General features: G+C 43.5%; 46 protein-coding genes, 2 tRNA genes and 3 rRNA genes (2 of these 51 cut by a window edge). 22 read left to right on the top strand and 29 right to left on the bottom strand.

Annotated features, from left to right (window positions below):
• Positions 1-353, top strand: partial view of a carboxypeptidase-like regulatory domain-containing protein gene (locus ABDD95_RS02605; RefSeq protein WP_345950346.1) — the 3' end only. 871 nt of this gene lie to the left of the window's left edge; only the last 353 of its 1,224 coding nucleotides appear in the window; its start codon lies off the left edge, out of view; it ends in the stop codon at positions 351-353.
• A 67-nt stretch (positions 354-420) separates the two neighbouring features.
• Here the strand turns inward: ABDD95_RS02605 and ABDD95_RS02600 are convergent, their stop codons facing one another.
• Positions 421-2,955 carry an ATP-dependent Clp protease ATP-binding subunit gene (locus ABDD95_RS02600; RefSeq protein ID WP_345950345.1) on the bottom strand — a complete coding sequence of 845 codons (2,535 nt, stop codon included), beginning with the start codon at positions 2,953-2,955 and terminating at the stop codon, positions 421-423.
• A 528-nt stretch (positions 2,956-3,483) separates the two neighbouring features.
• Here ABDD95_RS02600 and ettA point away from each other — a divergent pair.
• Entirely contained in the window at positions 3,484-5,166 is a 1,683-nt protein-coding gene (gene ettA, locus ABDD95_RS02595; protein WP_345950344.1) for an energy-dependent translational throttle protein EttA, read from the top strand.
• A gap of 347 nt (positions 5,167-5,513) precedes the next feature.
• On the opposite strand, the gene ABDD95_RS02590 is transcribed toward ettA, so the two are convergent.
• On the bottom strand, positions 5,514-6,332 hold the full coding sequence (locus ABDD95_RS02590) for an alpha/beta hydrolase (RefSeq protein WP_345950343.1): 819 nt from the start codon (positions 6,330-6,332) through the stop codon (positions 5,514-5,516).
• A 246-nt stretch (positions 6,333-6,578) separates the two neighbouring features.
• Here ABDD95_RS02590 and ABDD95_RS02585 point away from each other — a divergent pair, with 246 nt between their 5' ends.
• On the top strand, positions 6,579-7,769 hold the full coding sequence (locus tag ABDD95_RS02585) for a GAF domain-containing sensor histidine kinase (protein WP_345950342.1): 1,191 nt from the start codon (positions 6,579-6,581) through the stop codon (positions 7,767-7,769).
• A gap of 192 nt (positions 7,770-7,961) precedes the next feature.
• Here the strand turns inward: ABDD95_RS02585 and ABDD95_RS02580 are convergent, their stop codons facing one another.
• Together ABDD95_RS02580 and ABDD95_RS02575 are read right to left on the bottom strand one after the other, a co-directional pair.
• Positions 7,962-8,504 (bottom strand): DUF922 domain-containing protein, encoded by a 543-nt coding sequence (locus ABDD95_RS02580; protein WP_345950341.1) that lies wholly within the window; start codon positions 8,502-8,504, stop codon positions 7,962-7,964.
• 348 nt (positions 8,505-8,852) lie between these two features.
• Positions 8,853-10,496 (bottom strand): acyltransferase family protein, encoded by a 1,644-nt coding sequence (locus ABDD95_RS02575; protein WP_345950340.1) that lies wholly within the window; start codon positions 10,494-10,496, stop codon positions 8,853-8,855.
• Positions 10,497-10,717: 221 nt separating this feature from the next.
• Here ABDD95_RS02575 and ABDD95_RS02570 point away from each other — a divergent pair, with 221 nt between their 5' ends.
• Genes ABDD95_RS02570 through ABDD95_RS02560 form a run of 3 tightly spaced genes read left to right on the top strand, consistent with a single transcriptional unit; the run spans position 10,718 to position 12,258 of the window.
• On the top strand, positions 10,718-11,191 hold the full coding sequence (locus tag ABDD95_RS02570; protein WP_345950339.1) for a ribonuclease H-like YkuK family protein: 474 nt from the start codon (positions 10,718-10,720) through the stop codon (positions 11,189-11,191).
• A gap of 53 nt (positions 11,192-11,244) precedes the next feature.
• On the top strand, positions 11,245-11,772 hold the full coding sequence (locus tag ABDD95_RS02565) for a TlpA disulfide reductase family protein (RefSeq protein ID WP_345950338.1): 528 nt from the start codon (positions 11,245-11,247) through the stop codon (positions 11,770-11,772).
• 18 nt (positions 11,773-11,790) lie between these two features.
• The gene (locus ABDD95_RS02560; protein ID WP_345950337.1) at positions 11,791-12,258 is read left to right on the top strand and encodes an SRPBCC family protein; all 468 of its coding nucleotides are present in this window, start codon (positions 11,791-11,793) and stop codon (positions 12,256-12,258) included.
• A gap of 221 nt (positions 12,259-12,479) precedes the next feature.
• On the opposite strand, the gene ABDD95_RS02555 is transcribed toward ABDD95_RS02560, so the two are convergent.
• The 8 genes from ABDD95_RS02555 to ABDD95_RS02520 form a co-directional block, all read right to left on the bottom strand.
• A complete protein-coding gene (locus tag ABDD95_RS02555) occupies positions 12,480-13,832 on the bottom strand; it encodes an acetylxylan esterase (RefSeq protein WP_345950336.1) in 1,353 nt (450 codons plus the stop codon).
• A gap of 10 nt (positions 13,833-13,842) precedes the next feature.
• Positions 13,843-15,204 (bottom strand): acetylxylan esterase, encoded by a 1,362-nt coding sequence (locus ABDD95_RS02550; protein WP_345950335.1) that lies wholly within the window; start codon positions 15,202-15,204, stop codon positions 13,843-13,845.
• 20 nt (positions 15,205-15,224) lie between these two features.
• Positions 15,225-16,070, bottom strand: coding sequence for a hypothetical protein (locus ABDD95_RS02545; protein ID WP_345950334.1), 846 nt, complete (start codon positions 16,068-16,070; stop codon positions 15,225-15,227).
• 160 nt (positions 16,071-16,230) lie between these two features.
• On the bottom strand, positions 16,231-17,586 hold the full coding sequence (locus ABDD95_RS02540) for an acetylxylan esterase (RefSeq protein WP_345950333.1): 1,356 nt from the start codon (positions 17,584-17,586) through the stop codon (positions 16,231-16,233).
• 4 nt (positions 17,587-17,590) lie between these two features.
• On the bottom strand, positions 17,591-18,424 hold the full coding sequence (locus tag ABDD95_RS02535; protein WP_345950332.1) for a hypothetical protein: 834 nt from the start codon (positions 18,422-18,424) through the stop codon (positions 17,591-17,593).
• 27 nt (positions 18,425-18,451) lie between these two features.
• Entirely contained in the window at positions 18,452-19,690 is a 1,239-nt protein-coding gene (locus ABDD95_RS02530) for an acyltransferase (protein WP_345950331.1), read from the bottom strand.
• A 64-nt stretch (positions 19,691-19,754) separates the two neighbouring features.
• The gene (locus ABDD95_RS02525) at positions 19,755-20,708 is read right to left on the bottom strand and encodes a TIGR01212 family radical SAM protein (RefSeq protein ID WP_345950330.1); all 954 of its coding nucleotides are present in this window, start codon (positions 20,706-20,708) and stop codon (positions 19,755-19,757) included.
• Positions 20,709-20,965: 257 nt separating this feature from the next.
• Positions 20,966-21,991 carry an aldo/keto reductase gene (locus ABDD95_RS02520; protein WP_345950329.1) on the bottom strand — a complete coding sequence of 342 codons (1,026 nt, stop codon included), beginning with the start codon at positions 21,989-21,991 and terminating at the stop codon, positions 20,966-20,968.
• Between the two features lie 145 nt (positions 21,992-22,136).
• On the opposite strand from ABDD95_RS02520, the gene ABDD95_RS02515 reads away from it, so the two are divergent.
• Complete coding sequence (locus ABDD95_RS02515) at positions 22,137-22,469, top strand: hypothetical protein (RefSeq protein ID WP_345950328.1); 333 nt, start codon at positions 22,137-22,139, stop codon at positions 22,467-22,469.
• Positions 22,470-22,579: 110 nt separating this feature from the next.
• Here the strand turns inward: ABDD95_RS02515 and ABDD95_RS02510 are convergent, their stop codons facing one another.
• Positions 22,580-23,560: an acyl-ACP desaturase gene (locus ABDD95_RS02510; protein WP_345950327.1), complete on the bottom strand. Its 981-nt coding sequence runs from the start codon at positions 23,558-23,560 to the stop codon at positions 22,580-22,582.
• A 49-nt stretch (positions 23,561-23,609) separates the two neighbouring features.
• Positions 23,610-24,758, bottom strand: coding sequence for a cellulase family glycosylhydrolase (locus tag ABDD95_RS02505; RefSeq protein WP_345950326.1), 1,149 nt, complete (start codon positions 24,756-24,758; stop codon positions 23,610-23,612).
• Positions 24,759-24,821: 63 nt separating this feature from the next.
• Here ABDD95_RS02505 and ABDD95_RS02500 point away from each other — a divergent pair, with 63 nt between their 5' ends.
• The 4 genes from ABDD95_RS02500 to ABDD95_RS02485 are packed head-to-tail and all read left to right on the top strand — an operon-like array spanning position 24,822 to position 31,827.
• Positions 24,822-26,168, top strand: a complete 1,347-nt coding sequence (locus ABDD95_RS02500) for a HAMP domain-containing sensor histidine kinase (RefSeq protein WP_345950325.1) — start codon at positions 24,822-24,824, stop codon at positions 26,166-26,168.
• A 26-nt stretch (positions 26,169-26,194) separates the two neighbouring features.
• Positions 26,195-28,279, top strand: a complete 2,085-nt coding sequence (locus ABDD95_RS02495) for a cellulose biosynthesis cyclic di-GMP-binding regulatory protein BcsB (RefSeq protein ID WP_345950324.1) — start codon at positions 26,195-26,197, stop codon at positions 28,277-28,279.
• 30 nt (positions 28,280-28,309) lie between these two features.
• A complete protein-coding gene (locus tag ABDD95_RS02490; RefSeq protein ID WP_345950323.1) occupies positions 28,310-30,274 on the top strand; it encodes a glycosyltransferase in 1,965 nt (654 codons plus the stop codon).
• A complete protein-coding gene (locus ABDD95_RS02485) occupies positions 30,271-31,827 on the top strand; it encodes a hypothetical protein (RefSeq protein WP_345950322.1) in 1,557 nt (518 codons plus the stop codon). The genes ABDD95_RS02490 and ABDD95_RS02485 overlap by 4 nt, the downstream gene beginning before the upstream one ends.
• Positions 31,828-32,533: 706 nt before the next feature.
• Here the strand turns inward: ABDD95_RS02485 and rrf are convergent.
• The 5 genes from rrf to ABDD95_RS02460 form a co-directional block, all read right to left on the bottom strand.
• Positions 32,534-32,645: ribosomal RNA gene (rrf, locus tag ABDD95_RS02480) — 5S ribosomal RNA — on the bottom strand.
• 154 nt (positions 32,646-32,799) lie between these two features.
• Positions 32,800-35,684: ribosomal RNA gene (locus ABDD95_RS02475) — 23S ribosomal RNA — on the bottom strand.
• A gap of 236 nt (positions 35,685-35,920) precedes the next feature.
• Positions 35,921-35,994 (bottom strand) — tRNA-Ala (locus ABDD95_RS02470).
• 21 nt (positions 35,995-36,015) lie between these two features.
• Positions 36,016-36,090: transfer RNA gene (locus ABDD95_RS02465), tRNA-Ile, on the bottom strand.
• Positions 36,091-36,268: 178 nt separating this feature from the next.
• Positions 36,269-37,789: ribosomal RNA gene (locus tag ABDD95_RS02460) — 16S ribosomal RNA — on the bottom strand.
• The 16S, 23S and 5S rRNA genes sit together here with 2 tRNA genes alongside, the layout of an rRNA operon.
• A 753-nt stretch (positions 37,790-38,542) precedes the next feature.
• Between ABDD95_RS02460 and ABDD95_RS02455 the strand changes: the two genes are divergently transcribed.
• On the top strand, positions 38,543-39,946 hold the full coding sequence (locus ABDD95_RS02455) for an RNA methyltransferase (RefSeq protein ID WP_345950321.1): 1,404 nt from the start codon (positions 38,543-38,545) through the stop codon (positions 39,944-39,946).
• Between the two features lie 104 nt (positions 39,947-40,050).
• Here ABDD95_RS02455 and ABDD95_RS02450 read toward each other — a convergent pair whose 3' ends face one another.
• The gene (locus ABDD95_RS02450; RefSeq protein WP_345950320.1) at positions 40,051-40,422 is read right to left on the bottom strand and encodes a CoA-binding protein; all 372 of its coding nucleotides are present in this window, start codon (positions 40,420-40,422) and stop codon (positions 40,051-40,053) included.
• Positions 40,412-40,897: a DinB family protein gene (locus ABDD95_RS02445; protein WP_345950319.1), complete on the bottom strand. Its 486-nt coding sequence runs from the start codon at positions 40,895-40,897 to the stop codon at positions 40,412-40,414. Before ABDD95_RS02445 ends, ABDD95_RS02450 begins: the two co-directional genes overlap by 11 nt.
• 171 nt (positions 40,898-41,068) lie before the next feature.
• Between ABDD95_RS02445 and ABDD95_RS02440 the strand changes: the two genes are divergently transcribed.
• On the top strand, positions 41,069-41,629 hold the full coding sequence (locus ABDD95_RS02440; RefSeq protein ID WP_345950318.1) for a sigma-70 family RNA polymerase sigma factor: 561 nt from the start codon (positions 41,069-41,071) through the stop codon (positions 41,627-41,629).
• A gap of 11 nt (positions 41,630-41,640) precedes the next feature.
• A complete protein-coding gene (locus tag ABDD95_RS02435) occupies positions 41,641-42,030 on the top strand; it encodes a hypothetical protein (RefSeq protein ID WP_345950317.1) in 390 nt (129 codons plus the stop codon).
• Between the two features lie 139 nt (positions 42,031-42,169).
• Here the strand turns inward: ABDD95_RS02435 and ABDD95_RS02430 are convergent, their stop codons facing one another.
• The gene (locus ABDD95_RS02430; RefSeq protein ID WP_345950316.1) at positions 42,170-43,720 is read right to left on the bottom strand and encodes an FAD-dependent oxidoreductase; all 1,551 of its coding nucleotides are present in this window, start codon (positions 43,718-43,720) and stop codon (positions 42,170-42,172) included.
• 198 nt (positions 43,721-43,918) lie between these two features.
• Here ABDD95_RS02430 and ABDD95_RS02425 point away from each other — a divergent pair, with 198 nt between their 5' ends.
• On the top strand, positions 43,919-44,479 hold the full coding sequence (locus ABDD95_RS02425) for an RNA polymerase sigma factor (protein ID WP_345950315.1): 561 nt from the start codon (positions 43,919-43,921) through the stop codon (positions 44,477-44,479).
• 381 nt (positions 44,480-44,860) lie between these two features.
• On the opposite strand, the gene ABDD95_RS02420 is transcribed toward ABDD95_RS02425, so the two are convergent.
• Both ABDD95_RS02420 and ABDD95_RS02415 read right to left on the bottom strand, forming a co-directional pair.
• Positions 44,861-45,430, bottom strand: coding sequence for a dihydrofolate reductase family protein (locus ABDD95_RS02420; RefSeq protein WP_345950314.1), 570 nt, complete (start codon positions 45,428-45,430; stop codon positions 44,861-44,863).
• Positions 45,431-45,710: 280 nt separating this feature from the next.
• Positions 45,711-47,990, bottom strand: a complete 2,280-nt coding sequence (locus tag ABDD95_RS02415) for a GH92 family glycosyl hydrolase (RefSeq protein ID WP_345952086.1) — start codon at positions 47,988-47,990, stop codon at positions 45,711-45,713.
• A gap of 162 nt (positions 47,991-48,152) precedes the next feature.
• Between ABDD95_RS02415 and ABDD95_RS02410 the strand changes: the two genes are divergently transcribed.
• The 5 genes from ABDD95_RS02410 (at position 48,153) to ABDD95_RS02390 (ending at position 51,059) form a co-directional block, all read left to right on the top strand.
• Entirely contained in the window at positions 48,153-48,731 is a 579-nt protein-coding gene (locus tag ABDD95_RS02410) for a LemA family protein (protein ID WP_345950313.1), read from the top strand.
• 114 nt (positions 48,732-48,845) lie between these two features.
• Positions 48,846-49,280: a TPM domain-containing protein gene (locus ABDD95_RS02405; RefSeq protein WP_345950312.1), complete on the top strand. Its 435-nt coding sequence runs from the start codon at positions 48,846-48,848 to the stop codon at positions 49,278-49,280.
• Positions 49,281-49,298: 18 nt separating this feature from the next.
• Positions 49,299-50,096: a TPM domain-containing protein gene (locus ABDD95_RS02400; protein WP_345950311.1), complete on the top strand. Its 798-nt coding sequence runs from the start codon at positions 49,299-49,301 to the stop codon at positions 50,094-50,096.
• Between the two features lie 11 nt (positions 50,097-50,107).
• On the top strand, positions 50,108-50,518 hold the full coding sequence (locus tag ABDD95_RS02395; protein WP_345950310.1) for a hypothetical protein: 411 nt from the start codon (positions 50,108-50,110) through the stop codon (positions 50,516-50,518).
• On the top strand, positions 50,511-51,059 hold the full coding sequence (locus tag ABDD95_RS02390; protein ID WP_345950309.1) for an NUDIX hydrolase: 549 nt from the start codon (positions 50,511-50,513) through the stop codon (positions 51,057-51,059). Before ABDD95_RS02395 ends, ABDD95_RS02390 begins: the two co-directional genes overlap by 8 nt.
• Before the next feature lie 190 nt (positions 51,060-51,249).
• Here the strand turns inward: ABDD95_RS02390 and dnaA are convergent, their stop codons facing one another.
• Positions 51,250-52,677 carry a chromosomal replication initiator protein DnaA gene (gene dnaA, locus ABDD95_RS02385; protein ID WP_345950308.1) on the bottom strand — a complete coding sequence of 476 codons (1,428 nt, stop codon included), beginning with the start codon at positions 52,675-52,677 and terminating at the stop codon, positions 51,250-51,252.
• A 490-nt stretch (positions 52,678-53,167) separates the two neighbouring features.
• Positions 53,168-53,698, bottom strand: coding sequence for a hypothetical protein (locus ABDD95_RS02380; RefSeq protein ID WP_345950307.1), 531 nt, complete (start codon positions 53,696-53,698; stop codon positions 53,168-53,170).
• 92 nt (positions 53,699-53,790) lie between these two features.
• Here ABDD95_RS02380 and ABDD95_RS02375 point away from each other — a divergent pair, with 92 nt between their 5' ends.
• Positions 53,791-54,144 (top strand): iron-sulfur cluster assembly accessory protein, encoded by a 354-nt coding sequence (locus ABDD95_RS02375; RefSeq protein ID WP_345950306.1) that lies wholly within the window; start codon positions 53,791-53,793, stop codon positions 54,142-54,144.
• A 36-nt stretch (positions 54,145-54,180) separates the two neighbouring features.
• On the opposite strand, the gene ABDD95_RS02370 is transcribed toward ABDD95_RS02375, so the two are convergent.
• Positions 54,181-54,924, bottom strand: a complete 744-nt coding sequence (locus ABDD95_RS02370; RefSeq protein ID WP_345950305.1) for a TlpA disulfide reductase family protein — start codon at positions 54,922-54,924, stop codon at positions 54,181-54,183.
• Between the two features lie 248 nt (positions 54,925-55,172).
• Between ABDD95_RS02370 and ABDD95_RS02365 the strand changes: the two genes are divergently transcribed.
• On the top strand, positions 55,173-56,270 hold the full coding sequence (locus ABDD95_RS02365; protein ID WP_345950304.1) for a lipase family protein: 1,098 nt from the start codon (positions 55,173-55,175) through the stop codon (positions 56,268-56,270).
• Between the two features lie 193 nt (positions 56,271-56,463).
• Here the strand turns inward: ABDD95_RS02365 and rfbB are convergent, their stop codons facing one another.
• Both rfbB and galE read right to left on the bottom strand, forming a co-directional pair.
• On the bottom strand, positions 56,464-57,516 hold the full coding sequence (gene rfbB / locus ABDD95_RS02360) for a dTDP-glucose 4,6-dehydratase (RefSeq protein WP_345950303.1): 1,053 nt from the start codon (positions 57,514-57,516) through the stop codon (positions 56,464-56,466).
• Positions 57,517-57,533: 17 nt separating this feature from the next.
• Positions 57,534-57,671 carry the final stretch of a UDP-glucose 4-epimerase GalE gene (gene galE / locus ABDD95_RS02355; protein WP_345950302.1) on the bottom strand. The gene runs 885 nt beyond the window's last position, so only the last 138 of its 1,023 coding nucleotides appear in the window; its start codon lies beyond the right edge, outside the window; its stop codon occupies positions 57,534-57,536.

Below are 57,671 nucleotides of genomic sequence, written 5' to 3'. Positions count from 1 at the left end.
GGAAGCGAATGCCTAAAATAGTTGAAACCCTGGTTACTGCCCAGTTAAATGTAGACAGTTTAATAAAGAAAACTGACCAAAAAGGAATATTTGCTATAGGCTTTCAGGACGTTCTGTATATAGTTTACAATAAAAAGAAGGGGCATAGTAATTATGACAAGCGGCCGCTCAATGCACCCGATTTTCCAACCAGCTTAATGAATTTCTCTGAGCCGTATGCCTTTTTTGATACAAACGGCATTATAGTCAATCCTACATCAGTTGTTTTTGAAGGCGATTGGGGAAGCGACCGATTAGCTAAACTCCTCCCCTATGATTATGACCCGAAGGAAAAAGAAAATGGAAAGCCTTAGCCTTCAAGTCCTCAAAAACAAAAACAGCCGCTTGGTAAGCGGCTGTTTCGTTATAATTGTTCTTGGATTAACCTTGCTGTTCTGCTTCCGGTGTTTTGTTTTCACCGCTGTTTTTAGCGGTTACTTTAATTTCGTTGGCTTCTTTGTCGAAGTCAACTTCCATTATATCACCTTCGGCCAGTTCACCTTTCAGAATTTCTTCTGCAATTGGGTCTTCGAGATATTTTTGAATAGCTCGTTTTAGCGGACGAGCACCAAAGTTTTCGTCGTAACCACGCTCGGCTATTACTTCTTTAGCATTCTCAGTCAACTCAATTTTGTAACCTAATCCGTTAATACGGCCAAACAATGCGGTTAACTCGATATCAATGATCTTGTAAATATTTTCTTTGGTTAAAGAGTTAAACACAATTACATCATCAATACGATTCAGGAATTCAGGAGCGAAAGCACGTTTCAATGCGTTCTCAATCACCCCTCTTGAGTGAGCATCAGCCTGGTTCACTTTAGCCGCAGTGCTGAAACCAACACCTTGTCCAAAATCTTTTAGCTGACGGGCACCTATGTTAGAGGTCATAATGATGATGGTATTTCTAAAATCCACCTTACGACCTAACGAATCAGTTAATTGACCTTCGTCCAATACCTGCAATAGGATGTTGAATACATCAGGGTGAGCTTTCTCAATCTCATCCAGCAGCACTACTGCATATGGTTTACGACGTACTTTTTCAGTCAACTGTCCGCCTTCTTCGTAACCTACGTAACCCGGAGGCGCACCCACTAAGCGTGACACGGCAAATTTTTCCATGTACTCGCTCATGTCAATCTGGATTAAAGCATCCTCTGTATCAAACATGAAGCGGGCAAGTTCTTTGGCTAACTCAGTTTTACCAACACCAGTTGGGCCTAAGAAGATAAATGAACCAATTGGTTTTTTAGGATCTTTCAGTCCGGCACGGGTACGTTGTATAGCCCGGGTCAGTTTTTTGATAGCATCATCCTGACCAATAATTTTGCCCTGTATGCTGGTACCCATGTTTAACAGCTTTTGGCTGTCGGCCTGGCCTACCTTCTGTACCGGTATGCCTGTCATCATGGCAACCACTTCAGCCACGTTATCTTCAGTTACCGTATAACGCTTAGACTTGGTTTCGGCTTCCCAAGCAGATTTTGCTTGTTCTAGCTCTTCCAGTAAATGTTTCTCGGTATCGCGTAGTTTAGCTGCTTCTTCATATTTCTGGCTGCGTACCACGCGGTTCTTTTCAACCTTAATCTGTTCGATCTTTTGCTCAATATCCAAAATGTTCTGTGGAACATGAATATTGGTTAAGTGAACACGTGAACCCGATTCATCTAAAGCATCAATTGCTTTGTCTGGCAAGAAGCGGTCGGTAATATACCTAGCCGTCAAGCTAACGCAGGCATTAATTGCTTCAGGTGTATAAGTCACACCGTGGTGCTCTTCATACTTATCCTTAATGCGTGTTAAAATTTCGATGGTTTCATCAGGCGAAGCCGGCTCTACCATTACCTTTTGGAAACGACGGTCTAAAGCGCCATCTTTTTCAATGTACTGACGGTATTCATCCAACGTTGTAGCGCCGATGCATTGGATCTCTCCGCGAGCCAAGGCCGGTTTAAACATGTTCGATGCATCCAAAGAACCTGATGCGCCACCAGCACCTACAATAGTATGGATCTCGTCAATGAAAAGGATAACATCCGGAGATTTTTCAAGCTCGTTCATTACCGCTTTCATACGCTCCTCAAACTGCCCGCGGTATTTAGTACCGGCAACCAATGAGGCCAGGTCTAAAGTAACTACCCGCTTGTTAAACAATACGCGTGATACTTTGCGTTGCACAATGCGCAAGGCTAAACCTTCGGCAATGGCCGATTTACCTACACCCGGTTCACCAATAAGGATTGGGTTGTTCTTTTTACGACGAGACAGGATTTGCGAAACCCGCTCAATTTCTTTTTCACGGCCTACAATAGGGTCCAGTTTACCTTCTTCGGCAGCTTTGGTTAAATCGCGGCCAAAATTGTCTAAAACCGGAGTTTTAGATTTAATATCTGATACCTTTTTAGGCTGGCTGAATGATTCTTCTTCTTTAAAATCATCATCGCCACCGGTTGATGAACCCGGCATTTCATCGGTTACATTCTTATGTGATTCTACTTCACCTTTAAAGATTTCGTAGTTCACGTTAAATTGCATAAGCAATTGTGAGGCAATGTTATCTTCATCGCGCAGAATAGACAATAGCAAGTGCTCAGTGCCTATAATATCGCTCTTAAATATTTTTGCTTCCAGATAAGTGATTTTTAACACCTTCTCTGCTTGTTTAGTTAAAGGAATGCTACCAATGTGAACATTGGTTCCGGTTGTACCCTTTACAGCATCTTCAACAGCGCGGCGAAGTTTGGCAGTATCCACATTTAAGCCTTTCAGCAATTTTATGGCTATTCCATCACCGTCGCGAATAAGTCCGAGTAACAGATGTTCCGTTCCTATATAGTCATGCCCAAGGCGAAGTGCCTCTTCCCTGCTATAGGAAATCACATCTTTAACACGTGGCGAAAATTTAGCTTCCATTTAGTACCTTTCTAAATTATTGAGTGAACATCCGAATGTATATCTTTTAGGGTACGCATGCGGAAGTAATATAATGTTATCAACAATATTGCCAACATTACCAGTCGGCGCATTCAAATTGTTAAATAAATGTAATCTGTACCCGTTTAGTCAAACTATATATGCTAAATCCAAATTTAACAGCTGTTATAACGTGTAATCTACTATAAATTACATTTGCAATGTAGTATTTGATTTAAATTAATTGTTAAAGTTTAACAATTAATTTTTTCGGCCGGCATAAACGTATTGGCAACATGCTATTTCGTCAGCAAGCACGACATTAAGACACAGAACACAACCTTTTATTTCCATATGTACGGTGCTACTTTAACTTAAGTTACATACATTTTTTCAAACTGTAGGTGCATGTAATTTATGGCAGTGTGCCTGTAATTGTAAACAAGACGATTCAGAATTTTAAGCTACTGTCTCTTTTTGTAATGCCAGCATTTTGCATCATATTTGAATTCCAATTACAGAAATGAAATGGCCGACGAAAAAATAATATTCTCAATGGCTGGTGTAAGCAAAATTTACCCGCCACAAAAACAAGTACTTAAAAATATATACCTGTCCTTCTTTTACGGCGCTAAGATTGGCGTTATCGGTTTGAACGGTTCGGGAAAATCATCCCTGCTTAAAATTATTGCCGGTCTCGACAAATCTATTCAGGGTGAAGTAGTTTTCTCACCCGGATACTCGGTGGGTTACCTGGCTCAGGAACCGCAGTTAGATCCTGAGAAAACCGTGCGCGAAGTTGTGGAGGAAGGTGTCGCCGAGATTACTTCCATCCTTAAGGAGTACGAAGACATCAACGAGAAATTTGGCTTACCGGAATACTATGAAGATGCCGACGCCATGGATAAGCTGATGGCACGCCAGGGCGAACTGCAGGATAAAATTGATGCGGTGAACGCATGGGAGTTGGACACCAAGCTGGAACGCGCCATGGACGCTCTACGCTGCCCCGATCCGGAAACTAAGATTGGTGTACTGTCGGGTGGTGAGCGCCGCCGAGTGGCTATGTGCCGCCTGCTGTTGCAGGAGCCGGATGTGCTTTTACTGGATGAGCCTACCAACCACCTGGATGCCGAGAGTATTGACTGGCTGGAGCAACACCTGAAACAATATAAAGGAACTGTTATAGCCGTAACGCACGACCGTTATTTCCTGGACAATGTTGCAGGATGGATTTTGGAATTGGATCGTGGCGAAGGTATCCCTTGGAAGGGTAACTACTCAAGCTGGTTAGATCAGAAAGCCAAGCGTTTGGCACAAGAGGAAAAAACTGAGAGCAAGCGCCAAAAAACGCTGGAGCGTGAGCTGGAATGGGTACGTATGGCACCCAAAGCCCGCCATGCCAAAGGTAAGGCCCGTATTGCCAATTACGAAAAACTGGCATCTGAGGAAACCAAGGAGCGCGAAGACAAACTAGAACTCTTTATTCCACCAGGCCCGCGGTTAGGCAATGTGGTAATTGAGGTAAATAACGTAACTAAAGCTTACGGCGACCGCGTACTGTTCGAAAACCTAAGCTTCTCGCTGCCACCGGCTGGCATAGTGGGTATTATTGGCCCTAACGGTGCCGGTAAAACTACGCTGTTTCGTTTAATAACCGGGCAGGAACAACCTGATGCAGGCGATTTCCGCGTAGGCGAAACAGTTAAACTGGGTTACGTTGACCAGATGCATGATGACTTAAAAGCCGATAAATCGGTTTGGGAAAACATTACCGATGGGCAGGAAACCATCCTGCTGGGTAATAAACCCGTAAACTCCCGTGCGTATGTATCTAAGTTTAACTTTAATGGCGGCGACCAGCAGAAGAAGATCGAAGTGCTATCGGGCGGTGAGCGCAACCGGGTGCATTTGGCTATTACGCTGAAAAAAGGCTCAAACGTACTATTGTTGGATGAGCCTACCAATGATATTGACGTCAACACACTGCGCGCACTGGAAGAAGCACTGGATAACTTTGGCGGCTGCGCAGTGATCATTAGTCACGACCGTTGGTTTCTGGATCGCGTTTGTACCCACATCCTAGCATTTGAAGGCGACTCGCAGGTATACTTCTTTGAAGGCAACTACAGTGAGTATGAAGAAAATCGCAAAAAGCGCCTGGGCGATGTAGCACCAAAACGCATTAAGTATAAAAAACTGGTAGGATAAAATTAAAGACAAGAGCTAGACTGAAGAACAACGCCCCGGTACACAGAAGAGTGATCGGGGTTTTGTTCTTGAGATGGTATCATTAGTATGGCCAGCGATAGGCGCATTGCGCCTTTTAGCATGTGATGCTAAAGCAGCGCGTTAATGTGCCGTATATTGATTGCAAATCTCAATACTTAGTATTCTAGAAAAATAGCTGTTGTTCGTAGACTTGCCTAACAGAGAGACCTTCTTAACCGGCTGATTCACCCGGAAAGAATTTCCAGTATGCGTTCGAGATAAAGGCTTGTTAAGACCGATATGCGCCTGGTGTTGGATAGAATGCGGTGCCTTCCACAACTAGCCAATTACTTCTTTTCCGTAATCTCCTTAGTTCTTCCCTGTATCAGTTTAACCAGCAATGGGAAAGCCGGTTCGGCCATGCCCACATGATCGAAACCCTGCAATTCGAACAGATGGGTTTGCTTATGACCAACATATTTCATCATACGTGCCAAATAGGCATTTTCTTCGTAGCGGCCTAGTAGCTCCAATTCGCGATCCCCGGTAATGAGCAGCATGGGCGGGGCATCGAGGCGTACGTGGTAAAGCGGAGCATACTCATCAATAATTGGCTGGGTATCTTGTATGCCGTGCTCCTGCCTTATAGTAAAGTGCGTAATGGCCTGTCCACTAAAGGGAATAAGCGCTGCAATGCGGTTAGCATCAATGTTATATTTTTGTAGGTATTTTTTATCCAACGTGACCATCATACCCAGGTAACCACCCGCCGAATGGCCCGATACAAACATTAGCCGGTTACTGCCGCCATATTGTTCGATGTGCTGAAACGCCCAAGCTATAGCAGCAGCAGCATCTTCAATATAAGCAGGTGCTTTTACGTTGGGCGATAAGCGGTACCCCACTCCAATTACAGCAAAACCTTTTTCCGTCAGTGCCTTAGGTATCTCTTTACTGCCACCAGTAATACCGCCGCCATGAAACCATAGTACGGTAGCAAAATTTTTCACCCCTTTAGGGTAATACAAGTCCAACCGGCATTGTGAGGCCCGGTAGGCGTCACCAGTGGTATCAGCGTAGTAAGCTATATTCTTCTGCGTTATATATACCGGTTCCGCCAGCGCCACTTTACTCACCAGCAACAGTAGAACGACTATCTCTTTCATTTAGGCAATGTAAAAAATATTTCAATACAGGCAGGTTACCGCTGCACATTTTAACAACCGCCATATTCACAATATTCCTAAATTAAGGTCTTTATCATTAAACTTGCTGATTTTGAGAATGTATATCCAAGTACAACTTCATACCAAAGAATAGTATTTGTAACAGATACGCTATTTAATTAATAGGAAATTTGTTTTTTCAGAAATAGATGTATCTTGGCTAGTAAATCACGCCTGCCATAACCTTTGAATACTCGCATTACTAATATCGAAGCTGATATCGAAACGCTAAGTCGTATATCGGCTGTGCCGTCTATTTTAGACGTAATCTGCCGTACCACGGGTATGGGCTTTGCCGCAGTGGCGCGCGTAACCGAAGATAGGTGGGTGGCTTGTGCCGTAAAAGACAATATATCGTTTGGGCTGCAGCCTGGCGGAGAATTAAAAGTAGAAACTACTATTTGCCATGAGATAAGGCAGCACCAGCAACCTGTTATTATTGATCATGTACTAACTGATACCCATTACGCCGACCACCATACGCCTGCCATGTATGGCTTTCAAAGCTACATTTCGGTACCTATTACGCTTAAAGACGGTAGTTTTTTTGGCACCCTGTGCGCCATTGACCCTAAGCCAGCCAAGGTGAACACGCCCGAAGTGCGCAAGATGTTTGACCTTTTTGCCGAACTGATTGCCTTTCACTTGCAAAGTGTAGAAGAATTGGCAAGCGCCCAGGCTAATTTAGCCGAAGAGCGCGAAACAGCCGAGCTTCGGGATCAGTTTATTGCCATATTGGGTCATGATTTACGCAATCCTATTGGCGCCATAAGCACCGTTGCACAAATGCTGCTACGTATGCCCCTGGAGGATCGGATAATGCGCCTGGCCAAAATTGTGCAAGACTCCAGCTTCCGGATCAAAGTTTTAATAGATAATATTCTTGATTTTGCCCGTGGCAGGCTGGGCGAGGGTATCAGCTTAAATTTACTCGAATACCAAAATTTTGCAAGCCTGTTAAACCAGGTAATTACGGAGTTACAATTGGTTTGGCCTGATCGTATTATTGAACCCGATTTTGAAATAACCGAACCGGTTACTTGTGATGGCGGCCGCATAGCACAGTTATTTTCGAACCTTTTGGCAAATGCACTTACCCATGGGCAACCCGATGCGCCGGTTAAGGTGCAAGCCATACAAAATGGTAAAGATGTCATACTATCGGTGCATAACCAGGGCAAACCCATACCCGATGCTGCCATGAAAAGACTATTTCAGCCGTTTGAAAGGGGTGAAGTTAAACCCGGGCAACAAGGACTGGGGCTGGGTTTATACATAGCCTCCGAAATTGCCAAAGCACATAACGGCACCTTAACAGCCAAATCATCGCCGGATGAAACCTGCTTCACCTTACGAATGCCTATTAGCAATACCTGATTACCTTTGCTTCTTACTACCTGGTTCCTGATCATGTGGAAAACGCGCACCCCTATCCGTACGCCTCCCCTGTTTATCCTTAAATAAAAAACAGCCGTTCGTAGTTAGGATAACTATCAGAAGAGCCATCACTACATGACTGCGTTTCAGTAACATCATCATATTTTCACATATTTTAATTTATGAACCAGATTACCTTCTAACCAGCGAAACACTTACTTCCTCCCGGTCGTAGGCTTCTAAATCTTTAAGCAGTGCTGCAATTTTCTGTTCCCATTCGCTTTGTTTGTCCTCTTTTAAGCTATGGTTAGTTTCCCGGTCGTAGGCATCCTGAAAGTTACCACATTCCTGCGTAATGTTACGGTAAATAATAGTTACCACAGCCTGCAGGGTAGCAGGCGTATATGTAGCTTCGACTATGCGTTTATAATAAAGCCGCTTGTACAATTCAGTAATATCAAAATGCCCTTGCTCATGACGAAGTAATCTTTCGGATGCTTTGTTCTTACTCCATGAGAGGCACGGGCTAAAAAAGCAGATCATTTTAGTTTCCAGCTCATTTTTGCTTACCCGCCACTCGCGTACAAAATTAGATCGTGTTCGTGCAGCAGCCAGATCATTTGCATTGGGTACTGCCTTAAAATCGTCCCAGGTCAGTTTTTTGTCGGCTCGCCATACAATACTGTCGCAGGATGGGGTTTGGGCCCGGCACAGCACGGGGCTTAACAATGTCACACTATATAAAAGGTATCTTAGCAATTGCATTAGGTATGTAAAAGCAAAATGCCCGTTTAGGTTTTAAACGGGTCGCCTTTATTTTTCGGAAGTAAGCGCTTGTGTTAAGATATAACAAAAGATATAAGCCTACAAATTCAAAAATCTTTTCATTACTGGGTTAGCCAGTATTTTACTGAGCATTAAATCAGCGCCATATTTGGTAAAGTGATTTTCATCGAACATATAAGGGTCGCCAAACTTAGATATCGGCAAGGGCTTTGCGTTATATAAATCGACGTAATTGCTGCCAAAATGCTGTTTTAAAAACTGGTTAGTGTTGTAGGCGGGCTCAGCGTTGTAATTATTCTATAAAACCATATTATACTGTAACTCCCTGGCTGCAACCACAGGGTAAGGTATAGTGTAGGTTTCGTTTTGACCAAGTATAACCACCCTTATATTATACTTTTTAAGGTAGGCCAGCGTATTTTCCAAGTTTTGTTCCAGGGCTTCCAAATTACCGTCTGGTGTATTGATCCAATTCGCACTAATAATTACACCATCAATTTTATCCTTGTTCTTGATCAGGTAATCGTGGTAGATGTAATTAATGATCTCAAAACACTTTGCCGCCCCGTTTTTTTGCAGTAAGGGGAGGCATGCTGTTGCTGACGCCTGTAGTATATTAACGTTGTGCGGTGCCAGCTTTTCCTTAAGCGACTGCGAGTATTGGGCGGCATGGCTATCGCCAATTAACAGTATATTTTTTTTGGTGTTTGAAAAAGCCAGACAGCTATCCTCGTTAAGTTTTTTATCACCAGGTTGTTTCACACCTAAATTAACAAAGCAACAGCCATCACTAAATTGCTTGTCGCGCGCCTTACCTGTTGAGCCTATCAGCTCTGTTACCTTAAGCGCCTCAGGTTTAAATAAAATCTTATTTACCGGAAGATATGCCAGGCAGCAGGTAATTACCAAGGCACCGCCGGCCACAATCCAAATTGGCTTGCTATTGTCATGCTTCCTAGCTTCGATGTACCGGTTAGATATGTAGGCTAATGCAACCGCTACAGCTATTGAAACAGCAACCGTTACCGCACTATGCTTTATGCCCCAGTATGCGGCTATAACGTATACCGGCCAGTGCCATAAATACAAAGAGTAGGATATAGTTCCCAAAAATTGCACTACCCGGCTCTTGATCAGAAAGAAATCGTTGTAGTTACAAATAAGCACTAAAAAGGTGAGTGTAACTGGCAAGGCCGTCATCTTTCCGGGCCAGGGCAACTTAGTATCGAGTTGATTAAAGCAAACCAAAATAGCAGTATAACATATTACGGCAACAATATTCTTCCACTTAAACCGCTGCACAAAAGGTTCGATAAAAAATGCTAAACCGCCAGCAAGCATCTCCCAGGCCCGGCTGGGCAACAGGTAAAAAGAGGCATTATTATTAATTTGAGTATACTTTACACCACCTATGAAGCCAGCCACGGTGGCAAGCCCAATAACTGCAAAAACCCTGTTTTTAGTCTTCAGTACTTTATAAAGGATAAACAAAGCTATTGGGTACAACAAGTAAAATTGCCACTCAACCGATAACGACCAGGTATGCAACAACATATTGGTCTCAGAAGATGGATTGAAATAACCAGAATGCTTCCAAAACCAGATATTGGAAAGGAACAGAATACTGGAGACAGCATTTTTTTGAAACGTCTGGTAATCTTCAGGAAAGTAGAAGAAGAAACACAAGAGCGTTAGTACCAGAATTAAACTGAGCAGTGCAGGCACAATTCGCTTCAGCCTTTTGTTATAAAACTCACCAAAAGAGAATGTTCCCCTTTCTAAATCGGTAATAACTATACGGCTCATTAAATAACCCGAAATAACGAAGAAGACATCTACTCCGGAGAAACCTCCTCCAAACTGAGGTACCTTGAAATGAAAAAGTATAACACCTATAACAGCTATTGCCCTAAGGGCATTAATATCGTATCTGAATTTCATTATATAGCGCTATACTTTGGGAGCAAGCAAGCAATCGTAAATATACGACTAATCTGCCAAAGCACTATTGCCGACGCATCGCTGATATGAAACTTCAAATAAGATGTTGACAACCAACACATTGTTAACAAATAAATCACTCGGGCGTAACGTTTATATAAATAAGTATCGCTTATTTTTATAGACCTAATTAAGGTCATCAAAAATTAACCATTAAATATATGACCTGGAGAAAATTTAGCGGTGAAATACTGCAAACCCCCATCTTAGAAGAAGTTGAGCATGCCATTGAGCGCGAAAACGCACTGGGCAACAAACTTAAAGTGTGCATTGGTACCGACTCGCAGGTGAAGGGCCTTGTTACCGATTTTGCAACCGTAATTGTTTTTTTACGTGAGCAACGCGGCGGCTTTATGTTTATACACCAGGAGCGCACCTCCAAAAAAATGAGCATTAAGGAACGTATGTTGAGCGAAGTTCAAAAATCGATAGACATTGCCTACAAGCTTTGCGATCTGCTCGATTTATATGAGGTAGACCTTGAAGTACATGCCGATATAAATACCAATCCCATGTTTAAATCGAACCAGGCACTGCATGAGGCCATGGGCTATATTTTAAGCATGGGCTTTGTGTTTAAAGCCAAGCCCGAAGCTTTTGCAAGCTCGTATTGTGCCAATAAAATGGTACATTAAGTTACGTTTGTATATGGCATTGCGTTTACCTAAATTGCGTAAAAGCACTTTGCATGAAAAAATTCTTAGTTATTGCTGCCCTCCTATTAGGCGCGACAGGCGTGAATGCGCAAACTGATGATGACGCCGCAACGCTTACCAAGGTGGGCCAGCAGTCGCCATTGTTTGAGTTTAACGCAGATAAGCAAAAAACAGCCTCTATTGATAGCTACAAAGGCAAAATAGTAATGCTTAACTTTTTTGCTACCTGGTGCCCGCCTTGCCGCATGGAGCTGCCCCGCGTGCAAAAGGAAATTTGGGATAAATACAAAGACAACCCCAAATTTGCGTTGATGGTATTTGGCCGCGAAGAAGGCTGGGATAAGGTATTGCCTTTTAAGACCGCCAATAATTATACGTTTAACATTTTGCCCGATGAAGGCAGAAAGGTGTTCAGCCTTTTTGCCAAGCAATCCATACCGCGTAATGTAATATTGGATGAAGAGGGTAAGATCATTTACCAGTCAACCGGGTACAGTGAGCAGGAGTTTAATAAACTGCTGGCCTTGTTAGACGCGCGATTAAAAAAACCGCAGCCCTAACAAAACCGTTAGTTAAGTATGAATACCTACGAACGACGCTGGGAGCAATTTATGCCCATCAGTTTGGATGAGGCCTGGAATTTTTTCTCGTCGCCGCTTAATTTGCAAAAGATCACCCCGGCCGACATGAAGTTCACGGTAACCTCACCGTACACCGCAGACACTAAAATGTACCCCGGCATGATTATCACTTACAAGGTATCGCCCGTATTGGGTATTAAACTTAACTGGATGACGGAGATTACCCACGTGCAGGATAAGGTATATTTTGTAGACGAGCAACGCTTTGGCCCGTATGCGTTATGGCACCATCAGCACCATTTTAAAGAAGTGCCAGGCGGCGTGTTAATGACAGATATTTTGAATTACGCCATTGGTTACGGCCCAGCCGGTATATTTGCCAATAAATTGCTGGTGAAAAATAAAATTGAACAGATTTTTAAGTACCGCGAGAAAGCAATTGAAAAGATGTTTGGCCTCTCCTAACTCCTGTTATTACTGAATGAAGAATGCTGAATTACAATTGCGCATTTACTAGTTTCTATGCATTTTCATAAAAAAACAATGTCATCCCAAACGATAGGGAGAACTCTTGTCGAACTGGTTAGGAAATCGCTTTTAAAAGATTTCTCGTTAGCACTCGGAACGACAGTATGGTTGGCCAGGAAATTATTTTCGAAGCCCTCCTACCTGGGTTGAGAGGCTTTCTAAAACATTCCAAATTCGTCCATCATCCAATTACTTAAATAACTGTAAATGGATGGTGGCACTTCGTGGGCCAGTTCAGGGAATACGAATAGTTTGTACTTAGCCTTGGTAATGTTGTTGATCATGGCATACTCGTTGGTTGGCGGCGCTAGATTATCAAGCAAACTAATACCGATAAGCGAGGGGCATTTAAGCTGGTCCGAAAAATTTTTGAGATCGTAATAATCCAGGTTATATAATATCGTATTTAGCGCAATTCTTCGTTTACGGCCATAATCCACAAAGCTTTTCATAGGCCACTCTTTGCTGCCCACAAGCCCCCTGTAATCACAAAACACCGGATTGTTTGATGAGCATAGCTTAACCCGCTTATCTAAACTGGCCAGTGCTATAGAAAGGTATCCGCCCATACTGGCGCCCGATACAATAATCTGACTCGAATCCAAATCCTTTCGCGAACTGATAAAATCGATAGCCCTGATGCAATCCAGTATAGCTCCTTTAAACACATATTTGTTCCGGTTCTCAACATCGGTAGTTACGTAAGCTTCGGTAGTGGTATGCACCACATCTCGGCTGTTACCATGACCACGTACGTTGAACGAAAACACAGCCATTTGCGGAGAGCCGTAAATAGGCTTTACCCCTTCGCCGCCATAGCCTGGCAATATCACCCAAACCGGGAACTTCTCTTTAGGCTTCCGGTCCTTAGGCAGCGTAAGCCATCCCCTAACCGTAATGTTGCCGTATGATTTGGCTTCTACCAAAAACACATTAGTATTCTTTTTGTCGGAATCGGGCTGGGCAGTAACTTTAAAGTTAGGCGCTATTTTGGCCAGGTCATTTTTAGCGGTGTTCCAAAATTCATCAAAATCGGCCGGCTTGCTGCTTTCCGATCTTATTTGCTGCGGGTTAATGCCAATTACACGGCGTATAGTATCATCATAATCGGTCACATTGAGCAAAATATTGACCTTATAAAACCCGGCCGATTGTGTTGGAAGACTTAGGTTATATTTAGCACTACTCTTTTTACCAATATTTACACTGATGGAGCTGCGGCTAATTTCTTTGTTGGCCGATGATAAAATAAGATAGCTCAAAGTGCCTTTTTGGTCTTCCTTTAAACCGTTCTTCACATCAACCTTGTATATAATACGCTCATTGCTTTGGTATAGCGCATCTTTTTTTGAGGGTTTGGCTTCCCAAACCACTTCTTCGGCATCGCGTAAGGCAACACTGCCGCTGTATGGATTAATTATAGATGCACAAACAAACGATGTGCTACATAACAGCAACAGCAGGCATGCTAGCAAACCTTTACCAACAAGTGTTTTAATAGCGTGTAACATCAAAATAAGACTAAAAAATTCCAAACTGGTCCATCATCCAATTGCTTAAATAAGTAAAAAGCGATGGCGGCACCTCATGTGCCAGTTCGGGGTAAACAAACAGCTTATACTTTTTCGATTCTATATTGTTCAACATAGCGTACTCATTAGCGGGCGGCGCCAGGTTATCCAGCAAACTAATACCAATGAGCGATTGACACTTCAAGTTATAAGAGAAGTTCTTCAGGTCGAAATAATCAAGCGTAGCGAATATTTTTTCCATAGGCAGGCGGTGTGCCTTGCTGTACTTCACAAAATCGCTCATGGGCCAGTCTTTGTTACCGGCCAGTGCACGATAATCGCAAAAAACAGGATTATTGGCTGAGCATAGTTTAATGCGGCTATCCAGGCTGGCAGCTGCAATAGCTAAATAGCCCCCCATGCTGCCGCCAGATATAATTACGTTGTTGGAGTCCAACTCCGGGCGCGAGCAAACAAAATCCATGGCGCGTATGCAATCCATTATGGCGCCCCGATATACATAGCGGTTACGGCTTTCAATATCGGTAGTCAGGTAACCTACTTTGGTGGTGCGCACTACATCGCTGCTGTTGCCCTGCCCGCGTACGTTGAATGACAATACGGCCAGTTCGGTTGAACCAAATATGGGTTTTACACCCACACCACCATAGCCAGGCACCACCAACCATACCGGAAACTTCTCGTTAGGCTTACGGTTCTTTTTGATGGTAAGCCAGCCTCTTACGGTGATATTCCCTAACGATTTGCCTTCAATAAGGTATACGCTGGTGTTGTCTTTTTCCAGGTTGGGCTGCTCGGTCATTTTAAACTGCGGCGCAACTTTGGCAAGCTCCTGTTTTGTAGATTCCCAAAAAGCATCAAAATCGGCAGGTTTGGCGTGCCCCGATTTAATCTGCTTTGGATCAACACCAACAACCCGGCGTATGGTATCATCATACTCGGTAACATTAATTATTACGTTAACCTTGTAAAAGCCGGCTTCCTGACCGGGCAGTTTCAGATCGAACCGCTTCGTGCTTTTTTTACCAATGTTTACGTTGATAGAACTTCGGCCGACCTCCTTATCATCAAAGGTTGATATGAGGCAGCTCAGCGTACCCTCCTGGTTCTCTTTGAGGCCATTCTTAACTTCAACGTTGTAAACTATCCGCTCATTTGCACCATAAATAGCTTCTTTTTTTGAAGGTTTGGCATCCCACGTTACCTCCTCTTCATCAATGGTAATGCTAATCGGTGCGGCTTTAATAGCCAGCCTCCCCTTTATGGGTTTTGAGACCGATACACTGCAAATAAGTAATAGCGCTCCTAACGAAACCCACCTGGCTAAACTTATTTTAGTTGTATTGAACATGTTATAGAGAGTAGTAGCTGTTAAAATCGGCGCGAAACGGATAAACCAATATTAGTTCCCATACCTGTATTGCGGCCAATCAAAAACTGGTTAACGGTAGCAAAAAAAGACAGATCGCGGTTTACCAGGTAACCATAACTTAATGAGGCCTGGTGATAGGAGAAATCCCTGTTTTGTACGATGTTAAGCGAAAACTGCTTATTGGTACTTTGAGACATAACACCCGAGAGGCCAAAACTGAACTGGTTGTGCGTATCCAGGTTGTACCCTATAGTACCCGTGTACCTGAACTGTTGAGGCCCCGAGTTTGAAAAGTAAGCTCTGCCACCTGCCTGTAGGGTAAAGTAAAAGTTTTTGCCACTACCCGACATTACCGCCGACAGATCGGTGCCGGGCGCGCCCAAGCCTAATGATGAGCCTTTGTAAAGTGGAACAATAGCCGTGCCTTGTAAAGCTATATAATACTTGAATTCAATATTGGTTAAGTAATACCGCAAACCCAACTCAGCATCGCCAAAGCCATAAACTGATATTTTTGGAACAGTGCCTTGCTTTACTTGGTTGAGCACATAAGGCACGGCTGCAATGCCCGTCCACCGGCGTGATATACCATACTCGGCATAAAGTGCTATGCTTTGCGAGGCAAAATAGCCACCGCCTGGATAGCTGCTCAACTTACCTGTTGAGTCCCACCGGTTGCTGGCCCTGAAATAACTTACCGATAAAGAGGTAAGCAGTTTGCCCTTACGCACAGGCCAACCACCGGCATAAGCGTTTTGATGAAATAAAGTTAAAACCAGTGTACCCATACTAAACAGCATGATAAACTTTTTTGGCAAGTAATATTGGGGTAGCGATATAAACATGTATTAACCTATTATTAAAAGTCAGACACAGCCAGACGAAACATTTTTACGTAAACTTAAATCACATTGTTTGCTTATGTAGGCTTGTAGTTAACTGGCTAAAATCAGTTAACTAACAGTGCTTACACAGCAACTCAGTTATCAAAGCAATAACTGCTGATTAATTAGGGGCCCGCAATGACTCCTTAAGCCACAGCAACTGAAACATAAAATAATCAAAGTTCATTTCGTGCGCCTTATCGGGCGCTACGCGATACTCTTTTTGTACATTGCTAGCAATTTTATTATACATACCAAAGCTGCAACGCGGCGGGCAGTATTCATCCAGCAAACCAACGCCCATTAATACCGGGCAGCTTACCAGGCTGATGAAATTTTGCGGATCATAATAATCCCAAAGCGACAGAAACCGGGCCGACGAAAAGCCACGATGCAGTTTCACATAATCCTGAAAGCGGTTAACAGGCCAGGTAGTTTTAGGGAATGCGGTACCAATGGTATAAGCATCATGCATGTCGGCATACAAGGGCAACTCAAACGTACAGGCGGTTACCCGCTTATCTAGTGCAGCTACTACAATTGCCAACGTAGCGCCTTGGCTACCACCCAACACGGCTACCCGGTTAGTGTTAAGGCTCAGATTGCCGTGGCTCATAATAAAGTCCAGGCCACGCAAGCAGTCCATATATACGCCATGGTAAATGTACAGGTCCTTATTCTCTATATTGGTAATGTTATACCTGTCAGATTCAGGCGCTACAACATCGCGGCTCATACCGTTTCCGCGTACATCTATAGAAAATACGGCAAAGTCCGGCTTATCAGTTTCGGGCCGCATAGGTATATTATAGCCGGGCAGTTTGTAAATAACCGGCCAGTTGCGGCCCTGCGTAGGCACCGTAAGCCAGCCGCGTATCTTCACATTATTCCACGAACGCATTTCCACCTTATAAACCCGTACATCAGGGTTTTTAGATTGCACTTCCGATATCTTGTAGTCAGGATTAATTTTAGCCAGTTGATCTTTTGATTTGCTCCAAAACTCGGCAAAGTCTTCGGGCTTATGCAACTCAGTTGTAATCTTTTCAGGATCTACCGCTACTACACGCCGAACGGTATCATCATAATAGCTTAGGTTAAAATTGAAATGTACCCGGTAAATGCCGGCGCCTTGCTTAGGTATGCGTACGCTGTAAGTGCTCGAGCTATTTTTTCCCAAACGCACATTAGTTGAGCCCGACCATACCTTCTTCCAATCGTCAGTTAAAAGATCGTAACTAAGCTTACCCTCTTGTTTTACCTTGTAAGTACTTTTTACTTTCAGCTTCCAGGTTATGCTGCTGCCATCAGTAAATACCGCATTTTTGTTACCAGGCTTAGCATCAATAAATATCTCACCTTTGGGATCATCGTCTTGCGCATGTACCTGCATTGTGCTTAACAGCGCAAACAGGCAACTTATCCCTATTACCATCCTCAGCATGTTATTCCTTTTACGGTTAATTATCCTCTGCATGTAATTAAAACTTAAATACGGCAAACACGGCCCCACCATAACCCTGCGGAGCATTGCGCCCTATAACAGTATAGAAAGCGCTGCCAAAAACAGATAATTTATTGGTGAACTTATGACCATAGCTTAAGGAGCCCTTTACATAATAGCCATCATAAACCAAATTGGGGTTTACACTAATCAGGTTCCCGTTACTGCTAAATGAATTAACGCCGCCCACATCAAACGTAAGCTGGTTCTTTTTGCGGTCATCAAGCGCGGTACCTATGGTGGCCGTATAAACAATCTGGTTAGGCCCTTTTTTATCAAAGTACCGGCGGTAACCGCCTTCGAGGTTTAAGTAGGCATTGCCCGAAAGTACCCCGCTGTACATCATCTTACCTTCGGCACCTAAAACGCCGTAACCCAATGTATTCCCAACGCTTGATACCGTATAAAGCGGCGCTATGACCGTGCCTTGAACTGATAAAAATCTTTTGTATTTGAATGCCGCCAAGTTGTAACTCAGGGCAATACTGGCGTCGCCTAAACCACTTGGGGTAGCCTGGGTTACACCGCCAAATTTGCTGCTTTGCATGGCGTAGTTTACACTAACCAGCACATCGGCCCGGCGGCTAATGCCTATACCACCATACAAACCTACAGTAACCGCATTAAAGCCGGTACCTGACGGCGTGTTCACCTTATTACCTTGCTTATCCCAATAGTTTTTAGAACTGTAATAGGTAAACGACGGGGTGAAAACATGCCTGTACTTACCTATAGGCCAGCCCGCAAAAACACGCGTTGCGCCGGTAAGCAGTAATAGCATAAAAAAGCTCAGCAAGTAAAATTTCTTCATCTATCAGCAAAATATCAGTAGTATCGGTTATCCTTTAATAAGTACTGATTCGTTCTCCGGATTTTTAGGCTTGTTCTTGATCAAAAAGTCTGATTTACGGATGTAGTGGTTCAGCGGCTCTTCTATTGTTTTAAATAACAAGATAGACAGTGCATTGAGCAGTACAAACTGAATTAACAGGTTTACGGTGTCATTCTCAAACGGCGAATGCTCCCAGTTCATGCCGTGCTTATCGTAGTACTCAAAAACCCAATCGTTGGCGGCATTAAGCCAGTCATTTAAAAAGTTACGGATGTAGCCCAGGTGAATGAGGTAAAAGATATAAGAGCTTTTGCCCAGCAGTTCCACAAATTTTAACGACAGGATGGTTTTGAATATGGTTGACTCAGTAAGCAAACCATAAAAGAACATGGCGATACAAGGCGGCAGTAAGTAATTGTTGGTTACAATGCCAAACGGGTTATGCAAACCGGCCATCCAGCCCTTAGGGATACTCAATTGCGACATGATACCAACGCAAACCATCATGAGCAAAAAGCCTATATAAGTATATTTTATGTTATTGGTTCGGGTTATACCTTTATTGAGGAGCAGGAGCGCCAGTTGTATACCCACAAAAAACTCAAAACAACGACCTAAAAACGTATAGATCATGGTAAAGGTGAAATTGCCGAAGAAACCATACCAATCCATGTTTCTGAAAATAAGTACCAGCAGCAAGGCTACCCCTGTAATAATCACCGGCTGAATAAATAGTTTACGATACCTTTTAGAGATAAGGAAAACAAACGGTGCTGAAAAGTAAAAGCATTCTTCTACCGTAAGCGACCAGCCTTGGGCTATGCCGGTGTCCCACAAATCATTGAAAAAACCACGTACAAACGTTACGTGCATAAGCAGCAGTAATACAGGCGAAGGAAAATCTTTGGTGATACGGGTATCGTGACTGAAGTAGTAATAAACAAAGGCTAGTACAGTGAGTAAAAAGTACATAGGGTAAATGCGAGCCACCCTGTTTTTAAGGTACTGCTTAAACCAGTCTTTCGTTAAATGAAAATTATGATAATAGCGGTAAGTAATTAAAAAGCCCGACAGTACAAAGAATATGGTAACCCCCATGTGAAATTCCTGTAGAAATCTTTGCACGGCATGAGGAAAATTCCCGTCGAATATGTAATCGAAGTGAGAAATAAACACCAGGTAAGCAGCAAGGGCACGCACGCCGGTTAAGGCCGGAATATAGCTTGGTAAGGGTTTTGGGTGCACAATAGTTTAAATTAAACTCAAAATTAATCAATGAGTTTATTACAAAGCAAATACCAAACACCGTTTATAACAATGCAGAGCCTTGTATAATGCCGCGGCTTTCTATCTTTTGGTCGATATAATACTGTATTTCTGATTTTTTAAGCTGCCAGTTTGGAGCAATGAGCAACTCACGGTCTGACAGGCCGAACAAGCGCTGCACAACCACATCCGGGCGAACAAGCGGGAGTAGGTCGCATAAAAAGTCGGCATATTCGTCAAGACTGAAAAGCTTAAACGGCTCGCGTTTATACTTTACCCCCATAACCGAACCTTCAACAATGTGCAGATGATGGAACTTTACGAATTTGATTTGCGGAAAACGATTTATCTCGTCGGCATAGCGCAGCATCATCTCCCGGGTTTCCCACGGAAAACCAAAAATAGTATGCACACAAATATCGAGTTTGCTGTTTTCGACCAGCTTAAGCGCTTTAATCAGGTCATCGTGCGTACAGCCGCGGTTAATCTGGTTGAGGGTGTCATTATAAATGGATTCCATACCCATTTCTAAGTCAACGTCAAAGCGGTCGGTATAGCTTTCCAGCAACGCAATCTTCTCAGCATCAATACAATCCGGACGGGTACCGACTGATAGCCCTACAATATTCTCGGTATCTATGCTCAAAGCCTCATCATACAGCATTTTGAGGTAATGCGCCGGGGCATAAGTGTTGGTATTAGGCTGAAAATAGATGATAAATTTATCGGCCTTATTGCCTTTGCGGGCACGTTCCATGCCCTGTATTACCTGCTCACGCAGGGAGGGTGCCTGGCGTGATACCGATGGTGTAAATGAATCGACGTTACAGTAAGTACAGCCGCCATAGCCTTTAGAGCCGTCACGGTTAGGACAGGTAAACCCACCATCAACAATTACCTTAAACACACGCTGCCCCTCGTACTTTTTACGCAGCCAGGCGCCGTAGTTATTGTAGCCTTTAAATCCCTGTTTAACTGTATCTTCTGTCAATTGCATCGGACCGCAAAGATACAAAATAATAAAAGCTTAAAACTCCACTATTTTCAGCCGAAAGTAATGATACCGTTGATTTGGATTACTAACAAACAAAAATTCTAACTGTACGCGAGTAAATAGATACTCAGATTGAGCACATATTTTCACATGCGCTTCATATTGGCTAAACCATGTTATGCATTGATAGCTTTCAGAATGATAAGTATTCTGAACTTCTCTGCTCCTTGTTAACAACGAAGTGAAGAAGTAGGTAAACCCTACCCCCGCCTCTTCTCTACCCGATCATAGAAGCCTCCGAAAGAGTTTAGCTTTACGTTATCTTCATTGAAGAAATCGCCGGGGAAACCCAAACTAATTTTACTGGCCTCATCAAGACGGGTTTTGTGCTGCTCTGTTAATACCACTTCGGCCGCCTGCAAATTTTGCTTCAGTTGATCAAGCTTTGTAGCACCCACAATAGGTATACATGAAAAATCCTGCTGCATCATCCAAGCCAGCGCCACATGTGCGGGCTGGGTTCCCAACTCGTCAGCAATAGCCATCACTTCGCGGGTTATGCGTTCGCTATTGGCATCGCGCCGGTTGCTTTCAGGCTTTACACGACCGTTTTCGCCACGTAAGTATTTACCGGTTAATGCTCCGCCTGCCAGTGGAGCCCAGGGCGTCACCGTCATGCCAAAGTGTTTGGCCATAGGTATCAGTTCGCGTTCGGGCGTACGCTGTATAAGGCTATACTCCACCTGCAGCGCAATAAATTGGCTCCAGCCCATCAGTTCGGCCAGCGTATTACCCTTAGCTACTACCCAGGCGGGCGTATCGCTTATGGCCGCATAGTTTACCTTACCTTGCCGTATCAGGTCATCCAGGCCCCGCAGTACTTCATCAATGGGTGTAATATGGTCCCAAATATGCAGGTATAGCACATCAATAAAATCAGTTTGTAAACGTTTAAGGCTTTCCTCTACACTGCGCATCATATTTTTCCGGTTATTGCCCGATGCGTTCGGATTGGTAGTATTATCCTTAAGTGTATACTTCGTAGCTACAACAAACTGATCGCGGTCATGGTTAGTCAGGTATTCACCTATAATCTTTTCGCTGGTACCGAGCTTGTACACGTTAGCTGTATCTAAGAAATTACCTCCTGCTTCGGCATAGGCATCTAAAATTTCAAAGCTACCTTGCTTATCGGCGCCCCAGCCCCCCTCTGTACCAAAGCCCATGGTGCCTAAACATAATTCGGATACTTTAAGGCCCGAGCGGCCAAGTAATTTATATTTCATAAAACTAATGCTCCTATTGGAAAGCGCTAAAACAAAGTTAGTAAATGACGATTATGTTTAAACCAACCATATGCAGCTTAGTTTGACGCCGAAACAATTTAGGCAGCCTGCTTGTAATTTGTTAACACTAATTTGCCCTAACCCCATGAAGATTATACATACTAAAGGCCCTGTAAACGCTGAGGAACTTAAGGACTTTTTGCAACAGGAACTTGGCCCGCTGTTTAAAAAGCAGCGCCATGCCGATATTGATTTTGTTTTTATCTTAACCGGCAACGGCGTCCAAATAGCACAGCCAGATCTTTACGAAGATTTCTTGTTTAAGATTGAGATTGTGAATGATCAGGAACTGCATGTAACCAAATCTGAACATTATACAGATGATGTAAATGTATTGACCCTGGAAGATATTTTAAATAACCTGTTCATGGATTACCCCGGGCGGGACAACATTGATATGATTGAGGAACGGTCATAAGTATTTCAGGAAGGGAATTAGCCAAAAAAAATGTCATCCCGGGCCAATGCGCGAAATGACATTTTTCTTAAGTATATGCTACTAAAAGCCTTTGCAAAGGCTTTTATTAATTACCCGTGTATCCAGCTAAACTTGTACTCGAGCATAGGGTTCTTCATACGCTCAGCCACGCGCATTAAGCGGTCTGGCAATTTAACTATATAGTCACGCGCTTTTTCACCGGCTTCATTTAATTCGGTCATACCCTCAATCTGCCATTCATCAATCAGCGTTTTCAGAATGTCAACGTAATCAACAGCAGTGTATACGCTCAGGCGCTGTGCTGCGTCGGTAAAGTGACCAAAGGTTTGGCCTATCTTTAAACCCACTTCGCGAAGAAAATGCGCAGGCATTACAATCTTTTTGCGCATCATATCTTCAAACGCCAGCATAGCCTCGTTAGCATCCACTTCAAATATTTTACTCATGAAGTGTTTGTAGGCTTTTGCGTGCCGGGCCTCGTCAGATGCAATAACACCACACATTTTTGACAGGAGCGCGTCGCCATCTCTTTTAGCTAATGAAGCCACCCGACGGTGAGATACGTTGGTAGCCATTTCCTGAAAAGATGTATATATAAAATTTCGGTATGGATCGGTACCGGTGCCAATATCAAAGCCATCGGCAATTAAATACTGGGTTGATACTTCCATTGCACGCATATTAACACGGCCTGAAAGGTAAAGATATTTATTCAGCAGATCACCGTGGCGGTTTTCTTCAGCAGTCCAGTGCCTTGTCCAGGTCATCCAGCCGCTGTGCTCGCCTTTGTCCACACCTTCAACCATGCTTAACCACGACTCATAGGTAGGCAGGGCCTCTTCGGTAATTGTATCACCAATAAGAACGGCCACCAGGTCATAAGATAATCCCTGTGCACTTTCCTGTAACTCTTTAATCTCAGTAAAAAAGGTGTCTCTTGTTGAATCCGGTAATAAATCGGACGGCTGCCAGATCTGATCGATGGGCTTCAAAAATTCATGCATTTTTTCGAGCATGTATTTTTCAATATGCTTCATCACCTCTCGCCGCTGCTCTTCAAAAAATTTCATAATCGTAGTTAGTAAGCAAAGTTACTCAAATAAAACCGGTTAATATAATTTACTTTAAACGTGTAATGCCTATAGCTTGTTTCATACAGTCGGGCAAAGTGGCCAGCGATGGCTTTCCTTTAAAAATAGAAAAATTACCATCATAATCCCACAGCATGCCCGGCATCTGCAGCTGCTTAAGCGATGTTCTCACTGCTTTAATATACCTGCAACGGCTATCTAAATCGGCGTACTTGTTATAAACGCCGTACTCACTGCATAATACAGGAACGTAATATTTGGCCGACCAGTTTTTTACAATTTGCAACTTGTCTTTAACCGACTGCTCATTACCATCATTTTTGTACTGATTGTAATTAGTTTCTCCCCAGGTATTTTTTGCTTTCGGGTTAAGTGCTGGAAATTTTTCTACGTTATAGGGAAAAGGAACCCCAATTGTAGACACTTGGTCGCCTACCCATGCCGCACCCTGGTGGGTAAAGAAAAAAGGTTCGTAAAAATGATAAATGTAAATAATGTTTTCATCGGCCAGGCGTACAAAGCGGCTCAGCTCGTAAATACTGTTATAATTTGAGGCACCCACCAGTAGCGTTCGCTTCTTATCCACCTTGCGTATACCGCTTACCATATTAAAAGCTGCATCTTTCCAGCGCTGCGGATCCATGGGTGGTGGTTCGTTATATAGTTCAAAAAACAATTTATCCGCGGGCACCTTAGCATAGCGCCTGGCTAACAACTGCCAGGTCTTAATGGCCTTTTGCGTTGCTGTGGTGTAATTTGTATCGCTTATTGTACCATAGTGATAGTCGATGACCAGCTTCAAATTGTTCTCACTGCAGTGGCGCCATACCTCGTCAATACGCTTCAGCACATTAACTATAGGTATATTTTTAGCCTGATAATACTCGAACGCCACGGGCAATCTTACACTGCGAAAGCCCAACTGCCTGAGCAATTTGAAATCAGCCGGCCCAACTCTGTTTTGTTGAATGGCCTTTCCATCCCAGGTTTGCTCCAGCCATGATATGCTGATACCATTGTCGAGACTGGCGGCTCTTTTAAATGCAACGGCCCTGTCTTGTGCCAAGCTTGGTGTGCTTTTTGCAATCAGCACACAAACTATTACCACTGCCTTTCGTAAAAGTTTAAAATTGGGTACTTTTAAGCCAGTAATTTTGCGGTTATCGGTTTCTAACATCCAGTTGCTTATTTTACAGAAGGCGGTTTTTAACTCCTGATTAACTATTGCTAATACCCATAAATGATTGCCCAAATCAATAAAGAAGAGTTTGCGAAAGAAACCCGTAAAAAAGCGTGGTTCCTCACCAATAATATCATTTGGACCATAATATTCTTATATCCATTACTTGGTATTATTGATTTTATTTACTTCCCTAATTCGTGGTTTTCTATCCTTGTTACCCGTATTATCGTAGTAATAGCCATTTATGGTCTATATAACTATTTTCAGAGTAAAAAGTTGGACCACCGCCTGCTGCTTCACATTAGTTTCTTCTTGTTATCAGCATCTACAGCGGTGCTTTGTTGCGTGGTAGATATCAATCACCTTACCATTTACTTCCTGATGTATTCGGTAATCATCCTGTTTCTTAACCTGCAGGTGTTTTGGGAGCCGGTAAATTCATTAATTCAAGCCCTTGTAGCGATAGTACTGCTAGCTTTATTATACAACATTTTAAGCAATTATAGTTTAGACCTCTTTATAGGTAACGGGGGCCAGTACTTCTTTATTATAGCGCTGATATCATGCCTTATACCTACCGCACGGTTTAAAGTTATACAGCGCGAGGTGGCTTCCCAACTACTTATTGAGCAATCAAACGAGCAGCTTAAATCGCAAAACCGCGATATCATGGAGAAGAACAGCATTATTGATATACAATACGATAAACTACGCCGGTTAGATGAGCAAAAAAACAGCTTTATAAATATTGCTGGCCACGATTTGAAAAACCTTATCGGCTCTATAGTAATGAGTAACAATATGATACGCGAAGAAGAGTACCGCCTGAGCGATGATCAGAAAGAATTCTCGCATTATATAGCCGAGTCGGCCGAAAAGATGCAGTATTTGCTCAAAACGCTGATGGATGTAAAGGAAATTGAGTCGACAGAGATTAAGTTTAACTTAGAAACTTTTGATGGCAACACGGTAGTACAACAGGTATTTAAAGGTCTGGTTGATACGGCCGGCATGAAAAACGTTCACCTGATTGATAACATACTAAAGCTCCCGCTAAATGTGCGGCTTGATAAGGTATTTACCAGCCAGGTATTTCAAAACCTGTTATCAAACGCTATCAAATTTTCGCAAACCAACAATAACATACGCGTGGTGACCAGCCTGCAGAGGCAAAAATTTGTGTTTGAGATTATAGATGAAGGCATTGCCATAGGCCAGCAGGAATTAGATATTATGTTTAACCGCCTCAAAACGCTGAACGATGCATCGGGCTCGGCTGCCGAGAGCCGCCTGGGCCTGGGTTTATCTATTGCCAAGCTAATGACCATTGAAATGGGTGGCGAGCTTATATACCGGAGCGATGATAACGGTAATTATTTCAGAGTAGAATTTTTTGCCATTTAACTTAAGAACAATAACCTGCACTTAATATGAATAAATTTTTGACCCTATTAGTTTTACTAACTACCCTGTTTGCAAAGGTCACGGTTGGGCAAACCAACATATCTTTTAAAACTTTTGGCCATGATGATGAGGTAATTTATGGCATGAGCGGTGTAAGCTCATTCTATTTCCGTATGGACCCATTGGTTGAAATGAACAACAGTAAACTGGTGTTGTATTTTGAGCCGTCGCAAGCGTTGATTAAAGACCTTTCTTACATCAACATTATCATCGCAGATAAACCGGTGTTTAGCGGTCGTATGACCCGCGACTCGGTGCAGCGTTTAGTTATTCCTTTAAATCGCAGCTACCTGACCGATAAAGGTCAGTTCCTGAAAGTACAGGTAAAAACATTGCTTACCATTACTGATAACAAGTGTAAGGATCTTGACAACCCCGCTATGTGGATCAAGGTAAAAAGCTACTCTTTCTTGTCATTAACAAAAAGCACTAATCCTAACGTTGCTAACCATGTAAACATTAGCAACTCATTCGAGTCCAAAACGGCCATAGTTTATCCAAGCAACCCTAACTTAGCTGATTTAAAAGCCGTTGCCTGGGCATACAATAAAATAAAAAGATCACTGGCGGTAAGCGACCTGCGCGTGTATTCTGCAGACAAAATCCCTGATAGTATCAAAAACTACGTAATGGTTGGTACAATAGATAATTTGCCTGCCGATAAGCGTAATTTAATATCGGTTACTCCACAAGGCGGCCAGGGCTTAATATACCTCTATAAAGGCAGCAATAACGATTCAACAGCTAACCGCTACCGTTATATTTCGTCCATATCAGCAGCACGCCAGGCCTTCTCTACTAACGAGATCCTCTTTATTACCGGCGCTGATGAAGGCGGTTACGAAAAAGCAATTACAGCCCTTGGTAACTACAATATTTTAAACTCGGCCTTCGGTAATTACTTAGTAATTAACAATGCCGACAATGATAAAGCCAAGAACCTGAATCAGCAACGTACTAAACTTACCTTTAGGGATGTTGGTGGTGTTTCCAACTTCATGTCGGGTATTGGTTCGTTAAGAAGCGTTTACAACTTTAAAAACAGCGACTTTAGCTTTACACCTAAAGAAGTAGAAATCCGTTTTGTGGGTACCTACAGTGGCATGAGTGCTAACGACCGTGGTTTCTTTAACATTTATCTCAATGGCATGCTCATCAGCAGCGAAAAGTTGAACGAATCGGGTAAGTTAAACAGTTCGGTTATTGTGAACCGTTATCAGCACCGCAAATACAATTCGTTAACTGCTGAGTTTCGTTTCTATCCGTCAACTGGTAACTGTCAAAACAGCTTCCTGAATTTCTTTGGTGAGATTGACGTTGATAAATCATATCTGGAATCGAGAAATCCGTTTGTTAACAATACACTTAGCTTTTACCAGTACCCTGAAGCATTTAACGAAGGTGAAACCCGTATAGTAGTAAGCAAAAGCTACGCTAAATATGCAGCAGGTGCTGTTGGCGAAGTTGTATACGAGCTTAATAATAACTTAAACAGTAATAACTTCCCTAAGTTCCTTTACTCTGATGAGGTTACTGACGGTGATTTAAAGAAATATAACGTTGTGGCATTGCTATCGAAAGATGATGGCCTAATGGACAAGTTCCCTGATGCACCTATTAAGTTTAACCACGCGTTTCGCCTGTACAGTAACGAGGATAACAAGATGGTGTATGCGTTATCTGACTCTGTTTCGAACGGTTTAGCACAGATCTTCTATGGTCGTGGCAGCCACAATGCAATATTGGTAATGACCGCTACCGGTCAGGATTTGAACGGCGCATTCCTATCGGCCTCGAAGTCTATCACAGAGCAGTTATCAACGCTAAGCAGTAACGTAAGCGTAGCCGACGTAAATGGCAACAAATACCTGTTTAACATTGATAAAACCAATGATAACATTGAGTATACAGATGCAAAAAGCGGCCTGGCCCGTTTTTGGGAAAATTACAACCTGTACGTGCTGTTGGGCGTATTAGTATTAATACTGCTGGCATTCTTGTACGTACGCTCTAAAGTGCAAAAGTCACAAGATATCTTAGGCGAACAATAGTGAGCCTGTATTGCCAAACAATAGCAGAGAATGGATCCATTTTCTGCTATTGTTTATTTAAGAATTACTTACCCAATTTATAATATGCGTACTACCCAGGGTGAAGATTTGATGCAAAGTAGCTTTGACGGGGTTTACTCCGGCACGCGCAATTCGTCCATCTTTCAGATACTTGTTCAGGATAATTTTCTGAGCAATGAAGATTGCGACAAAATTGACGCCTACTCGGCCGAGATTGGTCAGTCGCCGGTTAAAATTGCCCTTAATTTTGGCTTTATATCACGTAAAAATTATGAACGCTCTTTAACTAATGCAGGTTATGTTTTTGAGCAGATCAGAGAAGAAGCGTTTGATGATGCCGTTCTGGAGAAAATTGAGCTAAAGTTTGCAGATGAACACCTGGCTGTTCCGCTACGTATAGAAAACCACCGGGTGGTAACTATAATGGCCAACCCGGATGATCAGTTGTTTATTGATTTCATCAGGTTAACCTATGGCATGGAGCCCCTCATCATTGTGGCATCCGACCTGGATATCACCTGGTTGAGCCATAAGTTGCTTGGTCAGAAATATGTTAAGTCGGCCGTATTTGAGTTGCTAAACAGTGATAACGCCAGTTCGGCCTTAACTACCTTTACCTCCAAACAACTCATATTTATATTCAGCTTTATTGGCATTATAGCTGCCGGTTTAATACTTAACTTCAAAGTCACCTCCATTATTATGAACGTGATTATGAGTACGTTTTTTTTATGTACCATAACGTTCAAGTTATTCCTTTCGCTGGTAGGTTCAAAGTTTGAGCTATACCAGGCGGTAACCAAAAGCGAGTTAAAGAGCCTAAATGATGATGATTTACCGGTATACACTATACAATTACCGGTTTATAAAGAGGATAAGCTGATTAAGAAACTAATTTGGAATCTGCAGAGTATCGATTACCCCCGCAACAAGCTTGATATTAAACTGCTTATTGAAGAAGACGACGATAAAACACTAAATGCTGTTCGCAACCTTGATTTCCCGGCAATTTTTGAGGTAATTGTGGTTCCTTTTCACATGCCGAAAACGAAGCCGAAAGCTTGTAATTACGGCTTGCATTTTTCGAGGGGTACATATCTTACCATTTACGACGCCGAAGACATTCCGGATACCGACCAGCTAAAAAAGGTGGTGGCGATGTTTAACAAGCTGCCAGAAGAGTTTATATGCGTACAATGTGCATTGAACTACTTTAACCGTAATGAGAATTTCTTGACACGTATGTTTACGCTCGAATATTCTTACTGGTTCGACTATGTATTACCTGGTCTGGATACGCTGGATATTCCAATTCCGTTGGGTGGCACCAGCAACCACTTCAAATTAGCACAACTTGTTGATTTAGGTGCGTGGGATCCTTTTAACGTAACGGAGGATGCCGATTTGGGTGTAAGAGCTTACGCTAAAGGTCATAAAATTGCGGTAATTAATTCTACTACGTACGAGGAGGCCAACAATGATTTCTTTAACTGGATACGTCAGCGTTCACGCTGGATTAAAGGTTATATGCAAACGTACCTTGTGCACATGCGCGATCCGGCATTACTGATTCGTAAAATTGGATTTAAAGGCTTTTTAGGATTTAACTTCTTTGTGGGTGCAACGCCTATAATGTTCCTCATTAACCCTATACTGATTCTCATCTTCATTGCTTATGTAGTGTTCGACTTGGGCATCATACGCACCTTATTTCCTGACTGGGTTTTATTCATATCCATTTTTAACTTGATGGTTGGGAACATCCTGATGATTTATGTAAACATGATGGCCGTATTTAAGCGCCGTTATTACGAGCTGATCTTATTTGCTATTGCTAACCCGTTGTATTGGTTAATGCATTCTGTATCGGCTTATAAGGGCTTGTATCAGCTTATCGTAAATCCATTCTACTGGGAAAAAACTAACCACGGTTTAAGTAAAACACATAACCAAAACAACGCAGCTAAGCAATGAAACGGTCAAAAGCCTTCTATTTAATATTAATTACTTTTTTACTGGCTATTTACTATATAATAATAGGCGTTTTCTTAAACAAGCTTGGCTATACCAATCATGAGTCACTGTTTTACATTGAGAAGGGAAAGATTGTTAGCCATGGCTTAGGTAATAAATTGCGGGTTATGGGTTTGACATCGCCCATACTTCCGTTTTATGGTTCTTATGTTTTTAGCTTTCTCGACTCACTGCTGGCACCTATATTGGCATCGGCAGTAGGTACCGCCATATTATTCTACATTATGGCTACCTCGTTGATTAAACGCAACAAGGACAACTTTTACCTCCTGATACTGGTCATACTTTTTGCCTTACATCCTGGACTAATCTATACAGCCTGCTCAGGTAAAGGCACATACATGGTTCTTATTTTCTTCTTCCTGTTTTTCCTGAACATGTTGAGGTTTTATAATTCTAATACCACCTATCACATTTCGGTTGCCAGTATATTCTTTGTGTTATTGGTGTTTAGCGATTATAAATGTATTTGGTTGTCGTTATTCTTTATCCCTCTGGTGTTATCCATATCGCTGCATAGCCTAAACCTAAGTGAGAAAGAATCAGTATTCAGGCTGCATATGAGTTTTAACAACCCATCATTGCGCCGTAAGCTTATCAATAAAACGTTCTCTATCTACAGCATTATATTCATTCTCCCAATCGCTTCCATAGCGATTTATAAAGTATTGAATCTTACCCACGCGGATGACTTAAACTACTTTCTAGATAGCCCGTATGCAACCTGGAACATTATTGCCGAGAAGTTTGAGTACAGCTTAACCTCAACCAAATTTGACATACCGGAAATTTCGGTGCTGGTATCTTTAAAGGCTATTATATTTTGCCCGATGATTGTGTTAGCCATTTATCTTTTTAAGCAGAACACCTACCAGATACTTACCTTGCTTACGCCTTTTGGCTTAATAGAATTTTTGAAAATTAAGTATGACCGGGTTAACCTGGTGTATGAATATTATTTGTTGTTCCTGGTTCTGGCACTGCTTTGTATCATTTTTCGGGCGCGCTTTGTTAAGAACCAGCGCATGCTCAAAGCCGCCCTGGCCATAGTTGTAGCGGTGCAGTTATATATTGGCTTTGTGTTTTTAAATAAGTCTTATATTCCTGAAGAGTACAATTTCGCCAATACATTATTTGATCGTACCACCAATAGAGTTGACGAGCAAAATCACGAATTAGCCAATTACATCAACACTATGAAAGAAGGAGAAGATCCAATTTTGGTAGATGATGCAGTTGCATATACCGTAGCCTGCTATGTAAAGAACATTAAACAACTTACAATGCCCTATCAGGATAATTACCTGCGAGCTGTAGAAGCACCGGAGAAATACAACGGCTACGTTTTAATAGCTAACGAAGCCAACCCTATGTTAGGATATACACAGCTGACTGACTTTTACTTGGATAACATTAAGCGGAAAAACCCACGCCTGTACGTCTATAAGATCTATGTGACTGATTATTGGACCCTATACCGCTTCCTGGATTAATAGGTCATTTGTACCCTTATTCAAAGCCTGGCTTAAGCCGGGCTTTCTTGTTTTACATTATTAGGTCGGCTCTCTATCGTGCAATTAAACTCTGAACATTAAAGTTGGTTAAGGGCGATACTTTAAGTATAGTGGCTCATACCTGTATAGTTATATATAGAAAGACCTCCCTAAAGCGCCGGCAAGTCGTCCTCAAACAGCTGGCATGTCATTGCGGTTGTTAAGTTTCTAATCAACCTCATGCGAGGTTAAAAAGCAAATTGCCGATAATGAATTCAAGTAGTAACAGACGAAATCAAAAACCCTTGTTTTGTAATTATCCTACCAACGGTTCCTCTTTAACTGAAACTTAGTAAGTGTAATCCATGAGAATACATACCTCTTTGAGTAAAGCATCAGCTTCCGTAACATTACAAACTAGGTTGCATTCCCCCTTTACAAGTCCCTAAGAAGGCATCATGAATACAAGGCATTATGAAGTTAGATGGAAGAACATAAAGAGCTAGAACTGACGGAAACGACAAGATTATAGCATTTCAATGCTCATAGGGTTGAACATGCTGCCTGGAAGGCTGGGAAGCTATGGTGTAAGCGGGGAATAAGTTGAGTGGAGGCTGTTTTTAAACCACCAGCTTAGGCGTGTTAGGCTATTTATAAAAGCAGAAAACCCCCTGTAATGCTTAGTTACAGGGGGTTAACTGAAAAGGTTTGGCGCCGACCTACTCTCCCACATTTTACTGCAGTACCATTGGCTCTGGCGGGCTTAACTTCTCTGTTCGGAATGGGAAGAGGTGGACACCGCCGATATAGGCACCTGAATATTTTTAATGTTTTTGAGCAGTCCTTTATGAAACGGACTACCTTAAACAATGACAATAATTGAAAGAAGTAATGTTAGTTCTGAGTAAACAACAGCACATGTTGTTTTTGATGGTGTGGTGTGACCGGAAAGATCACACCACTTATCTGTTGACGAAGAAAGCTTCGGGCAATTAGTATTACTCGGCTATGATGTCACCACCTTTACACCTGTAACCTATCAACGTAGTAGTCTACTACGACCCTCAATGGAAGTCTCATCTTGTGGCTAGTTTCGCACTTAGATGCTTTCAGCGCTTATCTATTCCCAACGTAGCTACTCTGCAGTACAGCTGGCGCCATAACAGATTCACTAGAGGTTAGTCCAACCCGGTCCTCTCGTACTAAGGTCAGCCCCACTCAAACTTCCAACGCCCACAACAGATAGGGACCGAACTGTCTCGCGACGTTCTGAACCCAGCTCGCGTGCCACTTTAATCGGCGAACAGCCGAACCCTTGGGACCTTCTCCAGCCCCAGGATGTGACGAGCCGACATCGAGGTGCCAAACCTCCCCGTCGATATGAGCTCTTGGGGGAGATCAGCCTGTTATCCCCAGCGTACCTTTTATCCTTTGAGCGATGGCCCTTCCATGCAGAACCACCGGATCACTATATCCGTCTTTCGACCCTGCTCGGCTTGTCTGCCTCACAGTCAAGCAAGCTTATGCTATTGCACTCCACGTACGGTTACCAAGCGTACTGAGCTTACCTTTGAAAGCCTCCGTTACCTTTTTGGAGGCGACCACCCCAGTCAAACTACCCGCCAAACAATGTCCTCTGCCGTGCAGAGTTAGACACCAAATACAGAAAGGGTGGTATTTCAACGTTGACTAACCGACTCCTAGCGAAGCCGGATCACAGTCTCCCACCTATCCTACACATCCTGTATCCGATATCAATGTTAAGTTGTAGTGAAGGTGCATGGGGTCTTTCCGTCCCGTTGCGGGTAACCGGCGTCTTCACCGATACCACAATTTCACCGAGCTCATGGCTGAGACAGCGCCCAGATCGTTACACCATTCGTGCAGGTCGGAACTTACCCGACAAGGAATTTCGCTACCTTAGGACCGTTATAGTTACGGCCGCCGTTTACCGGGGCTTCGATTCAATGCTTCGCCTTGCGACTAACATCCCCTCTTAACCTTCCGGCACCGGGCAGGTGTCAGGCCTTATACGTCATCTTTCGATTTTGCAAAGCCATGTGTTTTTGTTAAACAGTCGCCTGGGCCTTTTCACTGCGGCTGCCATTGCTGACAGCGCCCCTTCTCCCGAAGTTACAGGGCCATTTTGCCGAGTTCCTTAGCCATGAATCACTCGAGCACCTTAGGATTCTCTCCTCGACTACCTGTGTCGGTTTACGGTACGGGTTTTGATAACCTGAAGCTTAGCAGGTTTTCTTGGAAGTCTGATTACCATCACTATCACGCCACCCGAAGGCTTTGTGTACTATCAGCTTTCAGCAAACAATGCGTACTTTACTACATCGCCTATACCTACGGCCTTTAACGTTCTATTCCGTCAGAACGCGGATGTGTCACTACTCCGTCACTGCATCGCAGTTATCAAAAGTACTGGAATATTAACCAGTTGTCCATCGGAATCTCCACTCGGATTATCCTTAGGCCCCGACTAACCCTGATCCGATTAGCGTTGATCAGGAAACCTTAGTCTTTCGGTGGGCGGGTTTCTCTCCCGCCTTATCGTTACTTATGCCTACATTTGCTTTTCTATAACCTCCACATGCACTTGTCGTGTCATGCTTCGCCGGCGATAGAATGCTCCCCTACCAGTGTATATAAATATACAATCCATAGCTTCGGTATACTATTTAATGCCCGTTTATTATCCATGCCCGACCGCTCGACTAGTGAGCTGTTACGCACTCTTTAAATGAATGGCTGCTTCCAAGCCAACATCCTAGCTGTCTGTGCAGTCGGACCTCGTTAGTTCAACTTAATAGTAATTTGGGGACCTTAGCTGATGGTCTGGGTTCTTTCCCTCTCGGCCCTGGACCTTAGCACCCAGAGCCTCACTGCAGCGTATATTATTCAGCATTCGGAGTTTGTCTGGATTTGGTAGGATTTGACTCCCCCGCACCCAATCAGTAGCTCTACCTCTGTATAACTTTACCGCCACGCTGTTCCTAAAAACATTTCGGGGAGTACGAGCTATTTCCCAGTTTGATTAGCCTTTCACCCCTACCCACAAATCATCCGGAAACTTTTCAACGTTTATCGGTTCGGTCCTCCAGTACCTGTTACGGCACCTTCAACCTGTCCATGGGTAGATCACAAGGTTTCGCGTCTACCTCCTCTGACTGCACGCCCTATTCAGACTCGCTTTCGCTTCGGCTTCGTGTCTTAAACACTTAACCTTGCCAGAGAAGAGTAACTCGTAGGCTCATTATGCAAAAGGCACGCCGTCACAGAACAAGTCTGCTCCGACCGCTTGTAAGCACACGGTTTCAGGTTCTATTTCACTCCCCTGTTCGGGGTTCTTTTCACCTTTCCCTCACGGTACTGGTTCACTATCGGTCTCTCAGTAGTATTTAGCCTTACCGGATGGTGCCGGCAGATTCCTACAGGGCGTCTCCGACCCCGCAGTACTCAGGATTCTACTAGGTTATTATTCCTTACGCGTACGCAGCTCTCATGCTCTATGGCGGGCCTTCCCATGCCCTTCCGCTTCAGTTTAATATACCACATCGTAGTCCTACAACCCCCACTATGCCGTAACATGGTGGGTTTGGGCTGTTTCCCTTTCGCTCGCCACTACTCAGGAAATCACTATTGTTTTCTCTTCCTCTGCTTACTTAGATGTTTCAGTTCAGCAGGTTTGCGCATTATTGCAATCCATCTTCAATGGATTAGGTTTCCCCATTCGGAAATCTACGGATCAATTCATATTTGCTAATCCCCGTAGCTTATCGCAGCTTATCACGTCCTTCATCGCCTCTGAGAGCCAAGGCATCCCCCGTGTGCCCTTTCTTACTTTCTTCTACACATGCCGCTTTTGCTCGGCATGGTATGCTTTATTTAGATAGTTACTTTGTTATCAGGTTTTCCAGTTATTCCTTATCTGCCTTGCGGCTTATAAATAGTAACTTGATTACTTACTAACTCGTAACTGTCCTTCACTGTTGTTTTCTCAGTTTTACAATTACTTCTTCCAATATGTCAAAGAACTTTCGAATTAGACAGGCAAATGATTGCTCATTTGCTTATCACATCTGTGTGGAGAATAACGGATTCGAACCGTTGACCCCCTGCGTGCAAGGCAGGTGCTCTAGCCAGCTGAGCTAATTCCCCATAAAAGATTTCCCTTTGTAGTAGTCTCGAGCAGATTTGAACTGCTGACCCCTACATTATCAGTGTAGTGCTCTAACCAAACTGAGCTACGAGACTTTGTTTAATGGTTACAGCCACTCTATATATTATCTATATAGTACTGATATGGCTTTTCTTTTCTGGGTTTCTTCTTTTTTCTTCTAATCTTAAGAAATACATGTGCGTAGCAGGATTCTGTCTTTTTACTTACCTCTCTTTTTCGGCTCGTGTTACTTGGTACTGAATACTGCTCCAGAAAGGAGGTATTCCAGCCGCACCTTCCGGTACGGCTACCTTGTTACGACTTAGCCCCAGTTACCGGTTTTACCCTAGGACGCTCCTTGCGGTTACATACTTCAGGTACCCCCAGCTTCCATGGCTTGACGGGCGGTGTGTACAAGGCCCGGGAACGTATTCACCGCGTCATTGCTGATACGCGATTACTAGCGAATCCAACTTCACGGGGTCGAGTTGCAGACCCCGATCCGAACTGTGAATGGCTTTTAGAGATTGGCATCCTGTTGCCAGGTAGCAGCCCTCTGTACCATCCATTGTAGCACGTGTGTAGCCCCGGACGTAAGGGCCATGATGACTTGACGTCGTCCCCTCCTTCCTCTCTACTTGCGTAGGCAGTCTGTTTAGAGTCCCCACCTTAAATGCTGGCAACTAAACATAGGGGTTGCGCTCGTTGCGGGACTTAACCCAACACCTCACGGCACGAGCTGACGACAGCCATGCAGCACCTAGTTTCGTGTCCCGAAGGACTGATCCGTCTCTGGATCATTCACTAACTTTCAAGCCCGGGTAAGGTTCCTCGCGTATCATCGAATTAAACCACATGCTCCTCCGCTTGTGCGGGCCCCCGTCAATTCCTTTGAGTTTCACCCTTGCGGGCGTACTCCCCAGGTGGAATACTTAACGCTTTCGCTTAGACGCTGACCGTATATCGCCAACATCGAGTATTCATCGTTTAGGGCGTGGACTACCAGGGTATCTAATCCTGTTTGATCCCCACGCTTTCGTGCCTCAGTGTCAATCACACTTTAGTGAGCTGCCTTCGCAATCGGTGTTCTGTGACATATCTATGCATTTCACCGCTACTTGTCACATTCCGCCCACTTCAACTGTATTCAAGCCCATCAGTATCAAAGGCACTGCGATAGTTAAGCTACCGTCTTTCACCCCTGACTTAATAGGCCACCTACGCACCCTTTAAACCCAATAAATCCGGATAACGCTTGGATCCTCCGTATTACCGCGGCTGCTGGCACGGAGTTAGCCGATCCTTATTCTTACCGTACATTCAGCTCTCTTCACGAAGAAAGGTTTATTCCGGTACAAAAGCAGTTTACAACCCGTAGGGCCGTCTTCCTGCACGCGGCATGGCTGGTTCAGAGTTGCCTCCATTGACCAATATTCCTTACTGCTGCCTCCCGTAGGAGTCTGGTCCGTGTCTCAGTACCAGTGTGGGGGGTCATCCTCTCAGATCCCCTAGACATCGTCGCCTTGGTGGGCCGTTACCCCGCCAACTAGCTAATGTCCCGCATGCCCATCGTTGTCCTATAAATATTTGATCATTATGCAATGCTGCACTGTGATTTTATGCGGTGTTAATCTCTCTTTCGAGAGGCTATCCCCCTGACAACGGTAGGTTACATACGTGTTACGCACCCGTGCGCCACTCTCATGGGGAGCAAGCTCCCCAATCCCGTCCGACTTGCATGTATTAGGCCTGCCGCTAGCGTTCATCCTGAGCCAGGATCAAACTCTCCATTGTAAAATGTTTTGTTTGTATCCAGACCCTATTACTCAAAATAGAAATCTGATTATTTGTATATCTTTATACAGTATTCAGTGTAACTCCAATTTCGAAAGGTTTTCTTTTTTTTGATAGAGTCGACAACCTTAAGTTATCGCTCCCGCTACGCTACATGTTACTTCTTAAAAGAACTTTATCGCTTCCCCGTCACGGTTCCGCTTTTTATATCTGCTCATCCTAGCGATGAGTGATCTTGCTTTTTGTTTTCCCTCTCTTTCCGTCCGCTTTCGCTTTCGTTCCGTTTGGGAGTGCAAAGGTAACTAAGTTTTTGATTTCTCCAAAATTTATTTCTAAATTTTTTTGAGACTCCTCAAACAGCTTTTCGCCGTTTTTCTTATCCCTATGCCGCTTTTCAATCTCTTCCCGATCATTGCGATTGGGAGTGCAAAGGTAGAAATCTTTTTGACATCCCCAAAACTTTTTTTAAAGTTTTTTGTGATGCCCCGATTGGCCATCCGCCTCTCTCCTGATCTCCTGATCTCTCGCTGACGCATCTTTCAATGCTTCAACAATCCCTTCACCCCTTTTCAATGTACTTCCTTGCTCAATTGCAGGGCATCAAAGATAAAGAGAATATTACTTTACTCACAAATTAATTTAAACAAATTTGATTGTCGCAATTTGAGCGTCGGCTTATGCCTTAATCTTAACACTTTGTTAATATAACAGGGCCATTTATGTGCGCGTTAATAATGTGTACCTTTGAGGTGCATGGCAAACGACATAAATTTTCCCCAAGGCTTTATCAGTTCCTTACAGCAGGCGCCTGGCTTTAATGAAGAAACTTTCGTGCATACGCATCAGGAGGCTAAGGCTCCCACGTCAGTACATATCAATCCCAGAAAGATGCTTGCTTTTGAACACGCACAGCCCGTGCCCTGGTGTACAGATGCTTTTTACCTCAATACACGTCCGTCATTTACGTTCGATCCTTTTTTTCACGCCGGGTGCTATTATGTACAGGAGGCATCTTCCATGTTCATAGACCACATTTTACGACATGTATATAACACAGAAGACGGAGCTGCGAAAGTACTTGACCTTTGTGCGGCTCCTGGCGGCAAAAGCACACTAATCAGTTCGGTTATCAGTAGCGCCGATTTGCTGGTGTCAAACGAAATTATCAAGACACGTGTACCTGTTTTGACAGACAATTTAAACCGCTGGGGAGCATCCAATGTAGTGGTTACTAACAATGACCCTAAAGCTTTTGCCAAACTCAAAGGCTTTTTTGACCTCATTGTTGTTGACGCACCATGTTCAGGTTCGGGCATGTTTCGCAAAGATCCCTCGGCAATGGACGAATGGTCGGCCGATAATGTTAACCTGTGCCAGCAACGCCAGGAGCGTATACTGGCCGACGTTTATCCGGCATTAGCTGAAGATGGATACTTAATTTATTCCACATGCTCGTACTCTTATGAAGAAGATGAAGCTGTGCTTGACTGGCTGTGTGATGAATTTGAATTAGAAAGCGTACGCATTCCCGTACAAGCAGAATGGGGAATTGTAGAAAGCCAATCGGCCGGGCATAAAGCTTGGGGGTATCGCTTTTATCCGGATAAGGTTAAAGGTGAGGGTTTATTTGCCGCCTGTTTAATAAAACGCGAGAATACCGGTCAGTTGCCGGTTTACCGTAATAAAAACCAACCCAAGCCTAATTATAAGGAGATTGATTTATTGAAACCCTATATTAATCAACCATCCGGTCAATACTTTTTTAAGCTGAATGATGATTGGCTGGCTATTGCAAGGCCACTTCGTGAAAGTATGGAGATACTACAGCAATACTTATATATAAAGAAATCTGGAGTACGTTTAGGTAAATTGGCAGGTAAGGAGCTTATCCCCGACCATGAGTTGGCGTTAAGCCTGATGATTAACAAAGACGCGTTCCTGCAAACCGAACTTACCCATGAGCAAGCTATAGCCTACCTGCGTAAAGACAATATGGATAATTTAGGAATAACCGGTAAAGGCTGGAGCCTGATGACTTACCAGGGTTATGCTTTAGGATGGGCAAAACTGTTACCTAATAGGATTAATAATTATTACCCAAAAGAGATAAGGATTTTAACTTCGGAGCCAAGAGATAAAAACCAGGAGTCCCGATAAGACTGGCTATACTTCAAAGCAAAGAACCAAGAGATAAGGCAACTTATGTATAAGCATACTTTGTAAAATCTTCTCTCTTGTTTCTAAGCTCCGGTTTTTTTAAATTAATATTCCCCTGTGCTCAGCATCACCAGCGTACAGGCCGACAAAGTTTCTATGCCCCGCTCACGGGCAAGCCGGCGTAGCTCCGGGTTTTCGGTGCCAGGGTTAAAAATGATGCGTTTAGGGTTAGTGGCTAAAATGTAGTCGTATAAAGGCGGCTGATTATGCGGACCTACATATAAGGTAATAGTATCAATATCACTGTGTATCTCTTCAGCCTTTTCTATAGGCACGCCTGCTACTTCTCCTTTTTTAATACCTACATTAACTATGGGATGTCCGGTGCGCACCAAACGGTTGGCCGCCAGGTAAGCATATCGGCTACTATCGGGTGTGGCACCCAGTATCAGTGTTTTCTTCTCGCTAATTAACATGGTTCATACGATTTAATAAGGCAATTTGGCCTGCATGGTAAATTTGATGCTGTATAAAGCCATATATCAGACCTTTGTAAGTGGTAACCGGTTCTCCCAAACCACGCTGATCGTTTATCAGTTCATCCCACTTATTATCGGGTAAAGCTTGCATGGCTTTAATCAGATTGCTGTTGGCCTCATCTAAATCAATAACCAGTTGCTGCCATTTTTGTTCAGACCCTTCGCCCGGCTCGGGCCAATCGCCGCGGGCAGGCTCAGAAGCCTGGTTACCTTGCAGACGGCTTATCACCTCTTCGGTCCAGCCAATCATGTGCAACATGATATGGGCTATGCTATGCACCGACCCCGGCAGTTTATCATAAGCGGCTATCCAGTTACCCTGTGTTATAATGGTGCTGATGGGCGTACCATACCAGGGCCTCCCTACAAATATATTTTCTAACTCCTGCTGAAGCTTGTCGGCTGTTTTCATGCGTTTATATATACAATTATAGTTCCATTCTTAACCTGTAACTTATCGTCATTAAGGCCATCTATAATACAAGTGCAAAATATCGTAATTATTTTCACTTATGCTTAAAATGTTATGAAGGCTCAACCGTCAGCACTTATATAAACAGAGCATACATTGATTACCGCGCAAATGCCTAACGATAAAACCACCTCAACCCTGCAAGCTATAAAAAGCTACGGTAAGGGGTTGTTGTCTTTTATCCGCAGGCGTGTAAAGAACGATGCCGACGCCGAAGATATACTGCAGGATGTTTGGTACCAGTTGAGCGCTGTAGTAAACACAGCGCCTATTGAGCAAACCGGCGCGTGGCTTTATCGGGTAGCCCGAAATAAGATTACAGATAAATATCGTAAACATACCGAGTGGCTGCTTGATGATTTACTATTTGATGATGAGGATGACGATGATGACACCGTAGACTTTAGCGGGCTACTGCTCAATGAAACGGCTACGCCCGAAACAGAATTTATACGGAACCTTTTTTGGGAGGAACTTTTTGCCGCATTAAATGAGTTACCAATTGAGCAAAAGCAGGTTTTTGTTTGGCAGGAACTCGAAGGCCGGAGCTTTGATGATATAGCACAGCAAACCGGTGTAAATGTACAAACGCTGGTATCTAGAAAACGTTATGCCATACTACACCTGCGTAAGCGGCTTAAACAATTGTATAATGACATTAATAACTATTAATAATTAAAAACATGCGAAAAACATTTTATAAAGGCCGGTTTATATTCATACCTATTATAGCAATTGCTTTCCTGTCACTCATAAGCTTTATAGTAATGCAATTGTGGAATAACCTTTTGCCAGATATTTTGCACATAGGGGCTATTACCTTCTGGCAAGCCATGGGTATATTTATTTTATGCAAAATACTGTTTGGTTTTGGCCGGCCGGGCCGGTTTGGAGGCGGCGCTCCGTGGATGCGCGGACGAATGGCCGAACGATTTAAACACATGAGCCCTGAAGACCGCGCCCGTTTTAAAGAGCAGTTCGGCGATCGCATGTGCCGGGGCCGTGGCCCTAGGGGCAGACACTACTGGCGGGAGGATGAACCTGCAAAACCTGCAGACGAAACTGCTGATTGATGACCCTGCGCACGTCCTCCTTCTCAAATGGGATGAGGTTAGAACGCATGTAAAGGCAAGGCGCATTTATTATACCTTATCACTTTTCATATCTAAAAGGCATCCCTACCAAAAAGAGAGAGATGCCTTTATTTTTATGCTATGCCAACTGCTTTACCGCTGCAAGGGCACAGTTCATACCGTCAATAGCAGCCGATATGATGCCACCGGCATAACCGCCCCCCTCGCCACAAGGGTACAATCCTTGTACTTGCGGATGTTGCATGGTTTCCCTGTCGCGCGGAATTTTTATGGGGGATGAAGTGCGCGATTCTACACCAACCAGCAGCGCCTCATTTGTATAATACCCTTTCATCTTTTTGCCAAAGGCGGGTAAGGCTTTTTGCAAGCGGCGATGTATCCAGCCTGGCAGCACCGTTTTTAAATCGGCACTGGCAACACCGGGCAAATAGGAATTTTTAGGAATATCGGCAGACAGGCGTCCTTCCACAAAATCGACCATACGCTGACCCGGGGCAACCAGGTTACCCCCACCGGCAACAAAGGCAATTTGCTCAACCTGCTGCTGAAAACGTAACAGCTTAAAAGGATCTGTATTATCACCGGCCACATCCTCCAGGTTAATTTGTACAACAGTACCCGAATTGGCAAAAGGATTATTGCGTTTAGACGGGCTCCAACCATTCACCACAATTTCGCCGGGCTCGGTTGAACATGGCGCAATAATGCCGCCCGGGCACATACAAAAGGAAAATACCCCGCGGTCTTCTACCTGCTCAACCAAACTGTAATAAGATGGGGGTAAGTATTCGCCGCGTATGTCGCAATGGTACTGGGCTTTGTCAATAATTTCCTGCGGATGCTCAATGCGTACGCCCAATGCAAAGGGCTTGGCCTCTATCAATATATTTTGGCGATGCAGCATTTCAAACACATCGCGGGCAGAGTGCCCGGTTGCCAGTATCACCGCATCAGCTTTAACGACATTACCATCTGCCGTTTGTACACCGGTTATTTTACCAAACTGCACATTAAGCGCGGTTACTCTGGTATTAAAATGTATTTCGCCGCCTGCATTTAAAATAGTTTCGCGCATGGCGGTGATAATGTGCGGCAGCTTGTTGGTGCCGATGTGTGGGCGGGCATCTACCAAAATATCTTCAGTAGCGCCATGTGCCACAAACATTTGCAGCACTTGGTTCACATCGCCCCGCTTGGTAGATCGGGTGTACAGTTTACCATCCGAGTACGTACCAGCCCCACCCTCGCCAAAGCAATAGTTCGACTCGGGGTTCACCAGTCCCTGCTTGTTAATGTTGGCCAAATCGCGGCGGCGTTGCTTTACATCTTTGCCACGTTCTATAATAATAGGCTTAACACCGGCCAGTATACACTGCAAACCGGCAAATATTCCTGCCGGACCAGCGCCTACTATAATAACCGGCTTTTTATCCTTCACATCCGGGTAATCGATATGAAAACTGGTAGGCGGAGCCGCTTCATCTAAAAACACCTGTACCTGCATGCGGTATACCACTTTACGGCCGCGGGCATCGATAGAGCGTTTGCGAATTTTTATTCCCTGAATACGTTTGGGTGATAGCTTGAGGTTTTGGGCAGCTATTGCTTTTAAAGCTTCTTCATTCTGGTGTTCCTCGGGCAGGCACACCATTTCAATCTCTGTCATCATAACTATTGCCGGGTTTTTATCCCGGATGGCGCAAAGATAAGCATTGTTTGGCAGGGTAAAAAGTGTTCGGCCGTGTACGGATATTGTTCGTTAACGAACACTTTAGTTCATATTAAAAAATACTTATAGCTGTTTATCAGCACCTTACCTATTTGGTGCCATAGTTGGCATGAGTGTATCAAATCGAATAACACAGCCATGATCACTGAACAAAGCTTGAACCGGATATGGGAAGGATGCCTGAAACAAGAGCGCAAACAGCAGGAACTATTATATAAAGTATTAGCTCCTCGTATGTTAGCAGCTTGTGTACGTTACGCAAAAGACCGCGACGAGGCCGAGGATATAATGCAAGAAGGTTTCATTAAAGTGTTTGGTTCGATGCACAAGTACCGTGGCGAGGGTAGTTTGGAGGGATGGATTAGACGCATTATGGTACACACCGCCATATCACGTTACCGCAAACTAAAACCATTGGTACTGACCGACGAATTGCCCGAAGGCGTTACCGTAAATATGAGCTATAGTGAAAGCGGGTTGGAGGCTAAGGAACTGCTAACCATGATTGGCCAGTTGCCCGACAACTACCGTAACGTGTTTAACCTTTATGCCATCGAAGGCTACTCGCACCAGGAAATTGGCCAGACCCTGGGCATCAGCGAGCTGGTATCGCGCACCACCCTGCACCGTGCCCGCGGCGTACTAAAAGACAAACTAAGCCGATTGCAAATTCGCGAACAGTACTGTTTGGCGAGTTAAAATCACATTAAAACCTACCACCTTATCTTATATTTAAAGGCTGATGAGCGATGAGTTTGTTGGCCTTTTTTGTTGCTAATAACAAGAGATGATGGCACTTGAAAATGAATGTTAAGATTCGATATTCAAACTTGAAAGTATTTCACCGTTTACAGTTTTAAACCAGCATACCGGTAAGTACTAAATCTGCCAGGTCATGGCCCCCATATGCCATACCTTCCGTTCGCTTGATTACATTATATACCTCGCTACTTTTCGAACAGCTATAATCTTAATTGTTGCTGTTAGTTCTTCTTTAAAAAAATCTGATGATAAGTCTTACTAATTTCCCGTACCGACTGACTTCTTGTAAATACGTCCTTGCAAGTAAGATTCAAATCACTACCAGCTATTAGCATTATCCCTTTTTCGGTAATGAAGTGCTACGCAGCCGTTTTTGAAAATCTTTGTTTCTGCCAGCTCCAACTTAAACATTTCCGGGAGGCTACCGGCAGGGAGTAAATGCCGGCCACTGCCTGCCATGATGGGGTGCACCACTAAATGAAACTCATCAATCAGGCCCGCTGCCATCAGTTCGGGCAATAGGCTTACAGTGTCAACCGAAATGGTTTTGCCAGGCTGCTGTTTCAGTTTCCGTAATTCAGCTGCCGGGTTGTTCCGGATGATGGTGGTGTTGCCTTCCACATTTTCCAGTGTCCGCGACACGACTACCTTATCAATGGCTACCAACCTTTCTGCAAAGCGGATTTCGGCGGCAGAACCGGAGCGGTCTTTGGCCACATCGGCCCAGTAGGGAAACATAAGCTGATACATCACTCGACCATAAAAGAGCAGATCTACTTCATCCATCATTGCCGCAAAATACTCCATCAACTCTTCGCTGGGTTCGCCTAAGGTGTGGTCGCAATAGCCATCCAAACTTATATTCAATGCAAATGATACTTTCCTCATATTACGAAAATAAGCAATGCTCATTGATACTAGGTAGGGCTATCCGCGACAAAAGAAGGGCGTTTTAAACCAAATACATCATGGCTAAATTGGCGTTCATCTGTACCTACTACTATTTTACGTTTTTAGCCTTGAACAATAGCATAAACATTTATTTATGTCATTGCGAGGAACGAAGCAATCTCCATATGCAAAGTTATCAACCAAGCAAGCGGATATTACCACGTCGCTGTCGCTCTTCGCAATGACATATTAATGGAAGCCTACTGATTACCGTTTGCTACTTGTGCTTGCTACTCATGTAAAACACCAGCTCTCCACCACTCATAATATCCGCATGCTTAATAGACAAGCCCGTTAGTGGTTTACCGTTCAGCAGCACCTTTTGTACGTATACATTTTTATCACTTTGGTTCTTAACCGTCACTGTAAACGTTTTGCCGTTTTGCAGGTTGATGGTAGCACCATTGATTGCCGGACTGCCTAAGGCATACTCATCATTACCCGGCGATACAGGGTAAAAACCCAGGTTGGTAAAGATAAACCAGGCGCTCATTTGGCCGGTATCATCGTTGCCGCCCAGTCCGTCGGGGGTGGGTTTGTACATTTTAGGCAGTATCATGCGTACGCGCTCCTGGGTTTTCCAGGGCTGGTTGGTATAGTTGTACAGGTAAGCCACATGGTGCGAGGGCTCGTTGCCGTGCACATAGTTGCCAATAATGCCGTCGCGGGTTATGTCTTCAGTTTCTTCAAAAAACTTATCGGGCAGGTGCATGGTAAATAGCGAGTCCAAATAGGGCACAACGCGCTTATTGCCGCCCATCAATTCAATCAGTCCTTTAGGATCATGCGGTGCAAACAGGGTATAGTTCCAGGCGTTACCTTCAATAAAGCCCTGTCCAATGGTAGTCAGCGGGTCAAACTTCGCACGGAAAGCGCCGTTCTCCAAGCGCGGGCGCATAAAGCCCGATGCCTTGTCGTAAACGTTGCGGTAGTATTGGGCGCGTTTGCTAAACTCTTCGTATAGATCCTGTTTACCTAACTTCTTGGCTAATTGAGCTATACACCAATCGTCGTAAGCATACTCCTGTGTGCTGGATACCGAGTTACCATTGCGTTCATCAGGTATATATCCTTTATCCATATAATAACCAATGCCTTCGTAATCGCGGCGACGGGCGGTAGCAACGCAAGCTTCCAAGGCTTTATTTACATCAATACCAGCGGTGTTATCTTTAATAATAGCATCGGCCACAACCGATACACTGTGATAGCCCGACATGCACCAATTCTCGTTACCGGAGTTTGACCATACCGGCAGCATGTGCTCGGGGCTTTGCTCATAATGTGCCAGCATTGATTTTACCATATCGGCATTACGCTCGGGCGCAATAATATTAAACAGTGGATGCAGGGCCCGGTAGGTGTCCCATAACGAGAAGGTGGTATAGTTAGTAAAGCCGTTGGCCTTGTGCACGTTTTGGTCAATCCCTTTGTATTGCCCGTCAGTATCCATATAAATGGTCGGATTAATCAAGGTGTGATACACCGCTGTATAAAAATTTTCCTTAGTGGCGCGGCTGTTGCTTTGTATTACAATTTTATGCAGCTCGCTTTCCCACTGCTGCTGGGCGGCAGCTTTTACCTGTTCAAAATTCCAGCCAGGTACTTCAGTCTGCATGTTGGCCAGGGCGCCTTCCATACTAACCGGCGATAGTGCCATTTTAATTTTCACCTTCTCGCCGGCGGCAGTTTTAAAATCGAAGTAAGCCTTTATACGCTGACCGGCAATCTCCGGAAAGTTACGCGTTTGGTTAAATTTACCCCAAAAGCCACGATAAACCTGCCGGGTAGATTCGTTACGGAACCCGTGCGATACAAAAGGCTTGGAGAAACGCATAGCAAAATACAATATCCGGTTTTTGGCCCAACCGTTAGTTTGGCGATACCCGGTTATCAGCGTATCGTTTACCACATGTACATAGGTCCATACGTTTTTATCAGTGTAATTGTAAATGCCTGCGGTTAAGTCCAATACAATGTGCGCCTGGTCTGATTGCGGAAAGGTATACTGATGAAAACCTACACGTGTACTGGCAGTCATCTCGGCTAACACATTGGGGTCGTCCAGCTTTACCTTGTAATAGCCCGCCTCGCTCACCTCATTCTGGTGCGAAAAGCGCGAACGGTAGCCACTGCCGGGCTTATCGGCTGTACCCGGGTTTAATTTTACACCACCTACGGTAGGCATTATTAAAAAATCGCCCAAATCAGAGTGGCCGGTACCGCTAAAGTGTGTGTGGCTAAAGCCGGTTATGGTTTTATCGTCATACTGATAGCCGGCACAATACTCATAAACTTTAGGGTTGTACTTACCATTCAGCTCATAGCCTACACTATCAGTCTCGGGACTTAACTGCACCATACCAAAAGGCACGGTAGCTCCCGGATAAGTGTGCCCCATACGCTGGGTGCCTATAATGGGCTTTACGTAAGGCACCAGTTTTTCGGTAATTTTATTTTGAGCAGAGGTAGCCAGGCAGCTTGCTAAGAGCAGTATTACCGGCAGACAGGCTTTTTTCACTTTTTATATTTGAATTATTAAGTAACTGATATGAAACATATTTGCCATATTGGCATTAATGGTAAAACTTGTAACAACGGTACAGCGTTTGTAATCTAATTACCAAAGATCAACTTTAAACAAAATTTAAGACAAAACATGAAAAAATTATTTTCAGCCATCCTGTTTATTACGGTAGCCATGTCATTTAGTTCATGTGGTTATAATAGTATGGTAAAGCTTGATGAAGATACCAAGGCCAAGTGGGGAGCCGTACAAAGCCAGTACCAGCGCCGGGCCGATTTAATACCTAACCTGGTTGCAACTGTAAAAGGTGTTGCTAATTTTGAAAAAAGCACGCTGATTGAAGTAACTGAAGCCCGCGCTAAAGCAACATCGATACAGGTTGACCCCGATAAACTGACGCCAGAAAACGTACAGAAATTTCAACAAGCACAAGGCCAGTTAAGTACTGCATTGGGCCGATTACTGGTTGCCTCAGAAAACTATCCTACCCTGCGTGCTAACGATAACTTTACTGCTTTACAAGGCCAGTTAGAAGGCACTGAAAACCGCATCAGCGTAGCCCGCATGGATTTTAACACATCGGTACAAGCTTACAACAGCAAGCTGCGTACTTTCCCTAATAACCTTACGGCTAAAATGTTTGGCTTTACGCCAAAAGGTTATTTTGAGGCCGAAGCCAACGCCCAAAGCGCGCCAAAGGTGCAGTTTTAATTTTTAGTGAGTGGTTAGGTGTTGATTAGTTAAGTCATGTTTACACTCTAAGCCGGATTTAATTTTGTCAATAATTAACCACTCAACTAATTAACCACTTAATTCTTTCATCACATGGCATTTAACGAGGAAGAGCAACAGTTAATAAGGCAAGCTATTGAACGTGCTGAAAAAAACACATCAGGCGAAATACGGGTGGCAGTCGAAAACACTTGCTCAGAGGATCCATTAGACCGCGCAGCCACTTACTTTTACAAGCTGGATATGGATAAAACCAAGTTGCGCAATGGCGTGCTTATTTATTTAGCTGCACAAGACCATAAGTTTGCCATTATAGGCGATGGTGGTATAAACCAGGCAGTACCCGATAATTTTTGGGATGAAACCAAGGAGGCTATGCTGAACTGTTTTAAACAAGGCAACTTGGCGCAGGGCGTCACTACCGGTATAGACAGCGCCGGCCGGCAGCTTAAACAATACTTTCCGTTTGATGAAACCGGCGATAAGAATGAGCTATCGGATGACATAGCTTTTATGGACGGCGAATAAATTATATTTAAACTTACGATGCTTAAAAGATATTTGTTCCTGCTTTGTATAATGCTCATAAGCCTTACCGGCTTTGCGCAGCAATTGCCTGAGCGTTCAACTACGCTGGTTACCGATTACACCAACACACTTTCGGCCGATGAGAAGCAAAGGCTGGAAGATAAGCTGGTAGCTTTTAATGATTCCAGCTCCACTCAAATTGCGGTGGTGCTGATGCGCTCTGTTGGTGATTATGATATTGCCGATTATGCTGTAAAGCTGGGCCGGGCATGGGGCATTGGGCAAAAAGACAAAAACAACGGCGTTCTATTGCTGGCTGCCTTGAGTGACCGTAAGGTAACTATACAAACCGGTTATGGTGCAGAAGGTGCCATAACGGACGCACTAACCCAGCAAATCATACAAAATGACTTAAAGCCTAATTTCAGACAGGAAAACTATTTTGCCGGTTTGGATGCAGCTACCGATCATCTTGTACAAGCCATAAAAGGCGAGTATAAAGCAGAACCGAAAGCAAAAAAACGCAGGCAGGGTGATGGCGGTGGCAACGCTGGCATCATTATCTTTATTGTCATTATTATTCTCTTCTTCATCTTTAGGAACCGTGGTGGCGGCGGTGGCAATCAAGTTATAGGCAGGCGTGGTGGCGCAAGCCCGTTCTGGTGGTTTTTAGCTGGCAATATGCTGGGTGGCGGTGGCCGAAGCAGTGGCGGCTGGGGCGGTTTCTCAGGCGGTGGCAGCTCCGGCGGAGGCGGCGGATTTGGCGGTTTTGGCGGCGGTAGTTTCGGCGGTGGGGGCAGCAGCGGCAGCTGGTAAAATTTATTGTTATGTACCGCAAAGATCATCTGCTCAAAGAGGCACAACGTATGGCGCAAATGATAGCTAAATTGCTTGGTCTTAAAAACGTGGCCGGCAAGGAGGATGAGTTTAAACAAGTGTTTGACGATACCCTGCTTAGTGATTTTGACATCAGAACAGAGGAGCTACTGGCATTAGACCTAAAGGATTTTGACCTGTGGCTTAAACGAAACAATTTTAACGCCGAGAAGCTGGACACTTTAGCACAATTGCTTTATATGCATGCGGAACCGTTTAAGGCTGAGACACCGGTGATAGCCCAGCTTCACAAAGTACTGCTGGTATTTGAATTGCTGGAAAAAGAACATCACTGGCAATCGTTTGAAAATATAGGCAAGAGGCAAATTATTCAACAATATTTAAAACAACACAATGCCTGATTTGAAGTGGCAAGTACTATCATCCGAATATATACATAAAGGGCCATGGGCTACCCTGCGTACCGATAAATGCCAGATGCCCGACGGACGGATTGTACCTTCTTACTATGTACTCGAATACCCCGACTGGGCCAATGCAGTAGCCGTTACCGATGATAATAAAATTATTTTGGTACGGCAATATCGCCATGCAGCGGGTGTGGTATCGTTGGAAATTCCAGGCGGAGTAATTGAAACGGGCGAAGCGCCCGTTGATGGCATGAAACGCGAACTGCTGGAGGAAACCGGTTATGAATTTAACGACCTTGAATTGCTCTGTAAACTGCATGCCAATCCATCAACTGCTAATAACATTACTCACTGCTACCTGGCACGTGGCGGCAAGAAAACGCAAGGCCAGCATTTGGATGAGCTAGAACAAATAATAGTAGAGGAATATACTATTGATGAAGTTAAGCAGTTACTATCCGAAAATAAAATAACCCAGGCACTTCATTGTAGTACGTTGTTTTATGCCTTGATGAAGCTTGGTGCTTTATGATAACGAAAAGCCTAAGTAAATTTAAACTGTTCAGCCCCCCCCACAACTCTAATCCGTTTGTTTTACAAATTACTAATGCCCTATATGCGCAAGTAATGGCCTTAAGTAAGATATTGCATTAAATAGGAAAAGCCCTGCACATTATGGCAGGGCTCCGGGTTATAATTGGTTAGTAAAGGACGTATTAGTGTTAAGCCATTTTCAGTTTTTTCTGAATATCGGCTACATAGCTTTTAAATTTCTTGTCGGTGTCGATTAAATCCTCAACGGTTTGACAGGCATAAATAACGGTAGAATGATCGCGGCCACCAAAGAAGTTACCGATTGATTTCAGAGAACTTTTAGTGTGTGCTTTGGCCAAGTACATGGATATCTGACGGGCCTGCACAATCTCGCGTTTACGGGTTTGTGATTTCACCATATCAACCGGCACCTCAAAGTACTCGCAAACCAGGCTTTGTATATATTCGATAGAAATTTCTTTAACAGAATTTTTTACAAAGTTTTTGAGCATCGCCTTAGCCAGGTTAAGGTCAATCTCCTTACGCATGAGGGTTGATTGTGCCAGTAAAGAAACCATGGCGCCTTCCAGCTCACGAATGTTGTTATCAATATTGTGTGCAACGTACTCAATTACATCATCCGGCAACTCAATACCATCCTGATAAGTTTTATTTTTCAGAATAGCCATGCGGGTTTCCAGATCAGGCGTTTGCAAATCGGCCGATAGACCCCATTTGAAACGTGACAACAAGCGCTCTTCTAAACCGGCCAGATCTTTAGGGGCTTTATCAGAAGTGATTATAAGCTGCCTGCCTGATTGATGCAGGTGGTTAAATATATGGAAGAAAAAATCCTGCGTTTTCTCCTTACCGGCAAAGTTGTGCACATCATCCATAATGAGCACATCAATAGCCTGATAAAAATTTACAAAGTCGTTAATGTTATTATGCTTTAAGGCATCAACAAACTGTTGAGTAAATTTTTCGCACGATACGTACAAAACCAATTTATCAGGCAGTGTACGTTTAATTTCGTTACCAATAGCTTGTGCCAGGTGGGTTTTACCTAAGCCTACGCCGCCATAAATCATAAGCGGGTTAAAAGAGGTACCACCAGGTTTTGCGGCTACTGCGTAACCGGCCGAACGGGCTAAACGGTTACAATCACCTTCAACAAAGTTTTCGAAGGTATAATTCTGATTAAGCTGAGGATCTACATGTAATTTTTTTAAACCAGGAATTACAAAAGGGTTTTTGATGTCCTTGTTTAAAGAAATAGGGACCGGCATAGATTGATTCTTAGCCTCGGCACCGTTACCATTTGAAGGCATATTGGTTGTAAAAGGCTTATTGGATGATGATTGCTCTACCACTATGTTGTACTCCAGCCGGCCATCGTCGCCCAGCTGCTTTTTAATGGTTTTACGAAGCAGACCTACGTAATGTTCTTCAAGCCATTCGTAAAAAAATAAACTTGGTACCTGTATGGTTAGCACGCTGCCATCCAACCTCAAAGCCTTGATAGGCTCGAACCAAGTCTTGAAACTTTGGGTCGGGATGTTGTCTTTAATAATCTGCAAGCAGCTATTCCAAACAGTAGTACAAGTTATTTCCATATAATCTTAAAGATAAAATGCTGATTTCCAACCCCAGGCTCCACTTTCATTGAGACCGCTACGGAACACCGAATATTCGAAAAAAAAGCGGATTAAAAAATTAAATTTAAAATTTGTATTGACGCTTTTTTTATGCTATGAACAGCCACGCATCACGTGCTTTCTAGCGTTTATTCATCTTTTCATAATACGCAACTACCTCATAATTAATAAATTATAAGTTTTATTTTTTAAAACGTAAATTAAGTTTGTTCTTAAAAAGAAAACGCTAATTAGACGTTTGCGTTGCACCAGCTTAACATCAATACTCAAGCCATAAAAGCAATTTTATTACCAATTAAATGGTAAATAATTGACTTTCGGCACCATAAAATTTTCCCTTTAATAATTTTAAACTGCTGGTTAAAAGGCGACCGCCTTAAGTATACGGTTATCCATACACTGCATTGCCTGTTGAACAAAGCAGTGCAATAACGGGTACATGGCTAATTTAAAACAGCTCCTCTAAATCTTTGTGAATCATTCCGGCCGCTATCTCGTAGGGGTTATTCTCCAATTGACTCAGGTGGGTAAGCAAAGCCCGGCTAAACTCCAAACCAGTAGCGTTTTCGGGCAAGCTGCGCAAGGTTCCGTTCAATAAACCAATGGTATCGTCTTTAAGGCGCCTAACAACCGCCCACGCCCGGCTACTTACATATACCTGCTGGGTTATGTTATGCTGGTACTCATCATTTACCTCCTGCACGGCCAGCCGCAGCAAATCAGCAGCCGAATAAGCCGAACCGTTAAGCCGCACCAACAAGTTTGCCGGGTTGATACGCTCTACAAAAAGTACAATACGCTCATAAGCCTGCAACCTTAACGGAAGCGTTTGATTATCGGCAGCTTTTTTTAACTCCAAAACCTGCAGCCGCTGCGTTTTATCCATATAGGGCTTAAACAAGTAAAAGGCTACTAATACTATACCCACGCCGGCAACGGTTAATTTTAAAATATCAAGCAATATATCGTACAATACCATGTTTTTATTATGTTAGTGGCAGGTCATAAATAACCAGGCGGCCACAAAAATCTGCAATTTAACTTATATTTGTATAGCTAAATTAAAATAACATGAGCACTGCTGTTGATATTGAACTTGCACCGGTTAGCTTTACAGAGGGCGCCGCAAAAGAAATAAGGAAATTAAAAGACCAGCAAGAGCTGAGCGATGACTTTGCTTTGCGCGTAGGCGTTGAGGGAGGTGGCTGCGCAGGTATGAATTACATACTCGGATTTGATCAGAAAAAAGAAGGCGATAAAGAGTTCCTGATTGATGGTATTAAGGTATACATGCACAAAGCGCATGGCATGTACCTAGCAGGCATGCAGGTTGATTTTCAGGATGGCTTAAATGCCCGCGGTTTTGTATTCAATAACCCTAATGCGCAAAGTACCTGCGGTTGTGGAACGTCATTCTCAGTATAAGCAACGATACCATATATAAAACAAAACAGGCAGCTCTTACTCAGACGCTGCCTGTTTTGTTTTCTCTGCTGCCAGCGCGTCGTCGATCGCTTTTTTCATCCATCGCGGATTTGCAAAATTGAAACTAACGCTCGAGAACACGATCTTACCATCTTTATCAACAATTACATTGGTAGGATAAAGGTGCAGTCCAAATCTATTAGCGAGGAAACGGCCGTTTTCAATAATATGGTAGTTAAAAGGCTGTTGTTTAATAAACTCTTCTATCTGGTAAGCTTCATCCAGAGCTACTGCAATAAATACAACATCCTTGTTGTCTTTATAATCATCAACCAGCTTGTTCAGGTCCGGTATTTCCTGTCGGCAAGGCGGACAGTTAATAAACCAAAAGTTAAGCACAATTACTTTACCTGCCAACTTTTTAGTGTCAAACTTTTCGCCATTAATGTCTTTATCCTTAAAATGCTTCAACAGCTCGCCGGTTTTAAATACGGTGCTTTCAGCTGGCTTGGGCAAGCGCGCTATCATTGCTTCTTTCTCTTCATCACTACGCCTGCTTAACACGTAAGTAACCGTATCAGCAGCGCTTTTGCGATAAGCTTTAATCGTATAACTTCCGGTGCTTAACAACCTTCGCCACACCGAACTTGGATATACCGTTCCATCTGCATCCCTAACTACCGTACTTTCGGTAAGTACAGGGGCTCTATTGTTGCTTTGTGCAACAACCACAACCTGTAAACCAAGAAATAATATAAGTAGCAATAAAAGCTTTTTCATTCGATATGATTTTTTAACAAGATACACCCGGCATCTTTGATATGCAAACAGTTATATTCATTTTAAGCTTTTGCATCATAGCAACTTATGAGAGCACAGTTATAGCAATAATGTATCAATGTAGATTTGTGTTATTTGTGGCGCCTGCCTAAAGAACATAAACATAGTTGTGCAGTTTAGATAGTTAGCTTTGGGTATGGCTACAGGGTTCCATCAGGTACCCATTGCCGATGAAACAACAAAATCAAATGAAATATATACTAATTATTGTATTAATTGCTGCAAGCTTAAGTACACATGCCCAGCTTAAACCAGGTTTTGATGTGCAAGAGTACCTGGAGTTACTAAGCGTATCCCGACAGCAAACCGATACATTGAAAGGCGATCAAACACCAAGGCCGGAACATTACCGCAGGGCTTACCGCTCGGCGGTAGGCCCGCTGCTTAACCGGTGGGAACTTTGGGTTAATGGCAGTAACAAGACAGCTATTATCAGCATTAGAGGCACTACGGCAGATGCGGTAAGCTGGTTGGAAAATTTTTATGCGGCCAGTGTGCCTGCAATTGGTCAGTTGCATATTAATGATAGCACAACATTTAAATATCATTTAGCTAACCACCCAAAAGCCGCTGTACATATAGGCTGGCTGCTGGGTATGGCCAATATATCAAACAGTGTTGTACAACAAATTAACAAGCTGTATCAAAAGCAAGGAATTAAGAACATATACATTATGGGGCATAGCCAGGGCGCTGCTATTGCTTATATGTTGCGCTCGCATCTGGCCTGGCTACAGTTGCATAATACCATTCCTGCCGACATGGTATTTAAGACTTATTGCAGTGCCCCACCAAAACCGGGCAATCTGTATTACGCATATGATTATGATTACTTAACCCGGGGCGGCTGGAGTATTGCTGTTATAAACGCTGCCGACTGGGTGCCGCAAACACCCTTTACCATACAAACATTTGATGACATTGCCCAGCCCAATCCTTTTGGAGATATTGGCGGAGCTATTCAGAAACAGTCCTTTTTTGTGAAGCTATATATTAAACACGTTTATAACCGGCTACGTAAGCCACCTGTTAGGTCGGTAAAAAATAACCAGAAATATCTTGGGCATATGGTTTACAAGTTCATTAAGAAAAGCCTGCCCCAGTTTAAAGAACCGGCATATGCCCCAACTAACCAATACACCAGTTGCGGCGTTCCTGTCATCTTAATGCCTGATGATGATTACAGGAAGAAATTTCCTGATGATCCAAAAAATGTATTTACACACCACATGTTTTGGCCATATTACTATTTAACGGAGAAGGAATACAAGTTAGACCCGCATTAGAATCTCAAGAATAGGGCTTTATAGGTATTGGTATACAAACTGATTGTCGTTTCGAGTGCTAACAATAAGTCCTTGTCAAGCTATCACTAATCTGATCGAGATAACAGTTTGTTGCTTAACAAAAAATGCAGGCCGTGTGGCCTGCATCAGGATATTTTATAGTTAAAAAAATAAGGGCTACTTTATGCGCTAATTAGCGGTTAGTATACTGTTCCTCGTAATACTGTTGATAATGGCCTGATGTAACATCATTTAACCATCCTTCATTATTTAAATACCAGTCAACAGTTTTCTCCAGGCCTTCTTCAAAAGTTATGCTTGGCGTCCAACCTAATTCATTTTTCAATTTAGTAGCATCAATGGCATAACGCAAATCATGCCCTGCACGGTCGGTTACATAAGTGATCAGCTGAGCTGATGTTCCAGGCTCACGCCCCAACTTCTTGTCCATAATTTCGCACAAAAGCTTAATCAGGTCAATGTTCTTCCACTCGTTATGACCGCCAATATTATAGGTTTGGCCCGATTTGGCATTATGAAAGATTACATCGATAGCACGGGCATGATCTTCAACCCATAACCAGTCGCGCACATTTTCACCTTTACCATAAATAGGGATTGGCTTGTTTTGCGTAATATTATGAATAGAAAGTGGAATCAGTTTTTCCGGAAAATGGTAAGACCCATAGTTATTAGAGCAGTTAGAAATAACCGCATCCATACCGTAGGTATCCTGGTAAGCGCGCACCATATGGTCGGAGCTGGCTTTTGATGCCGAATATGGAGAATGCGGATCATAGGCTGTCTCTTCAGTAAACATACCATCTTCACCTAAAGTGCCATAAACCTCATCGGTTGATACATGGTAAAAGCGAGTCTCATCATAACGGCCTTTCCAGTGGTAACGGGCTGCATTAAGCAAGTTTACCGTACCTACCACATTCGTCATTACAAACTCCAGCGGATTAGCAATTGAACGGTCAACGTGCGACTCAGCAGCCAGGTGAATAACCGCATCCGGTTTTTCCGCAGCAAACAACTCATCAATAAACTGCGCATCAACAATATCACCTTTTACAAATCTGTAATTAGGCTCGTTTTCAATATCTTTTAAGTTGGCCAAATTACCGGCATACGTAAGTTTATCCAGGTTAATGATCTCATACTCCGGATGAAACTTAACAAACCTGCGCACCACATGCGAACCGATAAAGCCGGCCCCGCCGGTAATAATAATTTTTTTCATGATTTACCTTAAACTATTTACAAGGGTTTATTAGCAATTGCTTTTTCCCACTTCCATGCAGAAGCCATCATAGTATCAACGTCCAGTTCGGCACGCCATTTAAGTACCTGCTCAGATTTTGTTACATCTCCCCACACTTGCTCCACATCGCCACC

The sequence above is a fragment of the Mucilaginibacter sp. PAMB04274 genome (assembly GCF_039634385.2).
Classification (GTDB): domain Bacteria; phylum Bacteroidota; class Bacteroidia; order Sphingobacteriales; family Sphingobacteriaceae; genus Mucilaginibacter.
The sequence above is the reverse complement of the archived record's forward strand: the minus strand, read 5'-3'. Positions and strand labels throughout refer to the sequence as shown.

Bases quoted from the DNA above. Each gene is read 5' to 3' on its own strand.
- ABDD95_RS02545 (WP_345950334.1), bottom strand. From the start codon at position 16,070: ATGTTTATATCGCTACCCCAATATTACTTGCCAAAAAAGTTTATCATG.
- ABDD95_RS02425 (WP_345950315.1), top strand. From the start codon at position 43,919: ATGATCACTGAACAAAGCTTGAACCGGATATGGGAAGGATGCCTGAAA.
- ABDD95_RS02555 (WP_345950336.1), bottom strand. From the start codon at position 13,832: ATGTTACACGCTATTAAAACACTTGTTGGTAAAGGTTTGCTAGCATGC.
- ABDD95_RS02550 (WP_345950335.1), bottom strand. From the start codon at position 15,204: ATGTTCAATACAACTAAAATAAGTTTAGCCAGGTGGGTTTCGTTAGGA.
- ABDD95_RS02590 (WP_345950343.1), bottom strand. From the start codon at position 6,332: ATGAAAGAGATAGTCGTTCTACTGTTGCTGGTGAGTAAAGTGGCGCTG.
- ABDD95_RS02525 (WP_345950330.1), bottom strand. From the start codon at position 20,708: ATGCAATTGACAGAAGATACAGTTAAACAGGGATTTAAAGGCTACAAT.
- rfbB (WP_345950303.1), bottom strand. From the start codon at position 57,516: ATGAAAAAAATTATTATTACCGGCGGGGCCGGCTTTATCGGTTCGCAT.
- ABDD95_RS02495 (WP_345950324.1), top strand. From the start codon at position 26,195: ATGAATAAATTTTTGACCCTATTAGTTTTACTAACTACCCTGTTTGCA.
- dnaA (WP_345950308.1), bottom strand. From the start codon at position 52,677: ATGGAAATAACTTGTACTACTGTTTGGAATAGCTGCTTGCAGATTATT.
- ABDD95_RS02375 (WP_345950306.1), top strand. From the start codon at position 53,791: ATGAGCACTGCTGTTGATATTGAACTTGCACCGGTTAGCTTTACAGAG.
- ettA (WP_345950344.1), top strand. From the start codon at position 3,484: ATGGCCGACGAAAAAATAATATTCTCAATGGCTGGTGTAAGCAAAATT.
- ABDD95_RS02435 (WP_345950317.1), top strand. From the start codon at position 41,641: ATGCGAAAAACATTTTATAAAGGCCGGTTTATATTCATACCTATTATA.
- ABDD95_RS02485 (WP_345950322.1), top strand. From the start codon at position 30,271: ATGAAACGGTCAAAAGCCTTCTATTTAATATTAATTACTTTTTTACTG.
- ABDD95_RS02490 (WP_345950323.1), top strand. From the start codon at position 28,310: ATGGATCCATTTTCTGCTATTGTTTATTTAAGAATTACTTACCCAATT.
- ABDD95_RS02600 (WP_345950345.1), bottom strand. From the start codon at position 2,955: ATGGAAGCTAAATTTTCGCCACGTGTTAAAGATGTGATTTCCTATAGC.
- ABDD95_RS02370 (WP_345950305.1), bottom strand. From the start codon at position 54,924: ATGAAAAAGCTTTTATTGCTACTTATATTATTTCTTGGTTTACAGGTT.
- ABDD95_RS02420 (WP_345950314.1), bottom strand. From the start codon at position 45,430: ATGAGGAAAGTATCATTTGCATTGAATATAAGTTTGGATGGCTATTGC.
- ABDD95_RS02565 (WP_345950338.1), top strand. From the start codon at position 11,245: ATGAAAAAATTCTTAGTTATTGCTGCCCTCCTATTAGGCGCGACAGGC.
- ABDD95_RS02510 (WP_345950327.1), bottom strand. From the start codon at position 23,560: ATGAAATTTTTTGAAGAGCAGCGGCGAGAGGTGATGAAGCATATTGAA.
- ABDD95_RS02500 (WP_345950325.1), top strand. From the start codon at position 24,822: ATGATTGCCCAAATCAATAAAGAAGAGTTTGCGAAAGAAACCCGTAAA.
- ABDD95_RS02575 (WP_345950340.1), bottom strand. From the start codon at position 10,496: ATGAAATTCAGATACGATATTAATGCCCTTAGGGCAATAGCTGTTATA.
- ABDD95_RS02520 (WP_345950329.1), bottom strand. From the start codon at position 21,991: ATGAAATATAAATTACTTGGCCGCTCGGGCCTTAAAGTATCCGAATTA.
- ABDD95_RS02540 (WP_345950333.1), bottom strand. From the start codon at position 17,586: ATGCAGAGGATAATTAACCGTAAAAGGAATAACATGCTGAGGATGGTA.
- ABDD95_RS02380 (WP_345950307.1), bottom strand. From the start codon at position 53,698: ATGGTATTGTACGATATATTGCTTGATATTTTAAAATTAACCGTTGCC.
- ABDD95_RS02390 (WP_345950309.1), top strand. From the start codon at position 50,511: ATGCCTGATTTGAAGTGGCAAGTACTATCATCCGAATATATACATAAA.
- ABDD95_RS02400 (WP_345950311.1), top strand. From the start codon at position 49,299: ATGCTTAAAAGATATTTGTTCCTGCTTTGTATAATGCTCATAAGCCTT.
- ABDD95_RS02450 (WP_345950320.1), bottom strand. From the start codon at position 40,422: ATGTTAATTAGCGAGAAGAAAACACTGATACTGGGTGCCACACCCGAT.
- ABDD95_RS02515 (WP_345950328.1), top strand. From the start codon at position 22,137: ATGAAGATTATACATACTAAAGGCCCTGTAAACGCTGAGGAACTTAAG.
- ABDD95_RS02405 (WP_345950312.1), top strand. From the start codon at position 48,846: ATGGCATTTAACGAGGAAGAGCAACAGTTAATAAGGCAAGCTATTGAA.
- ABDD95_RS02505 (WP_345950326.1), bottom strand. From the start codon at position 24,758: ATGTTAGAAACCGATAACCGCAAAATTACTGGCTTAAAAGTACCCAAT.
- ABDD95_RS02445 (WP_345950319.1), bottom strand. From the start codon at position 40,897: ATGAAAACAGCCGACAAGCTTCAGCAGGAGTTAGAAAATATATTTGTA.
- ABDD95_RS02440 (WP_345950318.1), top strand. From the start codon at position 41,069: ATGCCTAACGATAAAACCACCTCAACCCTGCAAGCTATAAAAAGCTAC.
- ABDD95_RS02570 (WP_345950339.1), top strand. From the start codon at position 10,718: ATGACCTGGAGAAAATTTAGCGGTGAAATACTGCAAACCCCCATCTTA.
- ABDD95_RS02410 (WP_345950313.1), top strand. From the start codon at position 48,153: ATGAAAAAATTATTTTCAGCCATCCTGTTTATTACGGTAGCCATGTCA.
- ABDD95_RS02560 (WP_345950337.1), top strand. From the start codon at position 11,791: ATGAATACCTACGAACGACGCTGGGAGCAATTTATGCCCATCAGTTTG.
- ABDD95_RS02455 (WP_345950321.1), top strand. From the start codon at position 38,543: ATGGCAAACGACATAAATTTTCCCCAAGGCTTTATCAGTTCCTTACAG.
- ABDD95_RS02535 (WP_345950332.1), bottom strand. From the start codon at position 18,424: ATGAAGAAATTTTACTTGCTGAGCTTTTTTATGCTATTACTGCTTACC.
- ABDD95_RS02395 (WP_345950310.1), top strand. From the start codon at position 50,108: ATGTACCGCAAAGATCATCTGCTCAAAGAGGCACAACGTATGGCGCAA.
- ABDD95_RS02430 (WP_345950316.1), bottom strand. From the start codon at position 43,720: ATGATGACAGAGATTGAAATGGTGTGCCTGCCCGAGGAACACCAGAAT.
- ABDD95_RS02365 (WP_345950304.1), top strand. From the start codon at position 55,173: ATGAAATATATACTAATTATTGTATTAATTGCTGCAAGCTTAAGTACA.